The organism is Helicobacter pylori (assembly GCF_014497725.1).
GTDB classification, from domain to species: domain Bacteria; phylum Campylobacterota; class Campylobacteria; order Campylobacterales; family Helicobacteraceae; genus Helicobacter; species Helicobacter pylori_DE.
In genome coordinates this window covers 1-43,288 of sequence record NZ_JACTGF010000012.1, presented here as the reverse complement: position 1 = coordinate 43,288, position 43,288 = coordinate 1, and the positions used below count along the sequence as shown (strand labels likewise).

Here is a 43,288-nt window from a genome sequence, read left to right as displayed (position 1 = left end):
GAGGGCTTTTTTAGCGAGTTTAATACGAGCATGCATGCTAATGAGCAAGAAGTAACGAACACCTTAAACGCTAACACGCAAAACATCAAAAGCGAGATTAAAAAGCTAGAAAATCAAATTATAGAAGCCACTACAAAGCTTTTAACGAGCTATCAAATCTTTTTAAACCAGGCCAAAGAAAACGCTAATAATGAAATAAGCGCGAATAAAACCCAAGCGATAACTAACATTAACGAAGCTAAAGAAAACGCCACAACGCAAATAAGCACGAATAAAACCCAAGCGATCACTAACATTAACGAAGCGAAAACGAACGCTAACAACGAAATAAGCACGAATAAAACGCAAGCGATAACGAACATTAACGAAGCGAAAGAAAACGCACAGGCGCAAATAAACGCTAATAAACAAGAAGTTTTAAACAACATCACGCAAGAAAAACAAGAAGCCTATAGAGAGATCACAGAAGCCAAAAACCAATCATTATCAAAACATTGATTTTTTTGAGTTTGAATAAGGCGTGTTAAAAACCACTATAATATCCCTAAAAAATGCGAGTTTAAAGATGCCTTTATTTGATTTAAAAAGCCCTTATCCGCCAGCAGGCGATCAGCCCCAAGCCATAGAAGCTTTAACGAAAAGCTTGAAAAATAACAACCATTATCAAACTCTAGTGGGGGTTACAGGGAGCGGTAAGACTTACACGATGGCTAATGTCATCGCTCAAACCAATAAACCCGCTTTGATCATGAGCCATAATAAGACCTTATGCGCGCAGCTTTATAGCGAGTTTAAGGCGTTTTTCCCGCATAATAGGGTGGAGTATTTTATCTCCCACTTTGATTACTACCAGCCTGAAAGCTATATCCCTAGGAGGGATTTATTCATTGAAAAAGATAGCTCTATTAACGATGATTTGGAGCGTTTGAGATTGAGCGCGACCACCTCACTTTTAGGTTATGATGATGTGATCGTGATAGCGAGCGTTTCGGCTAATTATGGTTTGGGTAACCCTGAAGAATATCTAAAAGTCATGGAAAAAATCAAAGTGGGCGAGAAGCGTGCTTACAAGAGCTTTTTATTAAAGCTAGTGGAAATGGGTTATAGCCGTAATGAAGTGGTGTTTGATAGGGGGAGCTTTAGAGCGACTGGGGAATGCGTGGATATTTTCCCCGCTTATAATGACGCTGAATTTATTAGGATTGAATTTTTTGGCGATGAGATAGAAAGGATTGCGGTCTTTGACGCTTTAGAAAAAAATGAAATCAAGCGCTTGGATTCCGTCATGCTTTATGCGGCCAGTCAGTTTGCCGTAGGGAGCGAGAGGTTGAATTTAGCCATTAAAAGCATTGAAGACGAACTCGCTCTAAGATTGAAATTTTTTAAAGAGCAGGATAAAATGCTTGAATACAATCGCCTCAAACAACGCACCGAGCATGATTTAGAAATGATTAGCGCGACCGGTGTGTGTAAGGGCATTGAAAATTACGCGCGCCATTTCACCGGTAAAGCCCCTAACGAAACGCCTTTTTGTTTGTTTGATTATTTAGGGATATTTGAGCGGGAATTTTTAGTCATTGTAGATGAAAGCCATGTGAGTTTGCCGCAGTTTGGGGGGATGTATGCAGGGGATATGAGCAGGAAAAGCGTTTTAGTGGAATATGGTTTTAGATTGCCTAGCGCTTTAGACAACCGCCCTTTAAAATTTGATGAATTTATCCATAAAAATTGCCAATTCCTTTTTGTGTCCGCTACGCCCAATAAGCTAGAATTAGAACTTTCTCAAAAGAATGTCGCTGAGCAAATCATTCGCCCTACAGGGCTTTTAGACCCTAAATTTGAAGTGCGAGACAGCGATAAGCAAGTCCAGGATTTGTTTGATGAAATCAAGTTAGTGGTGGCCAGAGATGAAAGGGTGCTCATCACCACGCTCACTAAAAAAATGGCAGAAGAATTGTGCAAGTATTATGCTGAATGGGGCTTGAAGGTGCGTTACATGCATAGTGAAATTGATGCGATTGAAAGAAATCACATCATCCGCTCTTTAAGGCTTAAAGAATTTGACATTTTAATAGGGATCAATCTTTTAAGAGAGGGGCTGGATTTGCCTGAAGTCTCTTTAGTGGCGATCATGGATGCAGATAAAGAAGGGTTTTTAAGGAGCGAAACAAGCCTCATTCAAACCATGGGGCGAGCCGCTAGAAACGCTAATGGCAAGGTTTTACTATACGCTAAAAAGATCACTCAAAGCATGCAAAAAGCCTTTGAGATCACCAGTTACAGGCGCGCTAAGCAAGAAGAGTTCAATAAAATCCATAACATCACCCCCAAAACCGTTACTCGCGCTTTAGAAGAGGAGTTGAAATTAAGAGACGATGAGATTAAAATCGCTAAAGCTTTAAAAAAGGACAAAATGCCTAAAAGTGAAAGGGAAAAGATCATTAAAGAATTGGATAAAAAAATGCGAGAGCACGCGAAAAATTTGGATTTTGAAGAAGCGATGCGTTTGAGAGACGAAATCGCTAAATTAAGAACGCTTTAAACGCTATCGCTTAAAAATTGCACTTTAAAAACTATAAGTGTAGTTGAAATAAACCGAGTAATTGCGCCTGAAATCAACCCGATACAACACGCTTCTGATCCCGTATTCAAAAAATCGTAAAACTTTTAGAACATCTTCACTATTATTGCTAATGTTATTCATGGAATAATAGTGGTTAAAATAATAAGTAGGGATTTTAATCCCAAAGCCAAATTGGTTGCGCTCATTCCCTAAACGAACCCCTAAATCCACCAAAAACTGGAAGCCATTTGGATTCACTTTCCCGCCAAAAGTGTCTTGAAGAAGGGCTTGATACAACAATTCATTGCTCACTTTATCATGCACTCCAGCAAAAGCAACCCCCAAATTGAATCCGGCAAAAAACTTATCCCCATTATAAGCGTTAAGCAATAAATCCATATAAGTGCCATAAGTGGAAATGAGAATAGACTGCGATTCTTGTGGACCATAAAGAGAGGCGCTCAAATCATAAAATAACCCCCACCTGAAGCCAAACCACTTCGTTTCTTCATGCTTACCCACCCATTTATAGCCCACTTGCACGCCAAGACCATTAGACACATACGAATTTTTAAAAATAGGGCTTAAGCCATCGCTAAAAATAATTTGGGTTCTGGTAAAACGCTGGAATAGATTCAAGTTGCTAGAGTTGTGCTGAATGCTCCCTAATTGATACCCAAGCCCCAGATAAAACGCCGATCTATCCGCATAGCGTTTGATGGGCGAAACCACTTTTCTGTTAAAAAAAGTGTAATCCCCTTTAGTCAAAACATCTTTAAAACTCTCTGCCTTAAGCGCGCAAAAAAGCCCTAAAATCAAACATAACGCTCGTTTCAAAAAACCCCTTAAAACTTCAATTTTTACCGCTTATTTTATAGTTTTGTTTTTGTAAAAACGCGCCTTATCCAAACACCCTTTTAAAGATCGCCCCCACATTTTTAGTGTAATAACTATAATCAAAACATGCTTTGATTTCATCTTCGCTCAAATATTTTTTCAAGCGTTCATCGTTGAGCAGGGCGTTTAAAAACAAATTTTCATCAGCGTTTTTAAAAGCGCCTTGTTGCAAAACCTCCCATATTTTCATCGCATTTTCTTGCACGATAGAATAGCTTTCTTCTCTGCTCAAACCTTTTTTAGGCAATTCCAATAACACCCGTTGCGAAAAGACTAGCCCCCCACTCAAAGCTAAATTTTTAAGCATGTTTTTAGGATAAACCACCAAACTTTCAATCACGCTATTCAAGCGGCTGAGCATAAAATCGCTAGTGACAAACAGATCGGGTAATGCAAAACGCTCCACAGAGCTATGGCTCATGTCCCTTTCATGCCATAAGGCGACATTTTCTAGCATAGGGGTAGTAAAAGAGCGAATCACCCTACAAAGCCCGGTGATATTCTCGCTCAATATGGGGTTTCTTTTGTGAGGCATCGCCGAGCTTCCTTTTTGCCCTGTTGAAAAAGCTTCTTCCACTTCATAGACTTCACTGCGTTGCAAATGGCGGATATTGACAGCGATTTTTTCACAACTGCTCGCTAAAAGAGCCAGATCGCATGCAAGCCTAGCGTAGCGATCCCTTTGAATGACTTGGTTATTGATATTGGCGGTTTTTAAGCCTAAAAATTCGCACACTAATTCTTCTAATTCTAAGGGGGCGTGCGCGAAATTCCCCATAGCCCCACTGATCGCTCCCACGCTGATAAATTCCATCGTTAAATCTAAGGCTTTTAAATGCCGTTTGATTTCATCAGCAAAAAGGGCTAACACTAAGCCAAAAGTAATGGGTTCGCCAAACACCCCATGGCTTCTGCCCACCATCAGCGTGTCTTTATGCTCTAAAGCCCTACTTTTAAGGGTTTCATAGAGATTTTTAACGCCTTTTTGAATGAGTTTTAAGCTTTTTGTCATCAATAACGCCATAGCCGTATCAATGCAATCGCTAGAAGTGATCCCATAATGAAAAAAGCGCGATTCTTCGCCCAGGCTTTCAGCCACGCAAGTAGTGAAAGCGATTAAGTCATGCTTGGTGGTTTTTTCAATTTCTTTGATGCGCTCAAGGTTGAATGCCGCCTTTGAGCAGATTTTTTCACAATCGCTATCTTGGATTTGCCCAAGCTTGTTCCACGCCCTAACGACAGCTTTTTCCACTTCCAAATAAGTTTCAAATTTGGTTTGCTCATTCCATAGGGCTTTCATTTCTTCATTCGCATAGCGTTCTAACACCGACAATCCTTAAAATCAAAATGGGATTTATGTTACTTTAAAGGGGTTTAAAGAATCAAGGGGATAAAAGAAGCACAAGGCGTAAGAAAGCCCCTTGATTTAATGGAAGGGTTATACTTTAGCTTCTTCTCTGCGTTGCAAGTATTCCCAACGATCATTCACATCTTTTTGCAATTCTTCAATGATGTGTTCGTTTTCCTTTTTGAAAAGGTGTTTGAAGCGCTTTTGAGCCGCTAAATAATCCCTTACAGGAATGATATTTCTTGGGCGGTAAGTGATTTTCAATTCCCTACCATTAAAGATTTCAAACAAGGGGAACATCAAGCTATCCACAGCCATATCCGCTAATTCAATGGTCTTATTGGAATCAAATTTCCATTCAGTCGTGCATGGGCTAAGAGCGTTGATAAAGCAAGGCCCTTCAGTGTCTAGCGCGGTTTTAATCTTTTTATTCATGTCTTTCCATTTGTTAGGCGAGAGTTGCGCCACATAAGGGACCCCATGGCTTGCCATGATATTGACGATGTCTTTTTTCTTTTCTTTTTTACCAAAGCTCACCGATCCCGCTGGCGTGGTAGAAGTGCTAGCCCCTAATGGCGTAGATCCGCTTCTTTGACCGCCGGTATTGGCGTAGTTTTCATTATCCAAGCAAATGTAAGTCATGTCATGCCCTCTTTCCATGCAACCGCTGATGAATTGAAAACCAATATCATAACTAGCCCCATCGCCCCCAAACGCCACAAATTTGGGCTTTTGACCTTGATAGCGGCCCTTATTCACTAGGGCTTTATACATCGCTTCCACCCCTGAAATCGCCGTAGAGCCATTTTCAAAACCAATATGAATCCAAGGCACATCCCATGAAGTGTGCGGATACACAGCCGAACATACCTCTAAACAACCGGTAGAATTGCCTAAAACGATAGGCCCATCTACAGCGTTTAAAACTTCGCGCACAATAATGCCATGCCCACAACCCGGGCAAAGCAAGTGCGAGCCTTGAAATTTCTCAGCACTTTGGCTAAAACCTTTGAGTGTTTTGACTTCTTTTACCATGATATTTCCTTTTTAAAAAAAGCTCATTTTAGGGCCGTGCAAACCTACGAATTGTTGGGTAGGGTGCGTGAGCGTGCCTTTAAGAGCGTCTTCATTGATTTCTTCAAAAATTTCGCATAAATGCGCGATCGTCATATCCCTTTCGCCTAAACCATAAATGTAGTTAGACACCACAGGGTGTTTAGTCCCTTGGGTTTGATACACCGCGCTCGTTACTTCATTAAACATCGCCCCCATAGCGCCCGCTGGAGAGCTTTTGTCTAAAATCGCTAGAGCCTTAAGATTTTTCAAATCCTGCCCCAATCTTTCATAAGGGAAAGGGCGCAAGGAATGGATAGTGGCCACGCCGGCCTTAATGCCTTTTTTACGCATTTCTTTAGCCGCTACGATCGCTGATTCATAAGTAGTGCCTAACGCAAAAATAGCGATTTCAGCGTCTTCTAGCTGGAAAGTTTTAGTCAAATGGTATTGTCTGCCTGTGAGTTTAGCGAAATCATTGAACACTTCTTCAATCACAGAAGACGCGCTCATGATCGCATGGTGGAGTTGGGCTTTATGCTCATAATGCCATTCTTCTTCAGCTTGCGCGCCATAGCTTACCGGTTTATCAAAATCCAAAAGGGAATGCTTGGTTTGGTATTCGCCTACGAATTGATAAGCCACTGCATCGCTCAAAGGGCGGACATTCTGCACGGTGTGCGAACATAAAAAGCCATCTTGATTGACAATAGTAGGCACGCGCACCTTTTGGTGCTCTGCGATTTTGAACGCCATTAAAGTGAAATCATAAGCTTCTTGAGGGTTGCATGTGCATAAACTGATCCAGCCAGAATCCCTACTCAAATACATATCAGAATGATCACCATGGATATTTAAAGGGGCTGCTAGAGCGCGATTGACTAAATTCAAAACGATAGGCAAACGCATGCCAGAAGCTTGGTATAAAACCTCTACCATTAACGCCAAACCTTGAGAACTAGTCGCAGTGCTGACTCTCCCTCCAGCTGCTGCCGCTCCCACGCATGCACTCATGGCGGCATGCTCAGATTCCACTAAAACGAATTCGCCATCAACATAGCCATTATCTTTAAACGATCCATAATTTTGCACAATGGGCGTTGACGGGGTGATAGGATAGGCTGCGATGACATCAATTTGAGCCTGTCTTAAAGCGTTAGAGCTAGCGGTATTGCCATCCCACACTTCTATCTCTTGTAATTCAATACTTTTTGCCATATTTTTTCCTTATGATTTTTTCTTTTCTTGTTTTTGCGGCCATTGAGTGAGAGCGGTGGCAGGCTCAATTTGTTCTTCAAACATCCATAGGGATTTAGGGTTGGTGGGGCAGACATCCACGCACACGCCACAGCCCTTACAATGAGAATAATCCACGCCCTTTAATTTGCCCTCTCTTGAAAGAATAGCAGCGTCTGGGCAATAAACCCAACAATTAAAGCAATTGATACAAATATTATTGTTATGCACAGGCTTAGCCACGCGCCAATGAGCCACTGAAGTGGTGAAGTAACTCTGTTCGGTGTAATGGCGCTCATCGTTGTGTTTTTCCATTTCGCTTTGTGCGTTTTTTTCAAAAGGGAAGAGAACCGCTCCCATTTCAAATTCATTCCAATCTTTCATCTTTAATCCTTAATGTTATTGAACTTCTTCATAAGCTCTTTGGATAGCGAGCATGTTAGCGTCAATGACTTCTTGCGTGAGTTTTTTGCCTAAAACTTTCTTAAAAGCTTCTTTAAAAGCCCCAATTTCAAGCATGCCAGACACCTTCATCAACGCCCCTAACATGGGCGTGTTAGGGATAGGGCGTTTTAAGGTTTCCATAGAGATTTTTAAACAATCCACTAAAAACACCTTACGGGTTTTTAATTCAGGTTTTTTTTCAAACAATTCTTCTTTGCTGAGATAACTAGCGATGATATAGGTCGTGTCTTCTTTTTCATTAGCGAAAATGTTTTCAATGAAAACCAAACCAGGGTCAATCACCAGCACATAATCAGGCTCCATGAAGCGTTCATGGTTTAAAATAGGCTCATCATCAACGCGGTTATAAGCCATCATGGCAGCCCCCCTTTTAGCTGAACCATAAGAAGCGAACGCTTGCACTTCTTTGCCTGTTTTTGAAATCACATCAGCCAACCCTTTAGCGCCAGTGATTGCGCCTTGACCAGCTCGCGCATGCCATCTAATTTGAAACATGGTAATATGTCTCCTTAATATCGTATAAAATAAATTGAATTTAGCCCAAATATTATACAAGAAAAACTATTAATGTGTCTTATAACAATATCTTTTTAGGAATTTTTATAGGAAAATGGGGGCATACCCACAAGAATTATGGCTATTTTATGGCTATTTATTCTAAAAAGATAGGCGTTCTTAATCAAAACCACTAATATTTATTTTAAACTTTGTTATTATTAGGGCGTGATTTAATTTTAGTTTGTATAGGGCAAGTGTGGGGCAGGATAACAAAAGGAATTGGGTTATGAATAAAACAACAATTAAAATATTAATGGGCATGGCGTTATTATCATCGCTTCAAGCCACAGAGGCAGAGCTTGATGAAAAATCAAAAAAACCTAAATTTGCGGATAGGAATACGTTTTATTTAGGGGTTGGGTATCAGCTTAGCGCGATCAACACGTCTTTTAGCACCAGTTCTATAGATAAATCGTATTTCATGACCGGCAATGGTTTTGGCGTGGTGTTAGGGGGGAAATTTGTGGCTAAAACGCAAGCTGTAGAGCATGTGGGTTTCCGTTACGGGTTGTTTTATGATCAGACCTTTTCTTCTCACAAATCCTATATTTCTACCTATGGTTTAGAATTTAGCGGTTTGTGGGACGCTTTCAATTCGCCAAAGATGTTTTTAGGATTGGAGTTTGGCTTAGGCATCGCTGGGGCGACTTACATGCCAGGAGGGGCTATGCATGGGATTATCGCTCAAAATTTAGGCAAAGAAAATTCGCTTTTCCAATTGCTTGTGAAAGTGGGCTTTCGTTTTGGGTTTTTACACAATGAAATCACTTTCGGGTTGAAATTCCCTTTCATTCCTAACAAAAGAACTGAAATTATTGATGGCTTGAGTGCGACCACTTTATGGCACCGCTTACCGGTCGCTTATTTCAATTATATCTATAATTTTTAGATATAGTTATTTGGAGGTTTTAGATTTGACAAAATCAATCAACTCTCGTGTGTCTATGGTTAGGGTTAAGAATTGCTGATAAGTAGTGATCCACTTGCCCCCTTTCCCATACAAATGATACCCATCGCCCCCACCTAAAAAGTTAAAAAACGCATCCGCTCGCACGCTTATCCATTTATTTTTATAAACATAATAAAGCCCTATCATGTCAAAATTAGGGGCTCTATACCATGGCAATCCGGTATAGAGAGATTGGCCATAAGTGGCGTAAAAGTGCATTTGGGGTTTGTTGGAAAAATAGTATCTGTTAAAAATCCCAAAGCCTTTGTATTGCGCTTGAGCGTAAAATTCCCCCCCAAAGCTGTTATAAAATTGAGCGTTTTTGCACTCGCTAGCATAACGCACGCAATAATGGGTTTGAGACGACTGCGTGCCAAAGGTCATAAAAATATTATCCATATAAGGCATGAGATTTTTAAAATCCGCTTTTAAATAAGCATGGTAATAAACCCTGTCTAAAATGGTAGGGTTAGAGTATTTCCCTATTTCTCCGCCTTGTGGGTTATTTTTTTGACTGAAATAGGGGTAGCCATTAGGCCATTGCGGGGTTGCATCGCCTGGTTTTAAGTAGGAATTACCGCCGTAAGGGTAATTATCTCCCATGCTATGATGGCTGGCGTTATGAAAAATGACAAGCTGCCCCCCCAAACCTAAATACCCTTTAAGAAACTGAAATTCTGAAGAAACAAAATACAAGAATTGATCAAAATCGTAATTTTTCTTTTTGGGCTGGTTGTTCCAATTACGCCCCCCATACCAATCCACAACGCCCTCAAACCACCCATTCCACCAGCGGTTAGGGTCATAAGCCGGTTTGAATTGAAACGCTCCTCCCCTAAAAGTGGGGTCTATAAACCAAAAAAGTTTTTTAAAAGCGCTTAAAGGGTAATGCCCTATTTGATAGCTTCGCGGCACAATGCCTAAAAAAAATCTCAAATTTTTCCCTATGTATTGGTAATACATCGTAACCCCCCACGAATAAGGGAAATAGCTATAATGCGTGTGTAAATTTTGAATGAACCACGCTCCAAACATCAAGGCCTGCCTTTTGTCTAATTGAACGCCGATTTGAGGCATGAGACGACCTTGCATTTTGGTTAGGCTATTCCAATAGGGGTTGTTATTTGGGGCCACCAAATTGAAATTAAAGCTCATAAACTTCAAATCATAGACAAAACTAGCCGCTTTTATTAAGGGTGGTATTGAAAAACTTGAAAACAACAACGCATAAAGAGATTTTTTTAAGAAAATCAAATTAGAATTCATCCCCTTTCATCATCTTTTAAAATTGCAACATTTAAAATGGCGGTACTTAAAGACAAGATAAAATTTTAAATTAATTTGCTTTAAAAACAACATAAAACCAAAAACAGAACCCTTTCAAGTTCGGTTTTTTTTTTTTTTGGATAAAATAGCCATTAAAAAAGGGTGTTTCATTTTTTATGACTTCAGCTTCAAGCCATTCTTTTAAAGAACAAGATTTTCATATTCCTATCGCTTTTGCTTTTGATAAGAATTACCTCATTCCTGCGGGTGCATGCATTTATTCTTTATTGGAAAGCATCGCTAAAGCCAATAAAAAAATCCGTTACACCTTACACGCTCTAGTGGTAGGCTTGAATGAAGAAGATAAAGCAAAGCTTAATCAAATCACAGAGCCTTTTAAAGAATTTGCTGTTTTAGAAGTAAAAGATATTGAACCTTTTTTAGACGCTATCCCTAACCCTTTTGATGAGGATTTCACCAAGCGTTTTTCTAAAATGGTGTTAGTGAAGTATTTTCTAGCGGATTTATTCCCTAAATATTCTAAAATGGTGTGGAGCGATGTGGACGTTATCTTTTGCAATGAATTTAGCGCTGATTTCTTAAACATTAAAGAAGATGATGAGAATTATTTTTATGGGGTTTTAGAAGTTGAAAAGCACCACATGATGGAAGGGTTTTTGTTTTGTAATTTAGATTACCAACGCAAGAAAAATTTCACCTTAAGAATGCATGATCTTTTAAAGGGGAATGAGACTAAAGGGGAGTTGGATTTCACGAAATGGTGTTGGCCTAACATGAAAGCTTTAGGGGTTGAGTATTGCGTTTTCCCTTGGTATTACACCATTAAAGATTTTTCTAACGCGTATTTAAACGAGAATTACAAGAAAACCATTTTAGAGGCGCGAGAAAACCCTACCATTATCCACTATGACGCTTGGTGGGGGGCGGTGAAGCCTTGGGACTATCCTTTTGGTTTGAAAGCGGATTTGTGGCTGAACGCTTTGGCTAAAACCCCCTTTATGAGCGATTACACTAAAAAAATGCACACCAATGAGAGCTTTTATACCACAAAAATGGCTGAGCAGCATTATTTTTCTTCAGTAAAGTCTTCAAAAGAAATTCTTTTCAAAACCCCGTATTTGTTTTTCAAATCGTATCTGTTTGTTGTGTTTAAAGAAAGGAAAATCCATTCAAGAGCTTTTGAATTAACTTGTAATTTAGTGAAAAAATTTTTCAATAAGCTTATTTATTTTGTGTTTTTGATGCCTAAAGCGTTAGTTAAAAGGGTGGTTAGTAAGATCCTTAGGATTTTAGGGCTTCATGGGATTGTTAAAAAAATCCTAATCCAACTCAAGCTTTTAAGAAAGGGCTAGAGTAAGGGGTTAAAACCTTTCTTTAAATTAATTTGCTTTAAAAACAACATAAAACCAAAAACAGAACCCTTTCAAGTTCGGTTTTTTTTTTTTTTGGATAAAATAGCCATTAAAAAAGGGTGTTTCATTTTTTATGACTTCAGCTTCAAGCCATTCTTTTAAAGAACAAGATTTTCATATTCCTATCGCTTTTGCTTTTGATAAGAATTACCTCATTCCTGCGGGTGCATGCATTTATTCTTTATTGGAAAGCATCGCTAAAGCCAATAAAAAAATCCGTTACACCTTACACGCTCTAGTGGTAGGCTTGAATGAAGAAGATAAAGCAAAGCTTAATCAAATCACAGAGCCTTTTAAAGAATTTGCTGTTTTAGAAGTAAAAGATATTGAACCTTTTTTAGACGCTATCCCTAACCCTTTTGATGAGGATTTCACCAAGCGTTTTTCTAAAATGGTGTTAGTGAAGTATTTTCTAGCGGATTTATTCCCTAAATATTCTAAAATGGTGTGGAGCGATGTGGACGTTATCTTTTGCAATGAATTTAGCGCTGATTTCTTAAACATTAAAGAAGATGATGAGAATTATTTTTATGGGGTTTATGACAAAATATACCCGTATGAAGGCTTTTTTTATTGCAACTTAACTTACCAGCGAAAAAATCAATTTTGTAAAAAAATATTAGAAATCATACGCACGCAAAAAATAGATAAAGAACCGCAATTGACAGAATTTTGTCGTTCAAAGATCGTGCCATTAAAAATAGAGTATTGTATTTTCCCACACTATTATAGCCTTTCTGAAGAGCATTTAAAGGGCGTGGCTAATGCAATTTATCATGACACCATTAAACAAGCCCTAAGAGAACCTATCGTTATACAATATGACTCTCATCCTTATTTTCAAATCAAACCTTGGGATTACCCTTTTGGTTTAAAAGCGGATTTGTGGCTGAACGCTTTGGCTAAAACCCCTTTTATGAGCGATTGGTCTTATTTGATCACAGGGGGTGGGGAGATAGGTGGAGAAAAATGGCACTACTACCATAGCATCGTTGCCTACCATTACTACTTCCCTTTGTGGAAAGCAGAAGAACAGATTGCCCATGACGCTTTTAAGACATTTTTAAAACATTATTTTTTGCACATTCATGAGATTCCCCAAAACGCAAGGCGAAGATTATTCAAATACTGCATTTCAATACCGCTCAAGAGTTTTATTAGTAAAACCCTTAAAATTTTAAAACTCCATGCACTGGTGAAAAAAATCCTAATCCAACTCAAGCTCTTAAAAAAGAGCTAGAGCCAAAACTTTTAATCAAACGATTTTTTCATGTCAATCACATAGCGGAATTTCGCTTTCCCATGGGTTAGGTTATGATAAGCGGTGTCAATATCCTTGCCTAAAATCAAATCCACTTCAGGGTAAATATTGTGTTTGATAGAAAAATCCATCATCTCTTGGGTTTCTTTAATGCCCCCAATCAATGAGCCATAAACCTTGCGATTGCCCAAATGGATAAATTCAAAAACATTGAGTGCTGGAGCAACTTCTACAGGAGGGAGCCCTACAAGGGCTAATTCGCCGCTATAAGTTAAGAGCTTGAGATAGTCTTTTAAATCGTAATGGGTAGGAATGGTTGAAATGATAAAATCCAATTCTTCTTTGCATTGTTTAGGGTCCGTGTAGAAATGTTTGACTCCCATGCTTAAAGCGTCCTGCTTTTTGTGTTCGTTTCTTGCAAAAACGCTCACTTCAGCCCCCATAGCCACAGCGTATTTGACCGCCATGCTTCCTAGCCCGCCAAACCCAGCGACGCCAACTTTTGTGCCTTTAGTAACCTTAGAAAATTTTAAGGGCGAATAAGTGGTGATGCCCGCGCAAAGCAAAGGGGCTACTTTTTCTAAAGGAGCGTTTTTATCCACACTAATCACATAGTTTTCATCCACGACAATATTATTAGAGTATCCGCCCATGTGGGGTTCGTTGCCATGGAAAGAATCCAAACAATCATAAGTAAATACCACTTTGGCACAAAATTGCTCTTGGTGTTCTTTACATGGCTTACACGCTTTGCATGAATTGACAAAACAGCCCACGCCCACCACATCGCCAACCTTAAATTTCTTAACTTCCTTACCCACTTCTTTGATGACCCCAGCAATTTCATGCCCAGGAACCATAGGGTAAATGCCTTCTTTCCATTCGCTATAAGCGCTATGAACATCGCTATGGCAAATCCCTGCATAAAGAATGTCAATCAACACATCTTTAGGGCCTACAGCATGGCGGCTAAAATCATGGGGCTTGAAATGCCCGTCTTTAGAAAAAATAGCAAAACCTTTAGATGGAACTCTCATTAAAACTCCTTGTTTGATTAAAATACCGCTATTGTATCGTTTTTATGGTTTGCTTATGTTTCTATAGGTTTAACTAATTTTATAGCTGTTGGTTATATGGTAGCGTTGTTTGGCGCGTTTAAACGCACCCCTTACACTAATCGCTTTTATCTTAAGCGGCTACTATTTGCTAAATTTTATCATGCAGTAAATAATTCTCTAACGCAATGCCTGCCCCATCAAGTCCGGGAGTTTTTTTCATCACGACATGCACAGGGATAGAAGCGAGAAACGCTCCCATGCGCCCTTTCGTTTCAAAGCGCGCTCTAAAGGGCGAAGTTTTAAAATAATCAATGAATCGTGGGATAATCCCCCCACACAAATACACGCCCCCTCTAGCCCCCAAAGTGAGAGCCACATCAGCAGCGAGCGTGCCTAGCATGGAGCAAAAAGTGTCCAAGGTCAATCGGCATATAGGGTAATCCCCATTCAAAGCGCGTTCGCTAATGATTTGCGGGGTTAATTCAGCCTTGCTTAACTTCGCTACTTTTTCTAAGCCTTTGCGTTTAGACAGGGCTTCATAAATCAGCACCAAACCGCTCCCGCTCAAAAACCTTTCCGCACTCACATGATTGAATTTAGAGCGGGCGTATTGCCACACTAAAATTTCTAAATCATCAAAAGGGGCAAAGCTCACATGCCCTCCTTCACCGGGCAAGACTTTTAAAGAGCCATCGCTGTTTTGGATAAGAGTGCTTACCCCAAGCCCGGTTCCTGGCCCTAAAATCGCTTTAGGAGCGTTGATTTCGCACTTAATCCCGCCTATTTGAGCCAGATCGTTTTCTTGCATCGCGCTAATGGCATAGGCTTGCGCGACAAAATCATTGATGACAAGCAATTTTTTTAAAGTCAAACATTGCCGTGTCGTTTCAATAGAAAAAGTCCAGTGGTTGTTCGTCATTTGGACAAAATCCCCCATAATAGGCGTAGCCACAGCAAAAGATCCATAAATAGGGCGCAGTTTAAGGCTTTCTTTGCATTTAGAAAGGTAAAACCGCACCGCATCGCTCAAGCTCTCAAAATCTTCGCACCTCAAGACTTCAACGCATTCAATCTGTCGTGGGGCGACTTCCAAACCAAAGCGCGCGTTCGTGCCACCAATATCGGCTAAGAGTCTTGGGTAAGTTTCAGTTTTTGGCATAAAACACCTCCGTGGTAACTTTTTTAGAATGTAAAATCCGAGCAATCGGCAGAGAATAGGGGGCGTTTTCTTTTAAAGCCTTTTCTAAAACCTCTCTTTTTTCTACTCCGCTAATGCTTAAGAAAAGTTTTTCGCAATTTTCTAAGGCGTTGATAGACATGCTTAAGCGTTCATAAGGAGCGTTAATTGGCTTAGTCAAAACGATATTTTCTTTTTCTTCGTTTAAAAAAGCGCTCGTTTCAGGAAAAAGGCTAGCCGTATGCCCGTCAGTCCCCATGCCCAAAATGGCTAAATGGGGCTGTTTGAAATGCTGGTTAGCAAAATGAAAAAGCGCGTTTGTATCGCTAGAAATCTTTTTGGGCAAAAGCGGGGTGAAAGAGGCTTTTAGGGCGTTATTTTGCAACAAGTAGTCGTGCAATAATTTGGTGTTGCTATCCTTGTGGCTAGTCTCTACAATGCGTTCATCTACCAAACTGATTAAACACTCATGCCATTTGAGATCCAAAACGCTCAATTTTTGCAACAAACTAATGGGCGAACGGCCTCCAGAAAAAGCGATAGAAACTTGATGGTGCTTTTTTAAAGCGGCGTTAAAAAATTCTTTAAAACGCTCTGTTAAAGCCTTGTGGCAATCTTTCAAATTTTCAAATTCAAACAATTGATAACCCATGAAATCCCTTTATTGATAGAGTGGTTTTAAAAATTCGGATTCGTTGAGATTGTGGCTTTCATAGGAATGTAAGGGCGTGGCGTTATTGATAAAGCCTTCTATGAGCGTGTCAATAAAAACCCATGACGCTTCTAATTCCAATTGGTGGGCGAAATTATTGTGGTTATTTTGTATCGCATCATAGAGCAATTTAGCGTAGGGCTGTAAAAATTCTTGTTTGTTGTGGGTTTCTAAAATAAGGGGGTTTTGATGATCTTTTAGGGTGAGGGTGATTTTATCTTGAGAGAGGAAAAATTCTAGCGTATTGACTGCGTTAAAATGGATTTTCACGCTCGCTTGGTTGTGGGGCATTTTTTTAGCGTGCTTAAGATAGAAAGGCACGCCTTTAAATTTGGGCGTATCCAAAAAGGCTTTAATAGCGACAAAAGTTTCTGTCTGGCTCTCTTTATGGACCTTATTTTCATCTCTATAGCCTTGATACTGGGCGCGAATAACCTGTTTTTTAAAATCTTTAGGGGGTTGTAAGGTTTTTAAAACTTTGATTTTTTCTTTCCTTAAGTCTTTTAAATCGTGGGGTAAATCTGTAGCGATAAGGGATAAAACTTGCAAGAGATGGTTTTGAACCATATCCCTTAAAGCCCCGATTTTATCGTAAAATTCGCCCCTTTCTTCCACCCCCAAAGTCTCATACACGCAGATTTCAACCGTGCTGATTTGATCCCATAAAATGTTTAAGATAGGGTTATTTAAGCGCAATTCAAGGATGTTTTGAACGCCTTTTTTCCCTAAATAATGATCGATTCTAAAGATTTGCTCTTCTTTAAAAAAAGCGCTAATGCTTTGGAAAATCTCTTTACAAGTCTTTAAATCATGCCCTAAAGGCTTTTCTAAAATCAAGCGAGTGTTGGCGTGATTGAGCGCGTTTTTGGCGAGATGTTGGGCGGTCGTTGCAAAAAAACTAGGGGAGATAGAAAAGTAGAAGATCAAGGGCTTATCTTTTGTAGCGATTTTACTCAATTCTTCAAAGTCTTTAGGGTTATCCAAACGGACACGCAAATAACTGATATGGGCTAAAAATTCCTCACCCTTTTCTCTTGAATGCAGTTGCGTTTTTTCACAAAGGAGCGCTAAAAACTCTTCATTGGATAGCTCCTTACGCCCCGATGCGATAATTCTAGAATCGTTTTTAAAACCATAATGGGTATAAATTTCATAGAGCGAAACAAAGAGCTTTCGCATGGCTAAATCCCCAGTTGCACCAAAAAGAACCAAATCAAAATCTAACATCAATAACCCTTTTAGAGTGTTTTTGAGTTATTATTATATATTAAATCTTAATTGAAGGGGTGTTCATGCCTAAGCATTCTTTAGAACAAATCAAAGAAAAAATTACAGAGCGTAGCAAAAAAACCAGAGAGCTTTATTTAGAAAATATCTTTAACCCTAAAAACCAGCCCAAGATTGAGAGCTTGGGTTGTGCGAATATTGCGCATGTTACAGCGAGCATGCCAGAGCATTTAAAAATGCCTTTAGGTTCGCATAAAAGAAAGCATTTTGCGATTATCACGGCTTATAATGACATGCTTTCAGCCCACCAGCCTTTTAAAAATTACCCTGACTGGATTAAAAAAGAATTGCAAGAGCATAACGCTTATGCGAGCGTTGCTAGTGGGGTGCCAGCGATGTGTGATGGTATCACGCAGGGTTATGAGGGAATGGAATTGAGCTTATTCAGTAGAGATGTGATCGCCTTAAGCACCGCCGTAGGGTTAAGTCATAATGTTTTTGACGGGGCGTTTTTTTTGGGCGTGTGCGATAAAATCGTGCCAGGCTTGCTTATAGGAGCGTTAAGTTTTGGGAATTTAGCGAGCGTGTTTGTGCCAAGTGGGCCTATGGTGAGCGGGATAGAAAATTATAAGAAAGCCAAAGCGCGCCAAGATTTTGCAATGGGAAAAATCAACAGAGAAGAGCTTTTAAAAGTGGAAATGCAAAGCTATCATGATGTGGGCACTTGCACTTTTTATGGCACGGCTAATTCCAATCAAATGATGATGGAATTTATGGGGTTGCATGTGGCTAATTCTAGTTTTATCAACCCTAACAACCCCTTACGAAAGGTTTTAGTAGAAGAGAGCGCCAAAAGATTAGCGAGCGGGAAAGTCCTGCCTTTAGCCAAACTCATTGATGAAAAAAGCATTCTTAACGCTCTCATAGGCTTAATGGCAACCGGAGGTTCTACTAACCACACTTTGCATTTGATCGCTATCGCTAGATCGTGTGGGGTGATCCTTAATTGGGACGATTTTGATGCAGTTTCTAACCTCATACCCCTTTTAGCTAAAGTCTATCCTAACGGATCAGCGGATGTGAACGCTTTTGAAGCCTGTGGGGGCTTAGCGTTTGTGATCAAGGAATTGTTAAAAGAGGGGCTTTTATTTGAAGATGTGCATACGATTATGGATACAGAAACGCAAAAAGGCATGCAAAATTACACCAAAACCCCCTTTTTAGAAAACGACCAATTGGTGTATAAAGACGCTGTTAGTCATAGCCTGAATACGGACATTTTACGCCCTGTTAGTGAGCCTTTTGCCGCTAATGGGGGGCTTAAAATCTTAAAGGGTAATTTAGGGCGGGCCGTGATTAAAATCTCAGCCATTAAAGATGAGCACAGGAAAGTCAAGGCTAGAGCGATTGTTTTTAAAACCCAAAGCGAGTTTTTAGAACGCTTTAAAAATAAAGAATTAGAAAGAGACTTTGTGGCGGTCTTGCCTTTTCAAGGGCCTAAATCTAATGGCATGCCAGAATTGCACAAACTCACCACGAATTTAGGGGCTTTGCAAGATATGGGCTATAAGGTCGCGCTGGTTACGGATGGGCGCATGAGCGGGGCGAGCGGGAAAGTGCCTAGCGCGATCCATTTAAGCCCTGAGGGAGCGTTAAATGGGGCGATCATTAAGATTAAAGATGGCGATTTGATAGAATTAGACGCTCCTAATAACGCCTTGAATGTGCTTGAAAAGGATTTTGAAAATAGGGGCATCAACCCCTTGTTTTTAGAAACCTTAGAAAATTTAGAAAAGCCTACTTTTGGGCTGGGTAGGGAATTATTTACGAGTTTGAGATTGAATGCCAATACCGCTGAAGAGGGTGGCATGAGTTTTGGCATAAAGGTATAAAAATATAAAGGAGATAAAATGCAAGATAAAATAATAGAAATTTTACAAATCAGCCCCATTGTCCCTGTGGTGGTGATTGAGAATATAAAAGACGCTGTGCCTTTAGCGCAAAGCCTGATAGAGGGGGGTATTCCAATCATAGAAGTAACTTTGCGATCCAGTTGCGCTTTAGAGGCCATAGAGCTTATTGCTAAGAATGTGCCAAAAATGTGCGTGGGCGCTGGCACGATCTTAAATCTTACTCAATTAGAGCAAGCGCAAAATAGGGGGGCAGAGTTTTTGATTAGCCCGGGCCTTACGATAGAGCTTTTAGAACACGCAAAGAAAAAAGGCATGCCTTTAATACCTGGGGTTTCTAGCAGCAGTGAAGTCATGCAAGCCTTAGAATGGGGCTATAGCGCTTTGAAATTTTTCCCGGCAGAGTATTGCGGAGGCGTTAAACTTTTAAACGCTTTTAATGGCCCTTTTAAAGGGGTGAAATTTTGCCCTACTGGGGGGATTAGCGCAGATAACATGCGTTCTTATTTGAATTTAGAAAATGTTTTGTGCGTGGGGGGGAGCTGGCTTACTCCTAAAGATTTAATTCAAAACAAAGAGTGGGATAAAATCACAGAAATTTGCAAGCGGGCGTTAGCTTTAAGATAACAAAGAGATCATGGCGTTTTGTATTTGCTTAATAATACTATAATAAAATTTTTAATAAGGAGATACATCATGTTAGAAAATGTCAAAAAGTCCTTTTTTAGGGTTTTGTGTTTGGGTGCGTTGTGTTTAGGGGGGTTAATGGCAGAGCAAGACCCTAAAGAGCTTGTGGGTTTGGGGGCAAAGAGCTACAAAGAGCGAGATTTTTCTCAAGCGAAGAAATATTTTGAAAAAGCTTGCGATCTGAAAGAAAATAGCGGGTGTTTTAATTTAGGGGTGCTTTATTATCAAGGGCAAGGGGTGGAAAAGAATTTGAAAAAAGCCGCCTCCTTTTACGCTAAGGCTTGCGATTTAAATTACAGCAATGGGTGTCATTTGCTAGGGAATTTATATTATAGCGGGCAAGGCGTGTCCCAAAACACCAACAAAGCCTTACAATACTACTCTAAAGCGTGCGATTTGAAATACGCTGAAGGGTGCGCGAGCTTAGGGGGGATTTATCATGATGGTAAAGTGGTAACTAGGGATTTTAAAAAAGCGGTGGAGTATTTCACTAAAGCTTGCGATTTAAACGATGGCGATGGTTGCACGATATTAGGGAGCTTGTATGATGCAGGCAGAGGCACGCCTAAAGATTTGAAAAAGGCGCTCGCTTCGTATGACAAAGCTTGCGATTTAAAAGACAGCCCAGGGTGCTTTAACGCAGGGAACATGTATCATCATGGCGAAGGCGTGGTAAAGAATTTTAAAGAGGCTCTCGCTCGTTATTCTAAGGCATGCGAATTGGAAAATGGCGGAGGGTGTTTCAATTTAGGGGCTATGCAATACAATGGCGAGGGCGTAACAAGGAATGAAAAGCAAGCCATAGAAAACTTTAAAAAAGGCTGTAAATTAGGCGCTAAAGGGGCGTGCGATATCCTCAAACAGCTTAAGATCAAAGTTTAGTTTAATAAGGCTTGATCAAACGGCTTTAAAAAGCGAAATTTTAGGGGGTTAGGGGATTTTAAAAGGAGGTTTTAGGGGAGTAGGGGAAGAATAATTTCAAAATACTTCCTATCCCCTTAAGATAATGAGCTTAAAATAAAGCAACCAAAATTCTTTTTTTTTTAAAACTTAAAGAGTCGTTAAAGTTTTAAAAAACCTTAAGTATTTAACTAAAACAAAGCCTTTATTTAAAACCCCTTAAGGGTTTTTATGGGTGGGTAGGGGAGCGAAAGTTTGGCTTATGGGCATGATTTCTATGCGGTTGATATTGACATGCAAGGGTTGTTCGTAAATCCATAGCACGATGTTAGCAATATCTTGTGGTTTGAGGTAAAGGGTGTTTTCATAGACAGATTGGGCTTTTATTTTATCGCCTTTAAAGCGCACCATACTGAATTCGGTTTCGCCGCACAAGCCGGGTTCAACATTGCTCACTCTAATATTAGTGCCAGCCAAATCCGCTCGCAAATTTAAAGAAAATTGTTTCACAAACGCCTTGCTCGCTCCATAGACATTCCCTCCAGGATAGGCGTAAGTGCCAGCGATAGAACCAAGATTAATGATGGTCCCTTGGTTATGCTCTATCATAGAGGGCAAGATCAAACGAGTGAGATACAACAACCCCTTGATATTCGTGTCTATCATGATTTCCCAGTCGTCCAGATTGCATTCATAAGCCTTGTTTAAGCCTAGCGCTAAGCCGGCGTTATTGATTAAAGCATCAATGCGATCCGTCATGGAAAAAATAGTTTCTACCGTCCGCTTAGTTTCAAGCTTGTTTTTAAGATCAAAACACAAGGGAATGAAATGTTTGGGATAAGCGAGTTGCAATTTTTGCAAATTCTCTTTTCGCCTCCCTGTGCCAAAAACCACATGGTTTTTTTGTAAAAACGCCTTAGCGATTTCTAGCCCAAATCCTGAAGTCGCTCCGCTAACTAAAATGTGCGCCATTTTCTATCCTTAAAATTAGGGTTAAAAAAGCCCCTTAAGCCCTTTTTCAAGCTTCTCTTTGAGCTTGTCGTCTTTGAGCAAATGATCTAAACCTTTTTTTAGGGTGTCGTTTTTTAGGATTTCTTTCAAGCCTTGTTGCAGGTTTTGTTGGATGGCTTTTTCGTTTAAGATGAGGGAAAATTTTGGCTGGTGCATGTTGCCTTGAAGTTTCATTTTAAAAACGAATTTTAAAATTTCCGCATCCATGAGCATGTCCATTTGCTTGGTGTTTAAATCCAATAAGCCGTTATGGATTTTTAATTGGGTTTTAGGGCTTTTTAAGCTTAGGTTGGAGAGCAGGCGTTGCTGGTTGATTTGGCTTACTAGATTGACATCGTTATAAATTTCTTTAGTAATATCAAATTTAGAAATGGAGTAGAGGAAATCGCTGAATGCATTTTTGAGGAATCTTGCGTTTTTTAGGCGGGCTTTCAATACGCCTTGCTTAGCGCTAAGGTCATAATCCAAATTAGCGTCTGCAATGGATTGGAAAAACTTAGGGTAATTGAATAAATCTAAAGCTTTTAAAGTGGAAATATTGGAAAAACGGGCTTTCACATCTTTATTTAAAAGCGTGAAATCTAGCGTGCCGTCCAGTAAATTTGAATGGCCGCTGACTTTTAAGAGTTTGGGGCTTTGCTCTATAGCGCCTTTTAAAGTCAAACTCCCTTTTAAGGGGTGGTTGGTGATGTTTTGGAGTTTGGCCAGGTTGGGTATTTCTAAAGTGTAGGGGGCGTTGAATTTTAAAGCAGAGAAAAGATATTCGCTTTTTAGGGCTGTAAAATTGGCTAAAGGGCTAGTTAGGGTGGTGTCGCTGATGGCTTTGTTCTCTTTAAAGTCGCTTGAGTGCGAGAGGTTGAAGATAAGCGCGTCTTTAAGGTTTAAATGAAAAATTTGATTCATTAGGGCGTTATTGATTAAAGCGTTATTGGCTGTTAGAATCAAATGCCCTTCTAAAGGCTTTAGAGAGTTAAAATCCGCTTGTAAGGACACTCTTGCGTTCGCATAAGCGGGGCGGTTGAATAAATAAAGCAAATCTTCTAAATTGGCGTCTTTTGCGTTCAAACTTAAATGAGAAAGCTTGAAATCATCTAAAAGGGCGTTGTAGGCAGTGTGGGATTGAGCGACATTAGAGACGCCTTGAATCACAAGGGCTTTTCTATGCCCTTTAATGTTCCCAGAAGTAACAATAGCCCCCCTTAAAGGGTAGGGTATCCATTCTTTGAAAGAGCGTAAATCTTTAATATCTATGTGGTAATTCAAATCCACGCTTTGCTTTAAAAGCGAGAAATCCCCCTTAAGAATGAGCGTGGAATTATCGTTGGCTTGAGCTTTAAAATCCAAAGAGTTGAATCTCAATTTAAAGGTTTTAACGCTCAAGTAGCGTTCGTTCGGGTTGATTTTTTTCTCTATATACGAAGCGATGATTTTATTCCCCCATTCTGTAAAAAGGATAAGATAGGTTGTTAAAAGGCCGATTAAAAGAAGCGCGAGTAGGGTATAAAGAAATTTTTTCATGTTTGTTTGTCCTTGAAATAAATTGAATGGAATATATTAGCTTGTTTTGTAAGGGTTTCTAACATTTTTTATAAAGCCTTAACGAAAGGCTTGAATTGAGCCAATAAAGAAAGAATCAAGTGCTCAAAACCCACAATTTAGTAACAACACGCTTACAATCATTGAAAAACTCAAAATCCTAAAATTTTAAGCCCCCTAGAACAAATATAAGCCGATAAAGCCGCCAAAGATAGAAAGCGAAAAGTTATAAAGCAAAAGAGATTTTGCACCATTTAAAGAACAAAGCAAATAAAAAATCTCAATTTAATTTAATCTTTCATTAAGGAGCTTTGAGTTAAAAGATTTGCGGCGTTAAACAAAGACGATCCAATCGTTTAGGATTTCTCAACCAAGACACGACTGATAAAAAGAAAAAATTTAAGGAGAAAACAATGGTGGAGAATAGCGGGATCGAACCGCTGACCTCCTGCGTGCAAAGCAGGCGCTCTCCCAGCTGAGCTAATTCCCCAAAGATTGTAAAAGAAATGGTGGGCTTAGGAGGAGTTGAACCTCCGACCTCACCCTTATCAGGGGTGCGCTCTAACCACCTGAGCTATAAGCCCTTAAAGTCAATAAAGGTGAAATTATAGATTAAATTTTCTTAAGAAATCCTTAAATGATAAATGGGATTAAGATGTTATAATACTCGTTATTTTTTCATTTTAAAAGGGGTTTTATGGCATTATTATTCACAGGGGCGTGCGGGTATATAGGCTCGCATACCGCAAGGGCGTTTTTAGAAAAAACCAAAGAAAACATCATTATTGTAGATGACTTAAGCACCGGTTTTTTAGAACATATCAAAGCGTTAGAGCGTTACTACCCTAATAGGGTTGTGTTTATTCAAGCGAATTTGAATGAAACCCACAAATTAGACGCGTTTTTGAATAAGCAACAGCTAAAAGACCCCATTGAAGCCATTTTGCACTTTGGGGCTAAAATCTCAGTAGAAGAATCCACGCGCTTGCCTTTAGAATACTACACCAACAACACGCTCAACACTTTAGAGCTTGTCAAACTTTGTTTAAAACATGCAATCAAGCGTTTTATTTTTTCTTCCACGGCCGTGGTTTATGGCGAGTCTGATTCAAGCTTGAATGAAGAAAGCCCCTTAAACCCCATTAATCCTTATGGAGCGTCTAAAATGATGAGCGAAAGGATTTTGTTAGACGCTTCTAAAGTGGCGGATTTCAATTGCGTTATTTTGCGCTATTTCAATGTGGCTGGGGCATGCATGCACAATGATTATTCCACGCCTTACACTTTAGGACAGCGCACGCTCAACGCCACGCATTTAATCAAAATCGCATGCGAATGCGCGGTGGGGAAAAGGAAAAAAATGGGGATTTTTGGCGCTAATTACCCCACTAGAGATGGCACTTGCATTAGGGATTATATCCATGTAGATGATTTGGCTAACGCGCATTTAGCGAGCTATCACACCCTTTTAGAAAAAAATAAGAGCGAAATCTATAATGTCGGCTACAATCAAGGCCATAGCGTGAAAGAAGTGATAAAAAAGGTTAAAGAAATCTCAAACAACGATTTTTTAGTGGAAATTTTAGACAAACGACAGGGCGATCCAGCAAGCCTTATTGCCAATAACGCTAAAATCTTACAAAACACCCCTTTTAAACCCCTTTATGACAACCTAGACACCATTATCAAAAGCGCTCTAGATTGGGAAGAACACCTTTTAAGATTTCAATAATACACCCTGTGCAAATACAAGCCATTAGCCATTATGGGCGTTCTTATAGTGGCTTTGAGGTTGTGGATTTGCATTTGAATTTCAGCGAGCGTGATTTTTTCTAAGGAGTATTGAACGCATGCTTGAATGATCAAACGCACGCTGGAGCGTAAAAACGCATCGCCAATGATTTTAAACACCACGCACTCATGCCCTATGATAAAGGCTGTATAAGCCAAAGCGTTAAAAATGATGCGATTAGGATTGGTTGTAGCCCCGCCTTCTTTTTTAAACAAAGAAAAATCATGCTTGCCTGTGAATTGCTTTAAAGCGGTATTTAATAAATCTAGTGAGCCATAATCCCCACAAGCGATATAAGGCGCTAAAAAAGGCGTTTTTAAATTCTTCGTCAAAAGGTAACGATACGCTCTTTTTTGAGCGTCAAAACGCGCATGGAAGTTTTTTTCTTCTAATTTTTTTAAGACAATATGCGGGGCGAGTTTGGGGGCTAGATAATAAAATAATTTATCAGCGCTCCAGTGTTTTGGAGCGTGAAAAGACAGCGCTTGGTTGTTCGCATGCACGCCTTTATCCGTGCGCCCGGCCGCAACCACAACGCTTTTAATCCCTAGCGCATTTAAAGCGCTCTCTATTTTATCCTGAACGCCGAGTTTGTTAGGCTGTTTGGCATAGCCTAAAAAATACGCCCCATCATAAGCGATAGTAGCCTTAAAACAACGCATTCAATAACGCTTTAAAATGAATTTTCTAAACAACAAATAAGAGCCAAACGCCCAAATAAAGGGGAAGAAAAAGGTCATCAAAAACAAATCCGTAGAAATCACATGCACCATTAAAAAATAAACCCCAACCGCTCCAAGGACATAGAAATAACTCCAATTCGTTTTGAATCGCGGGTTGGCGATGCCAAATAAGGGGATTAAAAACACGCTCGCTAAAGGGAACAATGAAACTAGAATCGCTTGAGAAAAACGCCGTTTTTGATTTTTATTAGCGTTTTTGCCAAAGGCTTTTTTCCAATAACCCAAATAATCCGTGCCTTGCAAATAAGCCGCATCATTAGAATTGAAAGACTTGAGCTTGTTGCGCAAATGCAATTCTTCAAAATCAACCTTACGCATTTTATCGCCTTGAGTGAAATACGCATGCCCGTTATATAAATTCAATTCAAACACGCCGTTTTGATTGTTGATATTGCCTTTTTGGGCTAGAATGAAGCTTTCTTGAGAGAGGCTTTTATTAGAAAAAAGCACTAAATTATCATAGGAATTGTTCTCAGCCTTATCCACATACACGAGCCAATCGCCTAATTTTTGCCCGAATTCACCGGCTCTGATGTTAATATCAATCTTGTCTTTTTTTTGACGCAAAAACCCGTAATAAGCGCTCTTAGAAGTGGGGATTAAAATGAGCGAAAACACTAATAAAATCGCGCTCACTAACAAACTTAAAGGCACAAACGCTTTAGTCATTGTTTTAGGCGAAACCCCTAAAGAGAAAAACACTAACAATTCATGGTCATAGCTAAGCCTTGAAAGCCCCAAAGCGCAAGCTGCAAAAAAAGTGATCGGCAAAATAAAAAAAATGGTTCCTGGCAAGGAATACAAAAAGAGTTGCACTAGATCCAAAAAGCTCACTTTAATCACGAGCGTTACGCTTGCAATACTGATTAATAGCACGATAGAGGAGATAAAAAACAGCACTAAAAAGAAAGAGAAAAAGACTTGTGAAACCGCCATGAAAAGATAGTGTTTAATCATGCCTTAATCTTTATTGCACCCCATCTACAACAGGCACAAACGAGCATTTTTCTAACACTTTTTGGACGCGCAAAGCGTTATTTTGCTTCACAAAGCGTTTGATGACTTGCTCGTTGTTTTCTTGAATGGGCGCAACTAATATCCCGCCTTCTTCAAGCTGATCAATAAGCGCTTGGGGGATATTTTTAGCGCAAGCAGAGAACAAAATCCTATCATAGGGGGCGTATTGATCCCAGCCCTTATTCCCATCAGCGAATTTGACATGAACATTGTCTAAACCGAGAGTTTTAAGGCGCAAACGCGCTTCTATATACAGGCTTTCAATCCTTTCAACGCTAAAAACGCGCCTGAAAATTTGAGACAGCACCGCCGCTTGATAGCCGCTCCCGCAGCCAATTTCTAGCACGCTATCCACATGATCGATTTCTAAATATTGCGTCATTTTGGCCACGGTTAGGGGCGAAGAAATGTATTGTTGCGCTTGCATAGAAAGCGCGTTTAAAGTGTAGGCAAAGTGTTTAAAGGGGGCTGGCACAAAAACCTCCCTTTCAATGCTCTCCATAGCCTTCCTCACTTTAGGGTGCAAATGAAAACGCTTGTGGATTTCTTCACACATCAAATGGTTTTTGATACTATTCAAACAAACCCCTTAAAAATCATCAAAACTCACGCTCCCTTTAGCGTAATTGCTCACCCTAGCTTCAAAGAAATTGGAGCGTTGCTCATTGAAACTTGAAAAGCTCTCTACCCATTTAATGGGGTGTTGGACGCCATAAACTTTAGCGATACCCACCTTACTCAAACGGCTATCCGCTAAAAACTGGATGTATTGCTCAATCAAGCTTGAAGTGAGCCCTAAAATCTTGCCTTGCGTGATATAATCCCCCCACAAGGCTTCAATTTCTACCGCTTTTTTAAACATTCCTATGACTTCATTAATCAATTGTGGCGTGAATAGATCCGCTCTTTCATTCCTTAAAGCGTTGATCATGTTTTGGAATAAAATCAAATGCGTTACCTCATCTCTTTGGATAAAACGAATCATTTGCGCTGATCCTAGCATTTTACCGCTCCTAGCCAAAGTGTAAAAATAGCTAAACCCGCTATAAAAATAAATCCCCTCTAAAATCTGGTTAGCAAAAAGCGCTTTGAGAATGTTTTCTTCTGTGGGGTTTTTGGCTAATTCCATATACACTTGCGCGATATAATCGTTCTTGCTTTTTAATTGCATATCGTTACGCCACATGTCATAAATCTCTTCAGTATTCGCGCTAATGCTTTCTACCATCACTGCATACGCATGGCTGTGTAAGGCTTCTTCATAAGCTTGGCGCACCAAACACAAATTGATTTCGGGACTGGTGATGAAGGGATTGACATTGTCAATTAAATTATTGGTTTGCAAGCTATCCATAAAAATGAGTTGCGCTAAAGCTCTGTCATAGCCGATCTTTTCTTCTGCGCTTAATTTCAAATAATCTCTTTTGTCATCGTTCATGCTCACTTCTTCAGCAAACCAAGTGTTAGCGAGCATCGTTTTCCACAAATGATCCGCCCATTGATACTTGATTTTATTCAAATCAAACATGCTTGTAGGATTACCCCCAAAAATCTTTCTTTCATTCACACTTTCTGTAGAATCGGGGTTGTAAATTTTCTTGCGTGAAACTTCCATTGTGTTCCTTAATTTCCTTAAAACTATCTGATATAGTCTTGTTAGAATACCTTAAAAGAATTTAAAACTCCCTAAAGCCAGAAAAAACTCCAAATTTTAAAAAACTTCAATTTTTCAGTATTTTTAAAGGATTAAAAAGCTAGAATACTGCTTCTTTATTTTCTACTTCTTAATGCATGCGATGGCGTGCGGTGTGCGGAAGTGGCGAAATTGGTAGACGCACTAGACTTAGGATCTAGCGCCGCAAGGCATGAAGGTTCGATTCCTTTCTTCCGCACCATTTCATCAACGAATGGGAAGCAAAAGATTAAACAAAATTCAATCTAACTCAGTTTGATTAAAAGGCATGCGGTGAATAAAATTTTAGAGGAATGATTAAGACTTGAAGCCCTAAACGGAACTTATTCTATTAAAACCCTCAAAAGTTTTTAAAACGCCATGAGTGATGTTTTGAACGCTCTCTAAATTCAAATTCGCATGACAAGGCAAGGAAATTTCAGCGTTATAAAAATCCTCTGCGCTTTTTAATGGGGCTGTGTTGAAGAGCTGTTGATACAACTGGTATTGGTAAATGGGTTTGTAATGCACTTGGGCTAAAATGCCAAGCTTGTGCAAACTTTCTAAAATGGATCTTTTAAATGTAAAAAATTTTTGATCCATTAAAATAGGATAAAGGTGGTTAGAGCTTTTATCTTTTAACAAGGGGTGTAAAGGGGTGAAATAAGGGTTATCTTTAAAAATCTTGTCATAAACTAGAGCGATTTCTTCTCTTTTTTGCATTAAAAGGGGGGCTTTTTTAAGCTGGCTCAAACCCAAAGCGCTTTGGATTTCATTCAAGCGGAAGTTATGCCCTATGCTTTTGACTTCGCCTTCAAAAAAATCTTTTTTGAGCATGCCATGAGAGCGAAACAATTTCATTTTTTCATACAATTCGCTATCGTTAGTAACGACCGCTCCCCCTTCGGCCGTAGTGATAGGCTTAATGGCATGGAAACTAAACACGCTCGCTAGTGCAAAGCCTCCTACTTTTTTGTTTTGATACTCGCTCCCTAGAGCATGCGAGCTGTCAGAAAGAAAACTCAAAGAATGCTTTTTGCAAAGCTTTTGAATGCTTTCTACTTCCACGCTTTTACCGGCATAATCCACGCTCACTATGGCTTTGGTTTTTTTAGTAATGAGCTTTTCTAGGGCCAATTCATCTATATTGCCATCGTTTTTGACTTCAGCAAACACGGGTGTATAACCGCTTTCTAAAAGCATGTTAGCCGTCGCTACAAAGCTTATAGGGGTGGTGATTATTTCATTACAATCAGCACTAAATTCGCTAAAATTCCTATAGAGCGTTAAAAGGGCTGAAGTCGCGCTATTAAACGCTAACGCATGCTTAACGCCCAAAAACTCGCACAAAGCTTCTTCAAACAAAAGAGAGCGTTTGCCTTGCGTGATCTGTTTGGAATTTAAAACCTCTAAAACAGCCTTTTTATCTTCTTCATCTAAACAAGGCTCGCTATAAACAAACTCTTTCAAGCGAGCAAGTCTTGCAAGCGAGATGGGGTGATCTTGCTTGTGTCATGGACATCTTGGAATTTTTGAGCGTTCAGTCTTGTTTTATCTAAGGTGTTGTATTCCTTGTTCAAATGATTCGTTTCAGCGAGTTGTTTTTTCCACTGGTGCAAAGAGTTTTGAATGCTTTCTTTCTCACTTTCTAATGATTTTGAAAATTTCTCCAAAGCTTTTGTGTCGTCAATATCAATATTGCCAGGGAGTTTCAAACTATCATTGCCTGATTTTTGATTGAAAGAATCAATCGCTTTATCCAAACGGCTTTTAAAACGCTCAAAATCGCTTCGATCTTTTTCATTATTATGAGCGTAAGATTTAGAAATACCCACCAATTCTTTAGCGTCTTTATCCATGCCTTTTAAGCTTTTAAGACGGCTTTCTAAATCCCCTATGGCTAGGTTATCCTGCTTAGCTTGTTTGGCTAATTTGATCTTTTCATCATTCTCTGAAAGATTTTGAATTTCCTTATTTTCTTCTTTTCTTGCGTGCGGACTAACCCTTTGACTATGGTAATCCCTCATCGTTAAAGGCGGGTTATAATGATTTGAAATCTTAGACATCCTATCCTCCACTTCATTTGATTTTCTTAAAGATAAGACAAGCAAACTCTATTCCTATAAACATTATAATTTACTTAATCTTATCTAAAAATATTAATCTAACTCTAAAATCCTCTCTAACTCTTTGATGAGGTTTGTAATTTCTTTCAGTTCTTTAAGATTGAGGGTGAGCTTATAATTGACTTGATTATCAGGATTCATTGGCACCAATTGCTTTTTAAATTCATTTTGTTTCATAAAGTATTTTCTTTCTTTATGAATGTAATGGATTTCATCTTTTTTAAAAATTCTATAAAGCAATTGGTCTTCGCACACTCCTAAGCAAATCAAAAAATCATAGTTGTATCGTGGGTTTATACCATTGAACTGAAAAGTGTTGTTGGTTCTACCTTTTCGCGCTGTTTTGACCTCAAAAGACACACCGCTTTTTGTCATAATATCGTATTCATCATGAATAATGCCATCATTGATCACTTCATCTATAGCGTTAAGCGCACTTTTTAAAAACTCTTCGCCAATCTGCCCTATAGCGTTGGCTTCAAAATCTCTAATTTTTGAAAAAATAGCGTTGTAATCTTGCCCTAAATTCAATTCTTTATGTTTTTTTTCAATAATTTTTAAAAAAGTTTGTTCCAAATCCATCAATTATCCTTTAAACTATCCAAATGATCATGTAGGGCTTGAAAAATATGGCTTTTTCCTAAATGATAGCAAGAATTAGTCGCTAAACTTGCGTATTTTGTCCAATCAATCTCTTTGAATAGTTTTTTTAATTTAGCGTTTAAAACCTTGTCAGCGCTAGTAAATACCACAGCAATACCAGATTGATACTTAACTTCCTCAAAGTTTTCTACAATTTGTGTGCTTTTATAAAAAGTTGATGAAATGTAAAAAGACGCTTTTTGATTAAAAATCCACTCTTTACCGCATTCTCTGTTTTTAGCTAATGAAACCGTGAAAACCTTGATATATTCGCCAAAGGGTTCTTTATGGCGATTCTTATACCAAGAAAATTCACTTTTTTTATTTTGATACTTTTTGCTCCAAATTTGAAACACACAATGCACATCCACTTCTTTATTTTTAAAGTCTATAAACGCATTTTTTTCTAAGCGTTCGCTATAAAGCAGATTTAAACCTTTCACACGATACTTAATAGAACCTTTTCCTTGACTTTCAAAAAACATGGGCAAGATAAAACACACAAAATCACAATTTCTAGCATGGTTGATAAATTCTAACGCCATAACCCCACGATGCCCAAAAGGAGGGTTGCCCAAGCAAATCACTTTTTGATGCGCAGGCAATTTATAATTTAAAAAATCGCATTGAATAAAACCATCTCTTTTGGGTTCAATGTCTATGCCAATGCGTCTATCTTTAGGAAACAAGTCATAAAACACCCCATCGCCCGCACTTGGTTCTAAAAAAATAAAGTCATCTGGATTTTCGTATTTTTTAATAACTTCACAAGCTTTTTGGAAGCATTTTAAAGCCACACTAGGTTTAGTGAAATACTGATCTAGAACATTGCTAGAATTTTCTTTCATCTCATTGCCATTGACATAGCGTTTAGGGGTAATTTCTTTAAACAGGGTTTGCATGAAAAAATTTTACTATAAAACTACAAAACTTAATGCTGACTTTTTCTGATCGCTTAAAACCCTTAAATCATTGCTTAAGAAAATCCTTAAAACTTAAAAATTTTCTTCTAAATACTTCGTGTGGATTTTTGCTTGCCTGAAATCCGCATTTTCAAGCATTTCAAGGTGGAAAGGAATGGTCGTTTTAATGCCTTCTACTTTAAATTCCTTTAAAGCCCTTTTCATCTTGGCGATCGCTCTTTCTCTGTTTTCACCCCACACAATGAGCTTGCCTATCATGGAATCATAGTGCGTAGGCACGACATAATTGGCATGCGCATGCGAATCAAGGCGCACATTCACCCCACCAGGGGCGATCCATTCGGTGATTTTGCCCGGGCTTGGGTAGAATTTTTTAGGATCTTCTGCCGTGATTCGGCATTCTATCGCATGCCCTTTGAGAGAAAAGCTTTCTTGATTGGGCAATTTTTCGCCTTGAGCGATCTTAATCATCCATTCAATGAGATTTAACCCGCTCACCATTTCGCTAATGGTGTGTTCCACTTGCAAACGAGTGTTCATCTCCATGAAATAAAAATCTTTCATGTTAGAATCGAGCAAAAATTCAAAAGTCCCCGCCCCCACATAGCCGATGTATTTAGCGGCTTTGATCGCTGTTTCTAGCAAACGCTCACGCACGCCCTCTTCTAAAACCACCGCTGGGGTTTCTTCAATGAGCTTTTGCTGGCGTCTTTGCACCGAGCAATCCCTTTCGCCCACATGAATGACATTGCCATGCTTATCGGCTAGAATTTGGACTTCAATGTGCTTAGGTTTGTTGATGAATTTTTCTAAATACACGCTCCCATCGCCAAACGCGCTCAAAGCTTCCGTTTCTGCGGCTAAATAAAGGTTTTTAAGCTTGGATTTATCTTCTACGACACGCATCCCCCTTCCGCCCCCACCAGCGGCCGCTTTAATGATAACAGGGTAGCCGATTTTATCAGCGATTTCTTCAGCTTCTTGATAGCTTTTAAGCAACCCATCACTGCCCTCAATCACAGGCATGCCGGCTTCTTTCATCACGCTTTTGGCTTTGGATTTATCGCTCATTAAAGCCATGACTTTCGCGCTCGGACCAATAAATTCTAAAGAATGGTGCGAGCAAATCTCTACAAAATTCTGATTCTCGCTCAAAAACCCATACCCGGGGAAAATCGCATCCGCTTCAAACAATTCCGCCGCACTAATAATGGCCGGGATATTCAAGTAACTCTCGCTGGATTTGGCCCCCCCTATACACACTTTTGCGTTAGCTGTGTTGAGGTAGTGGGCGTCCTTGTCAGCGATAGAATAAATGGCTATGGATTCTTTACCCATTTCTTGAATGGTTTGGATCGCTCTTAAAGCGATCTCGCCCCTGTTAGCGATCAAAATGCGCGAAAGCTCTTTTTTTTCTACCTTTTTATTTTCTTTATTCATGGGTTTTAAAGCTTTTCCACTTTGATGAGTTTCGTGCCGTATTCTACCGGCTGAGCGTCTCCCACTTCAACAGAAACCACCTTGCAAGGGTATTCCACTTCAATTTCATTCATGATTTTCATCGCTTCTACAATGCCCACGATTTGCCCTTTTTTAAGCGTATCGCCCGCTTTGACATAAGGCTCAGCCCCGGGCGAGGGCGCATGATAAAAAGTGCCTACCATAGGCGAAAGCACGAAATCTTCTTTTTTATCCACAATAGGGGTGCATACCATAGGCACAGGGGTTTGAGCGCTTGGCATGCTCGCTTCTACCATGATGGGGGCTTGGATGGGGGCTGAAGAATGGGCTGAATTTAGCGCGTTTTTATGTTTCGTATAAGCGGATTCTTTATCCAAAACCAGTTCAAAATGCTCATGCTTTAATTTCAAATGCCCCAAATCAGAAGCTTTAAATTCTTTGATCAACTCTTCAATTTCAGAAAGGTTCATAACGATTTATTCCTTATATTGTTTTAAAATATGCCACAAACACATAATCTTACTAACCATAAGCGTTTTTAGCAAAAAATTATTGTTATAATAACATAATTATTAACAAACTTTAAAGGCTTTGTGCGTATGGGATTGAAAGCGGATTCTTGGATTAAAAAAATGAGTTTAGAGCATGGCATGATTAGTCCTTTTTGCGAAAAGCAAATCGGTAAGAATGTGATCAGCTATGGTTTGAGCAGTTACGGGTATGATATTAGGGTGGGGAGTGAGTTCATGCTCTTTGATAACAAAAACGCTTTGATTGACCCTAAAAACTTTGACCCTAACAACGCAACCAAAATTGATGCGAGTAAAGAAGGGTATTTTATCTTGCCCGCTAACGCATTCGCCCTAGCCCATACGATAGAGTATTTTAAAATGCCTAAAGACACCTTAGCGATTTGTTTAGGCAAAAGCACTTACGCCAGGTGTGGGATCATTGTGAACGTTACGCCTTTTGAGCCAGAATTTGAAGGCTATATCACCATTGAAATTTCTAACACCACTAATTTACCCGCTAAAGTCTATGCCAATGAGGGGATCGCGCAAGTGGTGTTCTTACAAGGCGATGAAGTGTGCGAGCAAAGCTATAAAGATAGAGGCGGTAAGTATCAAGGGCAAGTGGGCATCACTTTGCCTAAAATTTTAAAGTGATTTGAAGAAAGATAAAAGCACTTATCCTTTGGGCGTTGTTTATTTTTAAATACAAACAATACCGCAGTTTCTCAAAAATGTATTATAATACGAAACTTCAGTTTGATTGAGTTACAAACTCTTTGAGAACAAAACGCTAAACCATTTAGGAAATTACCATGCTAAAACTCGTTAGCAGAACGATTTGTTTGTCTTTAATCGGCTTATTCAACCCTTTAGAAGCCTTTCAAAAAAACCAAAAAGACGGCTTTTTTATAGAAGCCGGGTTTGAAACCGGGTTATTAGAAGGAACGCAAACTAAAGAAGAAGCAACAACTCAAAATACCCAAAATACCCACAACACCTATGAAAACCCCCTAACCCACCCCCAAACTAAAGAGCAACCCAAAGAACAAAACAAAAGCGATACAGCCAACCCCCAAAGCGTCTATGGGAGATACTACATACCCCAAAGCACCATTTTAGAAAAAGCGACCGAACTATTCACCACGGACAATATAGAAAATGGCTTAACTTTTTATTCTCAAAGCCCTGTGTATGCGAATATGGTTAATGGGAGCGTAACCATACAAAACTTTCTGCCTTACAATTTAAACAATGTTGAACTTAGTTTTAAAGACGCTCAAGGCAAGGTAGTTAATTTAGGCGTGATAGAGACTATCCCCAAAGATTCTCAAATTATTCTGCCTGCAAGCTTGTTTAATGATTCAGAATTTGAACAAGCTGATAGCTTTAATTACCAACAACTTCAAGCCACTGCCACACAATTTTCTGATGCTAACACGCAAAGTTTGTTTGAAAAGCTCAGCCAAATCACGACCAATGTAACGATGAGTTATGAAAACGCCGATACTAACAATTTTAAAGGTAATTGCCATGATTGTGTGTCAGATTTCACCCCACAAACCGCAGAAGAATTGACCAATTTAATGTTGGATATGATTGCGGTGTTTGACTCTAAATCGTGGGAAGAAGCCGTTTTAAACGCTCCTTTCCAATTTTCTAACAGCCCATCAGAGTGCGGCTCTGACTTTCCTAAGTGCGTGAATCCTTTCAATAACGGGCGTGTCGCTCCCATCTATGAAAAATACGTGCTAACCCCACAATCCGTTATAGATGCGTTTAGAAGAGCGATCAATCTTGAAGTGAATATCCTAAAATCAGGGTTTTTAGGGCTAGGGTATGAACTTGATGATAATGATGGTAATCTGGGGATAGCCGCTTCTGCATTAAATCCCGAAAAATTGTTTGGTAAAACTTTGAACAAAGTTGATATTGTGGAATTAAGAGACATTATCCATGAATTTAGCCACACTAAAGGCTATACGCATAATGGGAACATGACTTATCAAAGGGTGCGTTTATGCCAAGAAGGAGATGGGCCAGAGGTGCGCTGTGAGGGCGGGCATGAAGTGGAGGAAAACGGCAAAGAAGAGCTAGAATTTAGTAACGGGCATGAAGTGCGAGATCAGGATGGTTACGACTATGATGTTTGCTCTCGTTTTGGTGGCAAAAATCAGCCCGCTTTCCCTAGCAATTACCCCAATTCCATCTATACCAATTGCGCTCAAGTCCCCGCTGGGCTTATAGGGGTTACCACCGCTGTCTGGCAACAGCTCATCAATCAAAACGCCCTGCCCATTAATTTCGCTAACCTAAATAGCCAAATCAGCCATTTAAACGCTGGGTTGAATGCACAAAATTTTGCAACCTCTATGGTCAGCACGATCGTGCAAAATTTTTCCACCACTTCCACCACCACTTACCGCTCTTCAAGTAAAAATTTTAGAAGCCCTATTTTAGGTGCTAATGTTAAAATAGGCTACCAACATTATTTCAATGACTACATCGGGTTAGCCTATTACGGCATCATCAAATACAACTATGCCAAAGCTAACGATGAAAAAATCCAGCAATTAAGCTATGGTGGGGGAATGGATGTGTTGTTTGATTTCATCACCACTTACGCTAATAAAAAGCAAGACCATCCAACTAAAAAAGTTTTTGCTTCCTCTTTTGGAGTGTTTGGGGGGTTAAGGGGCTTATACAATAGCTACTATGTCTTCAATCAAGTCAAAGGAAGCGGTAATTTAGATATAGTAACCGGGTTTAATTACCGCTACAAGCATTCTAAATATTCCATAGGCATTAGCGTTCCTTTAATCCAAAGCGATATTAAGATCGCTTCTAATAATGGTATCTATGCAGACTCTGTTATTTTGAATGAAGGGGGCAGTCATTTTAAAGTGTTTTTTAATTACGGGTGGGTATTTTAAATTTTAAAACTTTGCTTTACTTGAAGCTTTTTAGCAAAAAGTTAAGTTTTTAGAATTTGTTTTTAAAACTTTTGCGATACCCCCTAAATTTGCGCGATACTCGCCACAAACACGCACGCACTCTCGGATTTTAGCACCATATCTAACGGGATGCGATAAATTTCACGCTCTTTAAAATATTCTCTTTCTGGTTCGCTAAAGCCCCCTTCAGGCCCTATGATAACGCCCTTTTCAAAATTCGCGCTTGCGGGTAAGGTTTCGCCCTTAAAATCCAAAACGCTCGCTTTTGGGTAGGCGTTTAACACCTCTTTAGTGTTTAAAAACACTTCCAATTCCATTAAAGCGCTGCGGCCGCATTGCTCGCAAGAATGAATCAAAATCTTTTGAAAGCGCTCTAATTTGGCACTATCTATTTTTTCATTACGCTGGCTAAAATCCGCATAGAATAAACTCAACTTGCTCACGCCTAATTGATTTAAAAAGGGTAGGATTTTTTCAATGCTTTTGATTTCAATCACGCTTAAGATCAAATGCGTTTTTTTATTAGCCATAACTTCTAATGGTCGCCCGCCTACCAGCCTTAAAAGGGCGTGTTTTTTAGTGATTTCTGCATGCTCATAGGTGTATAAAAAGCCGTCTTTTAAATTTCTTAAATCCAAACGACTCGCGCTTTTGACGCGCCTTGATCGGTATAAATGCGTATAACTCTCGCCTTCTATTTTTAAAACAGGCTCTTTGGCTAAAGGGTGATAGACAAAACGCATTCAAACCACCATTAGCGCAACAATAAGAATTGTTTCTAAAAAATACAGGATTTTAGCTTTTTTGATATACGCCTCCATCCTTTCTTTTTTAGTGATAGCGAATTTCACGCTTTTATGGCGTTTGACTTCTGCTATAAGCATCAACAACAGCCCTAAAAGCATGGCCACCGCTTTAAAAGAAAATTCAAATTGTTGCATCGCCCAAATAAAAATCCCGCTCAAAAGAGCGATGCTTAAAAGAATGTAAATCGCTGGCATGACAAGATAGATTTTTCGGTTTAATTGGATAAAATTCTTTTCTTTAAAAAGGGTGTAAAGATTGATCATAAAGGCTAGGGCAAGCAAGGCGGCAAAAAAGGCATGGATAAGCAAGGATTGAGCCATCACAGAAGAATCTTGTGTATTTAATGCTTGCAAACTCATCTCTAACATTAACTTCTTTCTAACGATTTATTTTTTATTAATCGTTTTATTTTAGCATGTGCTAATGAATTTGATCAATGAAAAGCTTAATGATTTAGAAAATAACGCCACAAAATCCCCCAAAGAAGCGGTTGTTCTTTTGAATATGGGAGGGCCTAACAGCCTTTATGAAGTGGGGGTGTTTTTAAAAAACATGTTTGATGACCCCTTTATCCTTACCATTAAAAATAATTTCATGCGTAAAATGGTGGGTAAAATGATCGTCAATAGCCGCATAGAAAAATCCAAAAAAATCTATGAAAAATTAGGAGGCAAATCCCCTTTAACGCCTATCACATTCGCCCTTACAGAGCGTTTGAACGAATTGGATCCTTCTCGCTTTTACACTTATGCGATGCGCTATACCCCCCCTTATGCGTCTATGGTCTTGCAAGATTTAGCCTTAAAAGAGGTAGAAAGCTTGGTGTTTTTTTCCATGTATCCTCAATATTCTAGCACCACCACCCTTTCTAGTTTCAATGACGCTTTTAGCGCCCTAAAATCCCTAGAAACTTTCCGCCCTAAGGTGCGGGTAGTAGAGCGTTTTTATGCCAGCAAAAAGCTTAATGAAATCATTTTAAACACGATTTTAAGCACCCTAAACAATCGCAAAAGCCAGGATTTTGTCTTAATCTTTTCTGTCCATGGCTTACCTAAAAGCGTTATTGATGCCGGCGATACTTACCAGCAAGAATGCGAACACCATGTGAATTTGTTAAAAGAGTTGGTGCAACAAAAAAATACCCCTTTTAAAGAAGTCTTACTCTCTTACCAATCCAAACTAGGGCCTATGAAATGGCTAGAGCCAAGCACTGAAGAACTGATAGAAAAGCACCGCAAATCTCATATTATCATCTATCCTTTGGCTTTCACGATTGATAATTCTGAAACGCTCTACGAATTAGACATGCAATACCGCTTGATGGCAGAGCGCTTAGCGGTTAAAGAGTATTTGGTTTGCCCATGCTTAAACGATTCCATAGAGTTTGCAAAATTTATCATTGAATTAGTGAATAACCTTAAAAGTGAGTGAAGTTTGCATAAAAAGCGACTATTATAGTAAAATACCAAGTTTTCAAATCTATTAAAAAATAAAGGTTATTTCATGTTTTCACTTTCTTATGTTTCCAAGAAATTTTTAAGCGTTTTGCTATTGATTTCGCTCTTTTTAAGCGCTTGCAAGTCTAGCAATAAAGACAAATTAGATGAAAATCTTTTAAGCTCCGGTACTCAAAGCTCCAAAGAATTAAATGATGAGCGAGACAACATAGACAAAAAGAGTTATGCCGGTTTAGAAGATATTTTTTCAGACAATAAGTCCATTAGCCCTAACGATAAATACATGCTTTTAGTGTTTGGCCGTAATGGTTGCCACTATTGTGAAAGGTTTAAAAAAGATCTCAAAAATGTCAAAGAATTGCACGACTATGTTAAAGAGCATTTTAGCGCTTACTATGTCAATATCAGCTACTCCAAAGAGCATAATTTTAAAGTCGGCGATAAGGATAAAAATGATGAAAAAGAAATCAAAATGTCTACAGAAGAATTAGCGCAAATTTATGCCGTCCAATCCACCCCTACGATTGTTTTATCCGATAAAACCGGCAAAACCATCTATGAATTGCCCGGCTACATGCCCTCTACGCAATTTTTAGCGGTGTTGGAATTTATCGGCGATGGGAAGTATCAAGACACAAAAAACGATGAGGATTTCATCAAAAAATTAAAGGCTTACATCAAGTATAAAACCAACCTTTCTAAAAGCAAGTCTAGCTAGGAAAGTCTAATGAAGAATCTCAAAAGCCTGCTTTCTTTTTTGCTGGCTTCTTTTTGGGTCGCTATCCCTTTAATGGCGCTCTATGCCTTAGCGTGCGCGATAGCCACTTTTATAGAAAACGATTACGGCACGAGCGCGAGTAAGGCGATTGTGTATAACACCCCTTGGTTTAATTTCTTGCATGCGTATTTACTGGTGGTTTTAATAGGCACATTTATTAATTCCAAAGCCTTAGAACGCAAAAGATACGCAAGCCTTTTTTTCCACAGCTCCTTGATTTTAATCATTTTAGGGGCAGCCATCACGCGCTTTTTTGGCACAGAAGGGCTTATGCATGTGCGAGAAAATAGCGTGCAAAGCTCTTTTGAAAGCGCGGACACTTACCTTAATATCACTCTTAATGACACCACTAAACTTTCTTTAAAAACGCCTTTTACCTTTTATTATTCCAAACGATTAAGGCCCATTCATGCCACTTTAGATCACAAGCCTTTAATTTTAGAACCCTTAGAGATTTACAAGCAAAACGCCATTAAAAAAGATGACGCTGCTGTTTTAGTGTTAAAAGCGACTTATAACGGCGTGAGCCGCAAATTCAACCTCATCAAAACCAACAGGAATGAAGGCATAGAAGAAAGCGAGATGTTTAAAGACGACAAGCTCTCTTTAAGTTTTGGATCCGCTTACATTGAATTGCCCTTTCAAATCAAACTGAAGCGTTTTGAATTAGAACGCTACGCTGGCTCTATGAGCCCTTCATCTTACGCTTCAGAAGTGGAAGTTTTGAAATTGGATAACACCTTGATCAAACCTTATAGGATTTTTATGAACCATGTTTTAGACTATGAAGGCTATCGCTTTTTCCAATCTTCCTATGACACGGATGAAAAAGGCACGATCCTTTCTGTCAATAAAGACCCGGGCAAAATCCCCACTTATTTAGGGTATGCGATGCTTATTTTGGGGGCTTTGTGGTTGCTTTTGGATAAAAACGGGCGTTTTTTAAAGCTTTCACGCTTTTTAAAATCCCAACAAGCCGCTAGTTTCTTACTCGCTTTAATTCTAGTCAGCCCTTTTACTTCCTCATTCGCCAATGAAGGCCAAATTGACATGCATGGGGGCAAAAGCGCTAAAATTGAGCGACAAAAGATAGAAAATCCCGCCAATAAAGAAGATTCTAAAAGCGCGATTTTAGAGCGTTTGAAGCGTTTAAGAGAGTATTCCAAAGATCATTTAAAAGCCTTTCAAAGGCTTCAAGTCCAGGATTTTGACGGGCGTATCAAACCCCTTGATACCATCAGCATTGAATACGTCCATAAGATTTTAAGAAAAGATGATTTTCAAGGGCTAAACGCCATGCAAGTGCTTTTAGGGATCATGTTTTTCCCCAATGATTGGCGTAGCGTTAAGATGATTTACACTTCTAATAAAGCCTTAAGGAAGCTTATTGGTACGCCTTTAGACGAGAGCCGTATCGCTTTTAGAGATGCGTTTGATAGCCGTGGGTATAAATTAAAAAATTTGGTTGAAGAAGCCAATCAAAAATCCCCTAACGCGCGCAACGAGTTGGATAAAGACGCGCTAAAAGTAGATGAACGGATCAACTTAGTCTATACGCTTTTTAGCGCTCAATTTTTACGCATTTTCCCTAGCGATAAAACCACCGCTTGGCTCTCGCCCATTGAAGCGATCAACAGCCCCAATAAAGAAATTTCAAGCGTGGCAACGGAATTTTTAAAAAATATTTTTAGCGGGTTTGATGACGCTTTAAAAACCAACCAATGGGATAAAGTAGAAAAAACCCTAAAAGATTTAAGCGTCTATCAGCAAGAGCATGCCAAAAACCTCTATTTATCTTCTTCTAAAGTGGATTCTGAAATTTTTTTAAACCACACCAATTTTTTTAACAGCCTGACCTTGCCTTATATCCTTCTTGGGTTGTTGCTTTTTATCGTTGTGATCACCTCTTTGGTTAAAAACACGACTCCAAATATTTGGCTCACTAAAATCCTTTATATGGCTATCTTGCTTTGCACGATCGCTCATTCTATGGGGCTAATCTTGCGCTGGTACGTGAGCGGGCATTCGCCTTGGAGTAACGCTTATGAATCCATGCTTTATATCGCATGGGCTTCTGTTATCGCAGGGTTTATTTTGCGATCCAAACTCGCGCTATCGGCTTCTAGCTTTTTAGCCGGTATTGTGCTCTTTGTGGCTCATTTAGGCTTTATGGACCCTCAAATCGGCCCTTTAGTGCCGGTGTTAAAATCCTATTGGCTCAATATCCATGTCTCTATCATCACCGCCAGTTATGGCTTTTTGGGCTTGTGTTTTGTGCTAGGGATTTTAAGTTTGGTTTTGTTTATTTTGCGCAAACAAGGGCGTTTCAATTTAGACAAAACCATTCTTTCCATTAGCGCTATCAATGAAATGAGCATGATTTTAGGCCTGTTCATGCTCACGGCCGGGAATTTCTTAGGCGGGGTGTGGGCGAATGAATCTTGGGGGCGCTATTGGGGGTGGGACCCTAAAGAAACCTGGGCGTTGATTTCTATTTGCGTCTATGCTTTAATCTTGCATTTGCGTTTTTTAGGCTCTCAAAATTGGCCCTTTATTTTAGCGAGCAGCAGCGCGCTAGGGTTTTATTCGGTTTTGATGACTTATTTTGGCGTGAATTACTACCTTTCTGGCTTGCACAGCTATGCCGCAGGCGATCCCTTGCCTATCCCTACTTTTTTATACTTTTTGGTAGCGATACCTTTTATCCTTGTGATCTTGGCGTATTTCAAACGCCATTTGAGTTTGCCTAAATTGGTTTAAAGGGTAAAAATGTTCCAACCCTTACTAGACGCCTTTATAGAAAGCACTCCAATTAAAAAAAAATTACCTCTAAATCCCCCCCCCCCCCCCTAAAAATCGCTGTGGCGAATTGGTGGGGAGGCGCTGAAGAATTTAAAAAGAGCGCTCTGTATTTCATCTTAAGCCAACGCTATAAAATCATTCTCCACAGCAACCCCAACGAACCTTCAGATCTAGTCTTTGGCAATCCTTTGGAACAGGCTAGAAAAATCTTATCCTATCAAAACACCAAACGAGTGTTTTACACTGGTGAAAATGAAGTGCCTAACTTCAACCTCTTTGATTACGCCATAGGCTTTGATGAATTGGACTTTAACAATCGTTATTTGAGAATGCCTTTATATTATGATAGACTACACCA

General features: G+C 39.3%; 39 protein-coding genes, 3 tRNA genes and 1 pseudogene. 16 read left to right on the top strand and 27 right to left on the bottom strand.

Going from position 1 to position 43,288, the window contains the following annotated elements; all coding sequences use genetic code 11:
• Both H7N69_RS07340 and uvrB read left to right on the top strand, forming a co-directional pair.
• The coding region (locus H7N69_RS07340; protein WP_462937233.1) for an ATP synthase subunit B family protein at positions 1–498 on the top strand (498 nt) is incomplete at its 5' end.
• A 67-nt stretch (positions 499–565) separates the two neighbouring features.
• On the top strand, positions 566–2,542 hold the full coding sequence (gene uvrB, locus H7N69_RS07335; RefSeq protein WP_187885268.1) for an excinuclease ABC subunit UvrB: 1,977 nt from the start codon (positions 566–568) through the stop codon (positions 2,540–2,542).
• A 24-nt stretch (positions 2,543–2,566) separates the two neighbouring features.
• Here uvrB and H7N69_RS07330 read toward each other — a convergent pair whose 3' ends face one another.
• The 6 genes from H7N69_RS07330 to H7N69_RS07305 all read right to left on the bottom strand — a co-directional run bounded on the left by H7N69_RS07330 (position 2,567) and on the right by H7N69_RS07305 (position 8,057).
• Complete coding sequence (locus H7N69_RS07330; RefSeq protein ID WP_187885266.1) at positions 2,567–3,400, bottom strand: outer membrane protein; 834 nt, start codon at positions 3,398–3,400, stop codon at positions 2,567–2,569.
• A gap of 64 nt (positions 3,401–3,464) precedes the next feature.
• Positions 3,465–4,787 (bottom strand): adenylosuccinate lyase, encoded by a 1,323-nt coding sequence (gene purB, locus H7N69_RS07325; protein ID WP_187885264.1) that lies wholly within the window; start codon positions 4,785–4,787, stop codon positions 3,465–3,467.
• A gap of 111 nt (positions 4,788–4,898) precedes the next feature.
• Complete coding sequence (locus H7N69_RS07320; protein ID WP_001933805.1) at positions 4,899–5,843, bottom strand: thiamine pyrophosphate-dependent enzyme; 945 nt, start codon at positions 5,841–5,843, stop codon at positions 4,899–4,901.
• 12 nt (positions 5,844–5,855) lie between these two features.
• Positions 5,856–7,079, bottom strand: coding sequence for a 2-oxoacid:ferredoxin oxidoreductase subunit alpha (locus H7N69_RS07315; RefSeq protein WP_001129854.1), 1,224 nt, complete (start codon positions 7,077–7,079; stop codon positions 5,856–5,858).
• Between the two features lie 9 nt (positions 7,080–7,088).
• Complete coding sequence (locus tag H7N69_RS07310) at positions 7,089–7,481, bottom strand: 4Fe-4S dicluster-binding protein (RefSeq protein ID WP_000656174.1); 393 nt, start codon at positions 7,479–7,481, stop codon at positions 7,089–7,091.
• A gap of 15 nt (positions 7,482–7,496) precedes the next feature.
• On the bottom strand, positions 7,497–8,057 hold the full coding sequence (locus H7N69_RS07305) for a pyruvate flavodoxin oxidoreductase subunit gamma (RefSeq protein WP_187885262.1): 561 nt from the start codon (positions 8,055–8,057) through the stop codon (positions 7,497–7,499).
• A 289-nt stretch (positions 8,058–8,346) separates the two neighbouring features.
• Here H7N69_RS07305 and H7N69_RS07300 point away from each other — a divergent pair, with 289 nt between their 5' ends.
• Positions 8,347–9,009 (top strand): outer membrane protein, encoded by a 663-nt coding sequence (locus H7N69_RS07300; RefSeq protein WP_187885260.1) that lies wholly within the window; start codon positions 8,347–8,349, stop codon positions 9,007–9,009.
• 6 nt (positions 9,010–9,015) lie between these two features.
• Here the strand turns inward: H7N69_RS07300 and H7N69_RS07295 are convergent, their stop codons facing one another.
• Complete coding sequence (locus H7N69_RS07295) at positions 9,016–10,323, bottom strand: hypothetical protein (RefSeq protein WP_078252138.1); 1,308 nt, start codon at positions 10,321–10,323, stop codon at positions 9,016–9,018.
• A 188-nt stretch (positions 10,324–10,511) separates the two neighbouring features.
• Here H7N69_RS07295 and H7N69_RS07290 point away from each other — a divergent pair, with 188 nt between their 5' ends.
• Both H7N69_RS07290 and H7N69_RS07285 read left to right on the top strand, forming a co-directional pair.
• The gene (locus H7N69_RS07290) at positions 10,512–11,708 is read left to right on the top strand and encodes a glycosyltransferase family 8 protein (RefSeq protein ID WP_187885258.1); all 1,197 of its coding nucleotides are present in this window, start codon (positions 10,512–10,514) and stop codon (positions 11,706–11,708) included.
• A 133-nt stretch (positions 11,709–11,841) separates the two neighbouring features.
• Positions 11,842–13,008, top strand: coding sequence for a glycosyltransferase family 8 protein (locus tag H7N69_RS07285; protein WP_187885256.1), 1,167 nt, complete (start codon positions 11,842–11,844; stop codon positions 13,006–13,008).
• An 11-nt stretch (positions 13,009–13,019) separates the two neighbouring features.
• Here the strand turns inward: H7N69_RS07285 and H7N69_RS07280 are convergent, their stop codons facing one another.
• From H7N69_RS07280 to H7N69_RS07265, 4 genes are all read right to left on the bottom strand, one after another.
• On the bottom strand, positions 13,020–14,066 hold the full coding sequence (locus tag H7N69_RS07280) for an NAD(P)-dependent alcohol dehydrogenase (protein ID WP_187885254.1): 1,047 nt from the start codon (positions 14,064–14,066) through the stop codon (positions 13,020–13,022).
• Positions 14,067–14,235: 169 nt separating this feature from the next.
• On the bottom strand, positions 14,236–15,246 hold the full coding sequence (locus tag H7N69_RS07275) for a glucokinase (protein WP_001957711.1): 1,011 nt from the start codon (positions 15,244–15,246) through the stop codon (positions 14,236–14,238).
• Positions 15,233–15,916 carry a 6-phosphogluconolactonase gene (pgl, locus tag H7N69_RS07270; protein ID WP_187885253.1) on the bottom strand — a complete coding sequence of 228 codons (684 nt, stop codon included), beginning with the start codon at positions 15,914–15,916 and terminating at the stop codon, positions 15,233–15,235. Before pgl ends, H7N69_RS07275 begins: the two co-directional genes overlap by 14 nt.
• A 9-nt stretch (positions 15,917–15,925) precedes the next feature.
• Entirely contained in the window at positions 15,926–17,203 is a 1,278-nt protein-coding gene (locus H7N69_RS07265; RefSeq protein WP_187885252.1) for a glucose-6-phosphate dehydrogenase, read from the bottom strand.
• 65 nt (positions 17,204–17,268) lie between these two features.
• Here H7N69_RS07265 and edd point away from each other — a divergent pair, with 65 nt between their 5' ends.
• The 3 genes from edd (at position 17,269) to hcpC (ending at position 20,682) form a co-directional block, all read left to right on the top strand.
• The gene (edd, locus tag H7N69_RS07260; RefSeq protein WP_187885251.1) at positions 17,269–19,095 is read left to right on the top strand and encodes a phosphogluconate dehydratase; all 1,827 of its coding nucleotides are present in this window, start codon (positions 17,269–17,271) and stop codon (positions 19,093–19,095) included.
• Between the two features lie 18 nt (positions 19,096–19,113).
• The gene (locus H7N69_RS07255) at positions 19,114–19,740 is read left to right on the top strand and encodes a bifunctional 4-hydroxy-2-oxoglutarate aldolase/2-dehydro-3-deoxy-phosphogluconate aldolase (protein ID WP_097552117.1); all 627 of its coding nucleotides are present in this window, start codon (positions 19,114–19,116) and stop codon (positions 19,738–19,740) included.
• 69 nt (positions 19,741–19,809) lie between these two features.
• Positions 19,810–20,682 carry a Sel1-like repeat protein HcpC gene (hcpC, locus tag H7N69_RS07250; protein WP_000892731.1) on the top strand — a complete coding sequence of 291 codons (873 nt, stop codon included), beginning with the start codon at positions 19,810–19,812 and terminating at the stop codon, positions 20,680–20,682.
• A gap of 237 nt (positions 20,683–20,919) precedes the next feature.
• Here hcpC and H7N69_RS07245 read toward each other — a convergent pair whose 3' ends face one another.
• The 4 genes from H7N69_RS07245 to H7N69_RS07230 all read right to left on the bottom strand — a co-directional run bounded on the left by H7N69_RS07245 (position 20,920) and on the right by H7N69_RS07230 (position 23,831).
• Positions 20,920–21,672, bottom strand: coding sequence for an SDR family oxidoreductase (locus H7N69_RS07245; RefSeq protein ID WP_187885250.1), 753 nt, complete (start codon positions 21,670–21,672; stop codon positions 20,920–20,922).
• A 21-nt stretch (positions 21,673–21,693) separates the two neighbouring features.
• Complete coding sequence (locus tag H7N69_RS07240) at positions 21,694–23,229, bottom strand: hypothetical protein (RefSeq protein ID WP_187885249.1); 1,536 nt, start codon at positions 23,227–23,229, stop codon at positions 21,694–21,696.
• Between the two features lie 432 nt (positions 23,230–23,661).
• A tRNA-Ala gene (locus tag H7N69_RS07235) sits at positions 23,662–23,737 on the bottom strand.
• Between the two features lie 17 nt (positions 23,738–23,754).
• Positions 23,755–23,831, bottom strand: a tRNA-Ile gene (locus tag H7N69_RS07230).
• 113 nt (positions 23,832–23,944) lie between these two features.
• Between H7N69_RS07230 and galE the strand changes: the two genes are divergently transcribed.
• Complete coding sequence (gene galE / locus H7N69_RS07225; protein WP_187885248.1) at positions 23,945–24,979, top strand: UDP-glucose 4-epimerase GalE; 1,035 nt, start codon at positions 23,945–23,947, stop codon at positions 24,977–24,979.
• Here the strand turns inward: galE and truA are convergent.
• Genes truA through H7N69_RS07205 form a run of 4 tightly spaced genes read right to left on the bottom strand, consistent with a single transcriptional unit; the run spans position 24,973 to position 28,414 of the window.
• Positions 24,973–25,701, bottom strand: coding sequence for a tRNA pseudouridine(38-40) synthase TruA (gene truA, locus H7N69_RS07220; RefSeq protein WP_187885247.1), 729 nt, complete (start codon positions 25,699–25,701; stop codon positions 24,973–24,975). The genes galE and truA overlap by 7 nt on opposite strands.
• Positions 25,702–26,739 carry an LptF/LptG family permease gene (locus H7N69_RS07215; protein ID WP_000589939.1) on the bottom strand — a complete coding sequence of 346 codons (1,038 nt, stop codon included), beginning with the start codon at positions 26,737–26,739 and terminating at the stop codon, positions 25,702–25,704.
• A gap of 10 nt (positions 26,740–26,749) precedes the next feature.
• Positions 26,750–27,379 carry a protein-L-isoaspartate O-methyltransferase gene (pcm, locus tag H7N69_RS07210; protein ID WP_097686883.1) on the bottom strand — a complete coding sequence of 210 codons (630 nt, stop codon included), beginning with the start codon at positions 27,377–27,379 and terminating at the stop codon, positions 26,750–26,752.
• Between the two features lie 9 nt (positions 27,380–27,388).
• Positions 27,389–28,414, bottom strand: a complete 1,026-nt coding sequence (locus tag H7N69_RS07205; RefSeq protein ID WP_000453986.1) for a ribonucleotide-diphosphate reductase subunit beta — start codon at positions 28,412–28,414, stop codon at positions 27,389–27,391.
• Between the two features lie 195 nt (positions 28,415–28,609).
• Here H7N69_RS07205 and H7N69_RS07200 point away from each other — a divergent pair.
• A tRNA-Leu gene (locus tag H7N69_RS07200) sits at positions 28,610–28,694 on the top strand.
• Between the two features lie 110 nt (positions 28,695–28,804).
• Here the strand turns inward: H7N69_RS07200 and pseC are convergent.
• The 6 genes from pseC to accB all read right to left on the bottom strand — a co-directional run bounded on the left by pseC (position 28,805) and on the right by accB (position 34,093).
• Entirely contained in the window at positions 28,805–29,941 is a 1,137-nt protein-coding gene (gene pseC, locus H7N69_RS07195) for a UDP-4-amino-4,6-dideoxy-N-acetyl-beta-L-altrosamine transaminase (protein WP_187885246.1), read from the bottom strand.
• Positions 29,938–30,537, bottom strand: a complete 600-nt coding sequence (locus H7N69_RS07190; protein WP_187885245.1) for a Laminin subunit alpha-2 precursor — start codon at positions 30,535–30,537, stop codon at positions 29,938–29,940. Before H7N69_RS07190 ends, pseC begins: the two co-directional genes overlap by 4 nt.
• Before the next feature lie 93 nt (positions 30,538–30,630).
• Positions 30,631–31,179, bottom strand: coding sequence for a restriction endonuclease (locus H7N69_RS07185; RefSeq protein WP_187885244.1), 549 nt, complete (start codon positions 31,177–31,179; stop codon positions 30,631–30,633).
• Complete coding sequence (locus H7N69_RS07180; protein WP_001193869.1) at positions 31,179–32,141, bottom strand: type II restriction endonuclease; 963 nt, start codon at positions 32,139–32,141, stop codon at positions 31,179–31,181. The genes H7N69_RS07185 and H7N69_RS07180 overlap by 1 nt, the downstream gene beginning before the upstream one ends.
• 93 nt (positions 32,142–32,234) lie before the next feature.
• Positions 32,235–33,602, bottom strand: coding sequence for an acetyl-CoA carboxylase biotin carboxylase subunit (locus tag H7N69_RS07175; RefSeq protein ID WP_187885243.1), 1,368 nt, complete (start codon positions 33,600–33,602; stop codon positions 32,235–32,237).
• 5 nt (positions 33,603–33,607) lie between these two features.
• Positions 33,608–34,093, bottom strand: a complete 486-nt coding sequence (gene accB, locus H7N69_RS07170; RefSeq protein WP_120821895.1) for an acetyl-CoA carboxylase biotin carboxyl carrier protein — start codon at positions 34,091–34,093, stop codon at positions 33,608–33,610.
• 129 nt (positions 34,094–34,222) lie between these two features.
• On the opposite strand from accB, the gene dcd reads away from it, so the two are divergent.
• Positions 34,223–34,789, top strand: a complete 567-nt coding sequence (gene dcd / locus H7N69_RS07165; protein ID WP_145816771.1) for a dCTP deaminase — start codon at positions 34,223–34,225, stop codon at positions 34,787–34,789.
• A gap of 158 nt (positions 34,790–34,947) precedes the next feature.
• Entirely contained in the window at positions 34,948–37,065 is a 2,118-nt protein-coding gene (locus tag H7N69_RS07160; protein ID WP_187885242.1) for an outer membrane beta-barrel protein, read from the top strand.
• Between the two features lie 83 nt (positions 37,066–37,148).
• Here the strand turns inward: H7N69_RS07160 and H7N69_RS07155 are convergent, their stop codons facing one another.
• Together H7N69_RS07155 and H7N69_RS07150 are read right to left on the bottom strand one after the other, a co-directional pair.
• The gene (locus H7N69_RS07155; protein WP_187885241.1) at positions 37,149–37,829 is read right to left on the bottom strand and encodes a 16S rRNA (uracil(1498)-N(3))-methyltransferase; all 681 of its coding nucleotides are present in this window, start codon (positions 37,827–37,829) and stop codon (positions 37,149–37,151) included.
• A complete protein-coding gene (locus H7N69_RS07150) occupies positions 37,830–38,261 on the bottom strand; it encodes a hypothetical protein (protein ID WP_187885240.1) in 432 nt (143 codons plus the stop codon).
• Between the two features lie 55 nt (positions 38,262–38,316).
• On the opposite strand from H7N69_RS07150, the gene hemH reads away from it, so the two are divergent.
• The 4 genes and pseudogenes from hemH to H7N69_RS08115 form a co-directional block, all read left to right on the top strand.
• Positions 38,317–39,324 (top strand): ferrochelatase, encoded by a 1,008-nt coding sequence (gene hemH / locus H7N69_RS07145; protein WP_187885239.1) that lies wholly within the window; start codon positions 38,317–38,319, stop codon positions 39,322–39,324.
• A 72-nt stretch (positions 39,325–39,396) separates the two neighbouring features.
• Positions 39,397–40,068, top strand: a complete 672-nt coding sequence (locus tag H7N69_RS07140; protein ID WP_187885238.1) for a SoxW family protein — start codon at positions 39,397–39,399, stop codon at positions 40,066–40,068.
• Positions 40,069–40,077: 9 nt separating this feature from the next.
• Positions 40,078–42,888 (top strand): cytochrome c biogenesis protein, encoded by a 2,811-nt coding sequence (locus H7N69_RS07135; RefSeq protein ID WP_187885237.1) that lies wholly within the window; start codon positions 40,078–40,080, stop codon positions 42,886–42,888.
• Positions 42,889–42,897: 9 nt separating this feature from the next.
• Positions 42,898–43,288: pseudogene (locus H7N69_RS08115) on the top strand (glycosyltransferase family 10 domain-containing protein); the annotation flags it as partial.

Bases quoted from the DNA above. Each gene is read 5' to 3' on its own strand.
- pgl (WP_187885253.1), bottom strand. From the start codon at position 15,916: ATGGGTTATCAATTGTTTGAATTTGAAAATTTGAAAGATTGCCACAAG.
- truA (WP_187885247.1), bottom strand. From the start codon at position 25,701: ATGCGTTGTTTTAAGGCTACTATCGCTTATGATGGGGCGTATTTTTTA.
- H7N69_RS07140 (WP_187885238.1), top strand. From the start codon at position 39,397: ATGTTTTCACTTTCTTATGTTTCCAAGAAATTTTTAAGCGTTTTGCTA.
- H7N69_RS07185 (WP_187885244.1), bottom strand. From the start codon at position 31,179: ATGGATTTGGAACAAACTTTTTTAAAAATTATTGAAAAAAAACATAAA.
- edd (WP_187885251.1), top strand. From the start codon at position 17,269: ATGCCTAAGCATTCTTTAGAACAAATCAAAGAAAAAATTACAGAGCGT.
- H7N69_RS07290 (WP_187885258.1), top strand. From the start codon at position 10,512: ATGACTTCAGCTTCAAGCCATTCTTTTAAAGAACAAGATTTTCATATT.
- H7N69_RS07175 (WP_187885243.1), bottom strand. From the start codon at position 33,602: ATGAATAAAGAAAATAAAAAGGTAGAAAAAAAAGAGCTTTCGCGCATT.
- H7N69_RS07275 (WP_001957711.1), bottom strand. From the start codon at position 15,246: ATGCCAAAAACTGAAACTTACCCAAGACTCTTAGCCGATATTGGTGGC.
- H7N69_RS07240 (WP_187885249.1), bottom strand. From the start codon at position 23,229: ATGAAAAAATTTCTTTATACCCTACTCGCGCTTCTTTTAATCGGCCTT.
- H7N69_RS07300 (WP_187885260.1), top strand. From the start codon at position 8,347: ATGAATAAAACAACAATTAAAATATTAATGGGCATGGCGTTATTATCA.
- H7N69_RS07310 (WP_000656174.1), bottom strand. From the start codon at position 7,481: ATGAAAGATTGGAATGAATTTGAAATGGGAGCGGTTCTCTTCCCTTTT.
- hemH (WP_187885239.1), top strand. From the start codon at position 38,317: ATGAATTTGATCAATGAAAAGCTTAATGATTTAGAAAATAACGCCACA.
- H7N69_RS07320 (WP_001933805.1), bottom strand. From the start codon at position 5,843: ATGGTAAAAGAAGTCAAAACACTCAAAGGTTTTAGCCAAAGTGCTGAG.
- H7N69_RS07285 (WP_187885256.1), top strand. From the start codon at position 11,842: ATGACTTCAGCTTCAAGCCATTCTTTTAAAGAACAAGATTTTCATATT.
- H7N69_RS07160 (WP_187885242.1), top strand. From the start codon at position 34,948: ATGCTAAAACTCGTTAGCAGAACGATTTGTTTGTCTTTAATCGGCTTA.
- uvrB (WP_187885268.1), top strand. From the start codon at position 566: ATGCCTTTATTTGATTTAAAAAGCCCTTATCCGCCAGCAGGCGATCAG.
- H7N69_RS07245 (WP_187885250.1), bottom strand. From the start codon at position 21,672: ATGGCGCACATTTTAGTTAGCGGAGCGACTTCAGGATTTGGGCTAGAA.
- H7N69_RS07215 (WP_000589939.1), bottom strand. From the start codon at position 26,739: ATGATTAAACACTATCTTTTCATGGCGGTTTCACAAGTCTTTTTCTCT.
- H7N69_RS07305 (WP_187885262.1), bottom strand. From the start codon at position 8,057: ATGTTTCAAATTAGATGGCATGCGCGAGCTGGTCAAGGCGCAATCACT.
- H7N69_RS07150 (WP_187885240.1), bottom strand. From the start codon at position 38,261: ATGTTAGAGATGAGTTTGCAAGCATTAAATACACAAGATTCTTCTGTG.
- hcpC (WP_000892731.1), top strand. From the start codon at position 19,810: ATGTTAGAAAATGTCAAAAAGTCCTTTTTTAGGGTTTTGTGTTTGGGT.
- H7N69_RS07280 (WP_187885254.1), bottom strand. From the start codon at position 14,066: ATGAGAGTTCCATCTAAAGGTTTTGCTATTTTTTCTAAAGACGGGCAT.
- H7N69_RS07190 (WP_187885245.1), bottom strand. From the start codon at position 30,537: ATGTCTAAGATTTCAAATCATTATAACCCGCCTTTAACGATGAGGGAT.
- H7N69_RS07255 (WP_097552117.1), top strand. From the start codon at position 19,114: ATGCAAGATAAAATAATAGAAATTTTACAAATCAGCCCCATTGTCCCT.
- H7N69_RS07135 (WP_187885237.1), top strand. From the start codon at position 40,078: ATGAAGAATCTCAAAAGCCTGCTTTCTTTTTTGCTGGCTTCTTTTTGG.
- accB (WP_120821895.1), bottom strand. From the start codon at position 34,093: ATGAACCTTTCTGAAATTGAAGAGTTGATCAAAGAATTTAAAGCTTCT.
- dcd (WP_145816771.1), top strand. From the start codon at position 34,223: ATGGGATTGAAAGCGGATTCTTGGATTAAAAAAATGAGTTTAGAGCAT.
- H7N69_RS07265 (WP_187885252.1), bottom strand. From the start codon at position 17,203: ATGTTAGATTTTGATTTGGTTCTTTTTGGTGCAACTGGGGATTTAGCC.
- H7N69_RS07315 (WP_001129854.1), bottom strand. From the start codon at position 7,079: ATGGCAAAAAGTATTGAATTACAAGAGATAGAAGTGTGGGATGGCAAT.
- H7N69_RS07155 (WP_187885241.1), bottom strand. From the start codon at position 37,829: ATGCGTTTTGTCTATCACCCTTTAGCCAAAGAGCCTGTTTTAAAAATA.
- galE (WP_187885248.1), top strand. From the start codon at position 23,945: ATGGCATTATTATTCACAGGGGCGTGCGGGTATATAGGCTCGCATACC.
- H7N69_RS07180 (WP_001193869.1), bottom strand. From the start codon at position 32,141: ATGCAAACCCTGTTTAAAGAAATTACCCCTAAACGCTATGTCAATGGC.
- H7N69_RS07205 (WP_000453986.1), bottom strand. From the start codon at position 28,414: ATGGAAGTTTCACGCAAGAAAATTTACAACCCCGATTCTACAGAAAGT.